At 61.0% G+C, this 54,734-nt stretch carries 62 protein-coding genes and 1 pseudogene (2 of these 63 only partly in view); 25 read left to right on the top strand and 38 right to left on the bottom strand.

Features of this window, described 5'->3' with window-relative positions; translation table 11 throughout:
- Both HNQ95_RS09800 and HNQ95_RS09795 read left to right on the top strand, forming a co-directional pair.
- Positions 1–961 carry the 3' portion of a zinc-dependent alcohol dehydrogenase family protein gene (locus HNQ95_RS09800; protein ID WP_067961424.1) on the top strand. Its footprint begins 71 nt before the window's first position, so the window shows 961 of its 1,032 coding nt (coding positions 72–1,032); its start codon lies off the left edge, out of view; its stop codon occupies positions 959–961.
- Between the two features lie 269 nt (positions 962–1,230).
- Positions 1,231–1,443 (top strand): hypothetical protein, encoded by a 213-nt coding sequence (locus HNQ95_RS09795; RefSeq protein ID WP_154384011.1) that lies wholly within the window; start codon positions 1,231–1,233, stop codon positions 1,441–1,443.
- Between the two features lie 115 nt (positions 1,444–1,558).
- Here the strand turns inward: HNQ95_RS09795 and HNQ95_RS09790 are convergent, their stop codons facing one another.
- From HNQ95_RS09790 to HNQ95_RS09770, 5 genes are all read right to left on the bottom strand, one after another.
- A complete protein-coding gene (locus tag HNQ95_RS09790) occupies positions 1,559–2,146 on the bottom strand; it encodes an NAD(P)H-dependent oxidoreductase (RefSeq protein ID WP_067961420.1) in 588 nt (195 codons plus the stop codon).
- Between the two features lie 14 nt (positions 2,147–2,160).
- Complete coding sequence (gene mgtA, locus HNQ95_RS09785; protein ID WP_182573972.1) at positions 2,161–4,764, bottom strand: magnesium-translocating P-type ATPase; 2,604 nt, start codon at positions 4,762–4,764, stop codon at positions 2,161–2,163.
- A gap of 80 nt (positions 4,765–4,844) precedes the next feature.
- Entirely contained in the window at positions 4,845–5,231 is a 387-nt protein-coding gene (locus HNQ95_RS09780; RefSeq protein WP_067961416.1) for a hypothetical protein, read from the bottom strand.
- Between the two features lie 61 nt (positions 5,232–5,292).
- Positions 5,293–6,564, bottom strand: coding sequence for an MgtC/SapB family protein (locus HNQ95_RS09775; protein ID WP_067961415.1), 1,272 nt, complete (start codon positions 6,562–6,564; stop codon positions 5,293–5,295).
- A 26-nt stretch (positions 6,565–6,590) separates the two neighbouring features.
- Positions 6,591–8,459, bottom strand: coding sequence for a heavy metal translocating P-type ATPase (locus tag HNQ95_RS09770; protein WP_154384009.1), 1,869 nt, complete (start codon positions 8,457–8,459; stop codon positions 6,591–6,593).
- A 301-nt stretch (positions 8,460–8,760) separates the two neighbouring features.
- Here HNQ95_RS09770 and arcD point away from each other — a divergent pair, with 301 nt between their 5' ends.
- From arcD to HNQ95_RS09745, 5 genes are all read left to right on the top strand, one after another.
- Positions 8,761–10,230, top strand: a complete 1,470-nt coding sequence (gene arcD, locus HNQ95_RS09765; protein ID WP_182573971.1) for an arginine-ornithine antiporter — start codon at positions 8,761–8,763, stop codon at positions 10,228–10,230.
- 21 nt (positions 10,231–10,251) lie between these two features.
- The gene (locus HNQ95_RS09760; RefSeq protein ID WP_182573970.1) at positions 10,252–11,469 is read left to right on the top strand and encodes an arginine deiminase; all 1,218 of its coding nucleotides are present in this window, start codon (positions 10,252–10,254) and stop codon (positions 11,467–11,469) included.
- A gap of 12 nt (positions 11,470–11,481) precedes the next feature.
- Complete coding sequence (argF, locus tag HNQ95_RS09755) at positions 11,482–12,483, top strand: ornithine carbamoyltransferase (RefSeq protein WP_182573969.1); 1,002 nt, start codon at positions 11,482–11,484, stop codon at positions 12,481–12,483.
- A 1-nt stretch (position 12,484) separates the two neighbouring features.
- A complete protein-coding gene (gene arcC, locus HNQ95_RS09750) occupies positions 12,485–13,429 on the top strand; it encodes a carbamate kinase (RefSeq protein ID WP_182573968.1) in 945 nt (314 codons plus the stop codon).
- 71 nt (positions 13,430–13,500) lie between these two features.
- A complete protein-coding gene (locus tag HNQ95_RS09745) occupies positions 13,501–14,310 on the top strand; it encodes a universal stress protein (RefSeq protein WP_154384004.1) in 810 nt (269 codons plus the stop codon).
- Positions 14,311–14,437: 127 nt separating this feature from the next.
- On the opposite strand, the gene groL is transcribed toward HNQ95_RS09745, so the two are convergent.
- Both groL and HNQ95_RS09735 read right to left on the bottom strand, forming a co-directional pair.
- A complete protein-coding gene (gene groL / locus HNQ95_RS09740; RefSeq protein ID WP_182573967.1) occupies positions 14,438–16,060 on the bottom strand; it encodes a chaperonin GroEL in 1,623 nt (540 codons plus the stop codon).
- 49 nt (positions 16,061–16,109) lie between these two features.
- Entirely contained in the window at positions 16,110–16,454 is a 345-nt protein-coding gene (locus HNQ95_RS09735) for a hypothetical protein (RefSeq protein ID WP_154384002.1), read from the bottom strand.
- A gap of 146 nt (positions 16,455–16,600) precedes the next feature.
- On the opposite strand from HNQ95_RS09735, the gene HNQ95_RS09730 reads away from it, so the two are divergent.
- On the top strand, positions 16,601–19,309 hold the full coding sequence (locus HNQ95_RS09730; RefSeq protein ID WP_246719231.1) for a bifunctional acetate--CoA ligase family protein/GNAT family N-acetyltransferase: 2,709 nt from the start codon (positions 16,601–16,603) through the stop codon (positions 19,307–19,309).
- Positions 19,310–19,313: 4 nt separating this feature from the next.
- On the opposite strand, the gene HNQ95_RS09725 is transcribed toward HNQ95_RS09730, so the two are convergent.
- Together HNQ95_RS09725 and HNQ95_RS09720 are read right to left on the bottom strand one after the other, a co-directional pair.
- Positions 19,314–20,849 (bottom strand): bifunctional aminoglycoside phosphotransferase/ATP-binding protein, encoded by a 1,536-nt coding sequence (locus tag HNQ95_RS09725; protein ID WP_067961396.1) that lies wholly within the window; start codon positions 20,847–20,849, stop codon positions 19,314–19,316.
- A 51-nt stretch (positions 20,850–20,900) separates the two neighbouring features.
- The gene (locus HNQ95_RS09720) at positions 20,901–21,302 is read right to left on the bottom strand and encodes a c-type cytochrome (RefSeq protein ID WP_067961394.1); all 402 of its coding nucleotides are present in this window, start codon (positions 21,300–21,302) and stop codon (positions 20,901–20,903) included.
- Between the two features lie 163 nt (positions 21,303–21,465).
- On the opposite strand from HNQ95_RS09720, the gene HNQ95_RS09715 reads away from it, so the two are divergent.
- Positions 21,466–22,302: a universal stress protein gene (locus HNQ95_RS09715; RefSeq protein ID WP_067961392.1), complete on the top strand. Its 837-nt coding sequence runs from the start codon at positions 21,466–21,468 to the stop codon at positions 22,300–22,302.
- A 64-nt stretch (positions 22,303–22,366) separates the two neighbouring features.
- Here the strand turns inward: HNQ95_RS09715 and HNQ95_RS09710 are convergent, their stop codons facing one another.
- The 9 genes from HNQ95_RS09710 to HNQ95_RS09670 form a co-directional block, all read right to left on the bottom strand.
- Positions 22,367–22,828: a pyridoxamine 5'-phosphate oxidase family protein gene (locus tag HNQ95_RS09710; protein ID WP_067961390.1), complete on the bottom strand. Its 462-nt coding sequence runs from the start codon at positions 22,826–22,828 to the stop codon at positions 22,367–22,369.
- A gap of 23 nt (positions 22,829–22,851) precedes the next feature.
- Positions 22,852–23,784 carry an amino acid kinase family protein gene (locus HNQ95_RS09705; RefSeq protein WP_182573966.1) on the bottom strand — a complete coding sequence of 311 codons (933 nt, stop codon included), beginning with the start codon at positions 23,782–23,784 and terminating at the stop codon, positions 22,852–22,854.
- A gap of 65 nt (positions 23,785–23,849) precedes the next feature.
- Positions 23,850–24,599 (bottom strand): SDR family NAD(P)-dependent oxidoreductase, encoded by a 750-nt coding sequence (locus HNQ95_RS09700; protein WP_067961386.1) that lies wholly within the window; start codon positions 24,597–24,599, stop codon positions 23,850–23,852.
- 11 nt (positions 24,600–24,610) lie between these two features.
- On the bottom strand, positions 24,611–25,297 hold the full coding sequence (locus tag HNQ95_RS09695; protein WP_246340643.1) for a universal stress protein: 687 nt from the start codon (positions 25,295–25,297) through the stop codon (positions 24,611–24,613).
- A 294-nt stretch (positions 25,298–25,591) separates the two neighbouring features.
- Complete coding sequence (locus HNQ95_RS09690; protein ID WP_067961382.1) at positions 25,592–26,263, bottom strand: phosphoribosyltransferase; 672 nt, start codon at positions 26,261–26,263, stop codon at positions 25,592–25,594.
- On the bottom strand, positions 26,260–26,685 hold the full coding sequence (locus HNQ95_RS09685; protein ID WP_067961380.1) for a DUF2267 domain-containing protein: 426 nt from the start codon (positions 26,683–26,685) through the stop codon (positions 26,260–26,262). Before HNQ95_RS09685 ends, HNQ95_RS09690 begins: the two co-directional genes overlap by 4 nt.
- Positions 26,686–26,905: 220 nt before the next feature.
- Positions 26,906–27,436, bottom strand: a complete 531-nt coding sequence (locus HNQ95_RS09680; protein WP_067961378.1) for an Hsp20/alpha crystallin family protein — start codon at positions 27,434–27,436, stop codon at positions 26,906–26,908.
- A gap of 161 nt (positions 27,437–27,597) precedes the next feature.
- The gene (locus HNQ95_RS09675) at positions 27,598–28,104 is read right to left on the bottom strand and encodes a GyrI-like domain-containing protein (protein ID WP_182573965.1); all 507 of its coding nucleotides are present in this window, start codon (positions 28,102–28,104) and stop codon (positions 27,598–27,600) included.
- A gap of 20 nt (positions 28,105–28,124) precedes the next feature.
- Positions 28,125–28,946 (bottom strand): universal stress protein, encoded by an 822-nt coding sequence (locus HNQ95_RS09670; protein ID WP_067966429.1) that lies wholly within the window; start codon positions 28,944–28,946, stop codon positions 28,125–28,127.
- Positions 28,947–29,313: 367 nt separating this feature from the next.
- On the opposite strand from HNQ95_RS09670, the gene HNQ95_RS09665 reads away from it, so the two are divergent.
- On the top strand, positions 29,314–29,484 hold the full coding sequence (locus HNQ95_RS09665) for a hypothetical protein (protein WP_182573964.1): 171 nt from the start codon (positions 29,314–29,316) through the stop codon (positions 29,482–29,484).
- A gap of 152 nt (positions 29,485–29,636) precedes the next feature.
- Here the strand turns inward: HNQ95_RS09665 and HNQ95_RS09660 are convergent, their stop codons facing one another.
- The gene (locus HNQ95_RS09660; protein ID WP_067966427.1) at positions 29,637–29,984 is read right to left on the bottom strand and encodes a RidA family protein; all 348 of its coding nucleotides are present in this window, start codon (positions 29,982–29,984) and stop codon (positions 29,637–29,639) included.
- 187 nt (positions 29,985–30,171) lie between these two features.
- Positions 30,172–30,633 (bottom strand): acyl-CoA thioesterase, encoded by a 462-nt coding sequence (locus HNQ95_RS09655; protein WP_067966424.1) that lies wholly within the window; start codon positions 30,631–30,633, stop codon positions 30,172–30,174.
- A 704-nt stretch (positions 30,634–31,337) separates the two neighbouring features.
- On the opposite strand from HNQ95_RS09655, the pseudogene HNQ95_RS09650 reads away from it, so the two are divergent.
- Positions 31,338–31,784, top strand: a pseudogene (locus HNQ95_RS09650) (aldehyde dehydrogenase family protein); the annotation flags it as partial.
- Between the two features lie 214 nt (positions 31,785–31,998).
- Positions 31,999–32,958 carry an aspartyl/asparaginyl beta-hydroxylase domain-containing protein gene (locus HNQ95_RS09645; RefSeq protein ID WP_208993644.1) on the top strand — a complete coding sequence of 320 codons (960 nt, stop codon included), beginning with the start codon at positions 31,999–32,001 and terminating at the stop codon, positions 32,956–32,958.
- Positions 32,959–33,065: 107 nt separating this feature from the next.
- Here the strand turns inward: HNQ95_RS09645 and HNQ95_RS09640 are convergent, their stop codons facing one another.
- Positions 33,066–33,506 carry a VIT1/CCC1 transporter family protein gene (locus HNQ95_RS09640; RefSeq protein WP_157097073.1) on the bottom strand — a complete coding sequence of 147 codons (441 nt, stop codon included), beginning with the start codon at positions 33,504–33,506 and terminating at the stop codon, positions 33,066–33,068.
- Between the two features lie 303 nt (positions 33,507–33,809).
- Here HNQ95_RS09640 and HNQ95_RS09635 point away from each other — a divergent pair, with 303 nt between their 5' ends.
- From HNQ95_RS09635 to HNQ95_RS09620, 4 genes are all read left to right on the top strand, one after another.
- Positions 33,810–34,241 (top strand): hypothetical protein, encoded by a 432-nt coding sequence (locus HNQ95_RS09635; RefSeq protein ID WP_067961369.1) that lies wholly within the window; start codon positions 33,810–33,812, stop codon positions 34,239–34,241.
- 75 nt (positions 34,242–34,316) lie between these two features.
- A complete protein-coding gene (locus HNQ95_RS09630) occupies positions 34,317–34,715 on the top strand; it encodes a VOC family protein (RefSeq protein WP_067961367.1) in 399 nt (132 codons plus the stop codon).
- 124 nt (positions 34,716–34,839) lie between these two features.
- Complete coding sequence (locus HNQ95_RS09625; protein ID WP_157097072.1) at positions 34,840–35,004, top strand: alpha/beta fold hydrolase; 165 nt, start codon at positions 34,840–34,842, stop codon at positions 35,002–35,004.
- Between the two features lie 6 nt (positions 35,005–35,010).
- Entirely contained in the window at positions 35,011–35,685 is a 675-nt protein-coding gene (locus HNQ95_RS09620) for an alpha/beta hydrolase (protein WP_182573963.1), read from the top strand.
- Between the two features lie 66 nt (positions 35,686–35,751).
- On the opposite strand, the gene HNQ95_RS09615 is transcribed toward HNQ95_RS09620, so the two are convergent.
- The 4 genes from HNQ95_RS09615 to minC all read right to left on the bottom strand — a co-directional run bounded on the left by HNQ95_RS09615 (position 35,752) and on the right by minC (position 38,553).
- On the bottom strand, positions 35,752–36,507 hold the full coding sequence (locus HNQ95_RS09615; RefSeq protein ID WP_154383992.1) for a DUF1868 domain-containing protein: 756 nt from the start codon (positions 36,505–36,507) through the stop codon (positions 35,752–35,754).
- Between the two features lie 242 nt (positions 36,508–36,749).
- Positions 36,750–37,019 carry a cell division topological specificity factor MinE gene (gene minE, locus HNQ95_RS09610; RefSeq protein WP_067961364.1) on the bottom strand — a complete coding sequence of 90 codons (270 nt, stop codon included), beginning with the start codon at positions 37,017–37,019 and terminating at the stop codon, positions 36,750–36,752.
- Positions 37,016–37,831 (bottom strand): septum site-determining protein MinD, encoded by an 816-nt coding sequence (gene minD / locus HNQ95_RS09605; protein ID WP_067961362.1) that lies wholly within the window; start codon positions 37,829–37,831, stop codon positions 37,016–37,018. Before minD ends, minE begins: the two co-directional genes overlap by 4 nt.
- A gap of 17 nt (positions 37,832–37,848) precedes the next feature.
- Positions 37,849–38,553: a septum site-determining protein MinC gene (gene minC, locus HNQ95_RS09600; protein ID WP_067961361.1), complete on the bottom strand. Its 705-nt coding sequence runs from the start codon at positions 38,551–38,553 to the stop codon at positions 37,849–37,851.
- 241 nt (positions 38,554–38,794) lie between these two features.
- Between minC and HNQ95_RS09595 the strand changes: the two genes are divergently transcribed.
- Together HNQ95_RS09595 and HNQ95_RS09590 are read left to right on the top strand one after the other, a co-directional pair.
- On the top strand, positions 38,795–39,487 hold the full coding sequence (locus tag HNQ95_RS09595; RefSeq protein ID WP_182573962.1) for a lysoplasmalogenase: 693 nt from the start codon (positions 38,795–38,797) through the stop codon (positions 39,485–39,487).
- Complete coding sequence (locus tag HNQ95_RS09590) at positions 39,474–40,898, top strand: coniferyl aldehyde dehydrogenase (protein WP_182573961.1); 1,425 nt, start codon at positions 39,474–39,476, stop codon at positions 40,896–40,898. Before HNQ95_RS09595 ends, HNQ95_RS09590 begins: the two co-directional genes overlap by 14 nt.
- An 18-nt stretch (positions 40,899–40,916) precedes the next feature.
- Here HNQ95_RS09590 and HNQ95_RS09585 read toward each other — a convergent pair whose 3' ends face one another.
- Together HNQ95_RS09585 and HNQ95_RS09580 are read right to left on the bottom strand one after the other, a co-directional pair.
- The gene (locus HNQ95_RS09585; protein ID WP_312870921.1) at positions 40,917–41,384 is read right to left on the bottom strand and encodes a DUF1801 domain-containing protein; all 468 of its coding nucleotides are present in this window, start codon (positions 41,382–41,384) and stop codon (positions 40,917–40,919) included.
- A 101-nt stretch (positions 41,385–41,485) separates the two neighbouring features.
- Entirely contained in the window at positions 41,486–42,379 is an 894-nt protein-coding gene (locus HNQ95_RS09580; RefSeq protein WP_067961354.1) for a DMT family transporter, read from the bottom strand.
- Positions 42,380–42,550: 171 nt separating this feature from the next.
- Here HNQ95_RS09580 and HNQ95_RS09575 point away from each other — a divergent pair, with 171 nt between their 5' ends.
- Positions 42,551–43,621 (top strand): YeiH family protein, encoded by a 1,071-nt coding sequence (locus tag HNQ95_RS09575; RefSeq protein ID WP_067961352.1) that lies wholly within the window; start codon positions 42,551–42,553, stop codon positions 43,619–43,621.
- A 16-nt stretch (positions 43,622–43,637) separates the two neighbouring features.
- Entirely contained in the window at positions 43,638–44,531 is an 894-nt protein-coding gene (locus HNQ95_RS09570) for a LysR family transcriptional regulator (RefSeq protein ID WP_067961350.1), read from the top strand.
- Between the two features lie 12 nt (positions 44,532–44,543).
- On the opposite strand, the gene HNQ95_RS33395 is transcribed toward HNQ95_RS09570, so the two are convergent.
- Positions 44,544–44,702, bottom strand: coding sequence for a hypothetical protein (locus HNQ95_RS33395; RefSeq protein ID WP_210289155.1), 159 nt, complete (start codon positions 44,700–44,702; stop codon positions 44,544–44,546).
- Between the two features lie 66 nt (positions 44,703–44,768).
- Here HNQ95_RS33395 and HNQ95_RS33955 point away from each other — a divergent pair, with 66 nt between their 5' ends.
- The gene (locus HNQ95_RS33955; RefSeq protein ID WP_256438248.1) at positions 44,769–44,903 is read left to right on the top strand and encodes a hypothetical protein; all 135 of its coding nucleotides are present in this window, start codon (positions 44,769–44,771) and stop codon (positions 44,901–44,903) included.
- A 21-nt stretch (positions 44,904–44,924) separates the two neighbouring features.
- Here HNQ95_RS33955 and HNQ95_RS09565 read toward each other — a convergent pair whose 3' ends face one another.
- Positions 44,925–45,410, bottom strand: a complete 486-nt coding sequence (locus HNQ95_RS09565) for a GNAT family N-acetyltransferase (protein ID WP_182573960.1) — start codon at positions 45,408–45,410, stop codon at positions 44,925–44,927.
- Between the two features lie 336 nt (positions 45,411–45,746).
- On the opposite strand from HNQ95_RS09565, the gene HNQ95_RS09560 reads away from it, so the two are divergent.
- Positions 45,747–46,184 (top strand): NlpC/P60 family protein, encoded by a 438-nt coding sequence (locus HNQ95_RS09560; protein ID WP_286290553.1) that lies wholly within the window; start codon positions 45,747–45,749, stop codon positions 46,182–46,184.
- Positions 46,185–46,479: 295 nt separating this feature from the next.
- A complete protein-coding gene (locus HNQ95_RS09555) occupies positions 46,480–47,145 on the top strand; it encodes a DeoR/GlpR family DNA-binding transcription regulator (RefSeq protein WP_286290555.1) in 666 nt (221 codons plus the stop codon).
- 16 nt (positions 47,146–47,161) lie between these two features.
- On the opposite strand, the gene HNQ95_RS09550 is transcribed toward HNQ95_RS09555, so the two are convergent.
- From HNQ95_RS09550 to HNQ95_RS09520, 7 genes are all read right to left on the bottom strand, one after another.
- Positions 47,162–47,560, bottom strand: a complete 399-nt coding sequence (locus tag HNQ95_RS09550) for a GFA family protein (protein ID WP_246340641.1) — start codon at positions 47,558–47,560, stop codon at positions 47,162–47,164.
- Positions 47,561–47,684: 124 nt separating this feature from the next.
- A complete protein-coding gene (locus HNQ95_RS09545) occupies positions 47,685–47,912 on the bottom strand; it encodes a hypothetical protein (RefSeq protein ID WP_067961344.1) in 228 nt (75 codons plus the stop codon).
- Between the two features lie 247 nt (positions 47,913–48,159).
- On the bottom strand, positions 48,160–48,624 hold the full coding sequence (locus tag HNQ95_RS09540; protein WP_067966415.1) for an aminoacyl-tRNA deacylase: 465 nt from the start codon (positions 48,622–48,624) through the stop codon (positions 48,160–48,162).
- A 242-nt stretch (positions 48,625–48,866) separates the two neighbouring features.
- Positions 48,867–49,799, bottom strand: a complete 933-nt coding sequence (locus HNQ95_RS09535) for an alpha/beta fold hydrolase (protein WP_154383985.1) — start codon at positions 49,797–49,799, stop codon at positions 48,867–48,869.
- Positions 49,800–50,098: 299 nt separating this feature from the next.
- Positions 50,099–50,566: an SRPBCC family protein gene (locus tag HNQ95_RS09530; protein WP_182573959.1), complete on the bottom strand. Its 468-nt coding sequence runs from the start codon at positions 50,564–50,566 to the stop codon at positions 50,099–50,101.
- 83 nt (positions 50,567–50,649) lie between these two features.
- Positions 50,650–50,898: a ParB N-terminal domain-containing protein gene (locus HNQ95_RS09525; RefSeq protein ID WP_067961339.1), complete on the bottom strand. Its 249-nt coding sequence runs from the start codon at positions 50,896–50,898 to the stop codon at positions 50,650–50,652.
- 101 nt (positions 50,899–50,999) lie between these two features.
- Positions 51,000–51,506, bottom strand: a complete 507-nt coding sequence (locus tag HNQ95_RS09520; RefSeq protein ID WP_067961337.1) for a hypothetical protein — start codon at positions 51,504–51,506, stop codon at positions 51,000–51,002.
- A gap of 336 nt (positions 51,507–51,842) precedes the next feature.
- Between HNQ95_RS09520 and HNQ95_RS09515 the strand changes: the two genes are divergently transcribed.
- Both HNQ95_RS09515 and HNQ95_RS09510 read left to right on the top strand, forming a co-directional pair.
- Positions 51,843–52,013: a hypothetical protein gene (locus HNQ95_RS09515; protein ID WP_154383983.1), complete on the top strand. Its 171-nt coding sequence runs from the start codon at positions 51,843–51,845 to the stop codon at positions 52,011–52,013.
- 66 nt (positions 52,014–52,079) lie between these two features.
- The gene (locus tag HNQ95_RS09510; RefSeq protein WP_154383982.1) at positions 52,080–53,120 is read left to right on the top strand and encodes a DUF1176 domain-containing protein; all 1,041 of its coding nucleotides are present in this window, start codon (positions 52,080–52,082) and stop codon (positions 53,118–53,120) included.
- Positions 53,121–53,122: 2 nt separating this feature from the next.
- On the opposite strand, the gene HNQ95_RS09505 is transcribed toward HNQ95_RS09510, so the two are convergent.
- Both HNQ95_RS09505 and HNQ95_RS09500 read right to left on the bottom strand, forming a co-directional pair.
- Positions 53,123–53,989, bottom strand: coding sequence for an alpha/beta hydrolase family protein (locus HNQ95_RS09505; protein ID WP_376769250.1), 867 nt, complete (start codon positions 53,987–53,989; stop codon positions 53,123–53,125).
- A gap of 257 nt (positions 53,990–54,246) precedes the next feature.
- A protein-coding gene (locus tag HNQ95_RS09500; protein ID WP_182573958.1) for an NTP transferase domain-containing protein crosses the window boundary here: on the bottom strand, positions 54,247–54,734 show its 3' end. It continues 1,123 nt past the right edge of the window; only the last 488 of its 1,611 coding nucleotides appear in the window; the start codon falls outside the window, past its right edge; its stop codon occupies positions 54,247–54,249.

The following is a 54,734-nucleotide window of genomic DNA, read 5'->3' as shown; positions in this document are numbered from 1 at the left end:
GCCCAGGCAGATTCGACTGCGTGTCGAAGCCTGCGCCGTATGCCGAACCGATCTCCATGTTATCGACGGAGACCTGCCAAATCCGAAGCTGCCGTTGATCCCGGGGCACGAGATCGTCGGCATTGCCGACCTAGTCGGATCGGATGTCGACAGTTCTATGCTCGGCCGTCGATTCGGCGTGCCTTGGCTGGCTCGAACGTGCGGCACCTGTCTCTATTGCAGCACGGGTCGCGAGAACCTGTGCGATGCAGCTGAGTTCACAGGCTACACACTGGACGGTGGTTTCGCGACCCATGTCTTGGTTGGCATCGACTATGCCTTCGAGCTCGACCCCCTTGCCGATCCGGTGGCGCTGGCCCCTCTGTTATGTGCTGGGCTTATCGGGTGGCGATGCCTGAAAAAGGCGGGAGACGCTAAGCGTCTCGGGATCTTTGGTTTCGGCGCGGCCGCTCATATCATCGCCCAGGTTGCGGTCTGGCAAAAACGGGAAGTCTTTGCTTTCACCAAACCGGGAGACGTGACCGCCCAGGGCTTGGCCCGCCAGCTTGGCTGCGCGTGGGCGGGCAGTTCGGGAGATCAGCCTTCGGCAGAACTTGACGCGGCGATCATCTTTGCACCGGTTGGTACACTTGTGCCCAGGGCGCTCACTCTGGTTCGCAAAGGCGGGCGCGTTATCTGTGGCGGCATACACATGAGTGACATCCCCGCCATGGAGTACAAAGTCTTGTGGGGGGAGCGCGAACTCGTTTCGGTGGCGAACCTGACGCGTGGGGATGGCCAGGAGTTCTTTTCAATCGCTGAGCAGGCGAAAATTCATGCCCGCACCACCGCCTATCCGCTCCAAGAAGCCAACACCGCACTAGACGACCTTAGGTCGGGAAAGCTCAGTGGGGCTGCAGTCCTAACGCCTTGGCCAATTTCTGCCCGGCATTGGATACCTCGCCGACGGGCCAATCTGTGAGACAGCTATCGACGCTTGGGGAATGCGCTACCGTTACGATGGCCTCGCCCCGCGCGACGTCGGCGAATGCCTGGATGTCTTATGCTTGCATACGGGTGAATGGATCGATCCCGGCGGCCTCATCTACATCGCAGAGGTTCCGTGAACCAAAGTGCAGGACGTGCCGTGATCAGCCACCACCCGAGCATGCGCTAGATATTTTGCACCGCCTTAGCATTTGGGACCGCAACTTGATGCGCGACATGTCTTCCCGGATAGGAAACCCACTGATGAGCATCTTCGACAAGATCAACAAGAGGCTTTCGGACAATCTATATCGGCATGGGCATTACTTGACGGCCCCCCACGCAAAAGACCATGACAAGATCGTTGAAATGGTCGACGACCTCATGGAGTTTGTCAAAGAGGACGCGAAGAAGGACGTGAGGGGGAAGGTCATAAATCTGATACGTCGCCACAAACGTCACGACGTGGAAATATGAGGCACCCACGAGTGACGATCAGCTATTCCGAACTGGCACGACGTAGATTGGCCATCTCGACGGACTACTCACAGGCTAAGAAACATCCGAGGACTGGGCTGGCCCCTAGCGGAGTTCATCGAGCGCCTATGCCAAGGCTTTCGATCTTCCGGATCCATTTCTTCCGCCGCTCCAGACTTCCCCCCACAGGCCCGAGCAAGGTTTCATATACGGGCTTGATCCCCACGAAATTCAGGATCCCTCGGCGCATGCCAGCGATCCCGTGGTTGAGGAACCATAGCCGATAGAAGATCGACGGCATTCCCATGGTCACCACGATCCGAGCGGATCGGCCTCGCAGGAGAGGTTCGGTCAGCATTCCCTTATTTTCCGGGTACTGGAAGGCCACTCCTGGCCGCATCGTCTGCTCGAGGAATCCTTTGAGCAGTGCAGGCATGGTGCCAAGCCACAAAGGGAATACGAACACTAAGTGTTCAGCCCAGACGATCGCGTCGGTAGCCGCTCGCAATGGTTCAGGGACGATACCGTGCTCGAACTCTTCGGCGGTCCTCAACAGCGGGAAGTCTGTGATCGCCAGATCGATCTCACGGATCTGATGGCCCGCGCTCTCCGCCGCGGCAGCATACGCTTTCGCAAGCACGCGACAAAACCGATCGGGGGAAGGATCCGGGTGACCAATTACAATGAGGATACGTCGAGCCATCGAGACAACTCCGTTCACTGCGACCTGCTCGCCAATCCGCCAACAAGGGCACGCTTCGTCGGAGTGTGCAGGCCAGTGTTAGAAATGCCAGAAGTCGCGAAGAACCGGACCTTCAACCACTCCGTCGCCATCACATATGCAAGGGTGATGTAGAGCAGTCCGCCCATGGTTGTTAAAGGCAGAGGCACGAACCCAAACCAGGCGGCCACGGGCGAATAGGACAGACTAACCGCAACGGCACCGACGAGGATCGTAAGCGAGACAAGCATCCGACTGGGACGGCTTGCCCAAGCAGGCTTGTGGGTCCGAATGACCAGAACGATGGCAAGTTCGGTGAGTAACGATTCAGTGAACCAACCGGTCTGAAACACCGAAGCGTCGGCGTGAACCACAAACAATAGGAAGGCGAACGTTGCCGCGTCGAACAGGGAACTGACCAAACCGAAACGGATCATGAAGCAGCGAATGAAGGAGATGTCCCATCTCCTCGGCCGCCTGGTTTCATCTATGTCGACATTGTCGGTTGCGATCGCCAAAGACGGGAGATCGGAAAGAAAGTTGTTTAGCAGAATCTGCTTCGCCAAGAGGGGGAGGAAAGGCAGGAAAAGCGACGCGATGGCCATGCTGATCATGTTGCCGAAGTTCGCGCTTGTCGTGATGGCGATGTACTTCATTGTGTTGGCAAAGGTCTTTCGACCGTCGTCGATCCCCAACATGAGAACCCCAAGGTCCCGTTCGAGCAGAATGATATCGGCCGCCTCGCGCGCCACGTCGACGGCTTGATCCACCGAGATGCCGACATCGGCCTGGTGGAGTGCCGGCGCGTCGTTGATGCCATCCCCGAGGTAGCCGACAATCCGGCCTCGTCTCTTGAATGCTTCGACGATCCGTTCCTTCTGGTTGGGGTCGATCTCGGCAAAAATGTCGATGTCTTCGACACGCGCGAACAAGGCTTCCTTCGTCATGTGAACCAGTTCGCCGCCGGTCAATATCGCGTCGGGGGCTAGGCCTATTGCCTTGGCAAGATGCCTGGCAACGTGTCGGTCATCGCCACTGATCATTCGAACGGACACGCCGCGATTGGCGAGTTCCTTCAGTGCGTCAGCCGAACTCTCCTTTGGAGGGTCGAAGAATAGTAGAAAGCCCGCGAGCGTGAGATCCATTTCATCACCGCGGGTGAAACCTTCAGTCTTCAGAAACTGACGGACAGCCAGGGCAATAACGCGAAAGCCCTGTTCGCTCCACGACCGAACCTGGTCATCGATATCGGCCCGACGCTGATCGGAGAGTTTTTCAGCCGTGTGTCCGTCTGTCTCAGTCCCGCACACATCCAGCATCGTCCGGACCGCACCCTTGCAGATCATCAGCGAGCCGCCTTCGGCTCTGCGGACGATAACGGACAGGCGCTTGCGGGCGAAGTCGTAGGGAATCTCGTCGAGCTTGAACTCTTGCCCGCCCAGGGGCTGCTGCTCCTGAGTGCCGGCATCGACGATCGCTTCGTCGAGTGGATTCTTGATCCCAGTCTGGAGCGACGCGTTCAGTTTCGCCCAAGCAAGCAGTTGATCGGATGGCCGCCCACGCGAATCTACCCATCGGTCAAGCCGAATGGCTCCTTCGGTTAATGTCCCCGTCTTGTCGGTACACAGGACATCCATGCTGCCCAGGTTCTCAATTGCCTCGAGCCGTCGGACGATCACGCCATTCTTGGCCATGACCGCGGCCCCACGAGCGAGCGTCACGCTGATGATCGCAGGCAACAGTTCCGGGGTAAGGCCGACCGCCAGTGCAAGAGAAAAGAGCAGCGATTCTGCCAACGGTCTGTGGAGCAACAGGTTGACCACAAATACGACGATCACAATCGCCAGCATCACCTCGGTCATGAGGTATCCGAATCGCCGGATCCCCTTGGCAAAGCCGCTTTCCTCCACCCGCCTCTCGACTGCATCGGCGATGGCTGCGAACTCTGTGGCGCTTCCTGTTGCGACGGCGAGTACGGTAGCCGTGCCACTGCGGACGGATGTCCCTGTGAAGACAGAATTCGTCCGTTGCCCCAGCGGCGTTTCTGCCCCGACTACTCCCATGCTTTTCAGGACGGGAAAGGATTCGCCAGTCAGGACCGCCTCACTGACGTTGAAGTCTCGGGCATCGACGATGAGGCCGTCGGCAGCAATCATGTCCCCAGCGGATAACTTGAGAAGATCGCCGGGGACGACCTCATCTACGGCAACGTCGGTCTCGATACCATCGCGCAAAGTCCTGACTCTTCGAAGCAATTGACGCTTCAGGGCCAATACGGCCTTGGACGCGCCGTATTCTTGCGTGAAGCCCAGGCCACAACTCGCCAACAGTATAAGGCAGATAATAATCGCTTCTTGCGCCTCTCCCATCAGAGACGACACTGCCGCGGCAAACATGAGTATGAGCACCAAAGGGCTGCGGACTTGCCGAAGCACCAGGCGGAGAGCCTCTCCCCCCGAGCGACCTTGAATGGCGTTGATTCCGTGAAGCGCACGACTTTGGTTCGCTTGCGCGGTGGTCAAACCGCTTGGGTTCGTGCCCAGCGCGGTCATGACCTCCACCAGCGGCATCGACCAATAGGGATCACGCTGCGGCTTCATCGGCTCGCCTCGCCCCTTCGAGGGTATTCCAGATGTCAGAGGGGACCACTAACAGAACAGCCGGACGGCCAACTGAGGTGTCACGGCCGCTCGACCCTGGCGACCTGGTAGGTATGCATGGCTTGTTTTCGTCCGATCGAGACGTATTCGCCGACAGTGAAACGTTCGTCGTTCAGGCGAAAGCCGATCTCATCGTCGCGGTCGCCTTCAGAATAGTCGAAATACCACTGCCCGCCCGGCTTGCGCCTCAGCAATCCTATGCGGTCTTCGCTCCCGTCGCCGAACTTTCGGACGCGGCAAAACGCCTGGTGCGTCTTCCAGTCGGCAGCATCAAGCCGACCTTCAGCATCGAGTGGGACAAGCAAATCGTATCCGACCTCTCGATCCCCGATGGGATGTCCCTTTTCGCGGGCCAGAAGCAGCCGCACGTTCCGAAAGCCAGGTGTCAAATCTGCCAACGAGGTCATAGCGCAATCCTCTATTTGCCCTGACATAGCGCTCGATCCCGCGGGACGGCATTGATCCGCGTCAAATTGACGACGACCAGGACATGGCACCCGTAAGGAAAAAGACAGCCGCGCCTAACGCCATGGCTATGAGCGTCGCCAGAAGCAGGCCTCCGGCAAAACGACCAGGTCCGGCAATCGCAGCCATTCCTATGCGCCCCAACGCATTCGCCGCAAGTGCCACCAGCACAGCCCAAGCAGCAGTCTGAGTGGAAGTCGGCCCCGCCACCAGGCGAAGAGCGCTCAGTACGGCAACGTCGACGTCGAAGAGGCCGGAAAGCGTCGAGACCGCAAGCACCCCTCTGCTTCCAATCAAGCCTGCCGTCCATGCACTTGCTACCGACGCAATTGAAAAGAGGACTGCAAACGCAAGCAATGGGTAGAGTTCGAACGGATTGCGCACCAAATTGCTATCGACCTTCTGATCACCGTAGGCTGACAAGAAGAAGCCACCCACGCAGCCGAACCCGACAGCGGCAGCGAGGGCTGATGTTGCAATGAGCCCGGCCACACTCGGCTCCAGGACAAGGACCACGACGACCACTCGAATGATGGAGACGGCTGCTGCAAGACACGCTGCTCCAACCAATGTTAGCACGCCTCCTGAAGTCCTGGCGGAGCGAGCCAAGGCTATGGTGACTGCTGTCGAAGAAACGACAGCGCCTGTCACGGAACTGACGACCAGACCACGCCTGGCTCCGAGAATGCGTACGGCGACATAGCCCGCGTACGAGATCCCGGCGATTAGAATGGTGAAGACCCAAACCTCGCGAGGATTGAAACCTCCCCATGGGTCAACCGCCTTGTCGGGCAACAGTGGCAGCACGACTGTAGTCATGACGGCTAGCACAAGTGCCGAGCGCAACTCGATCCAAGTCAGTCGCCGAAGCAGCCCGTGCAGAACCTCCCGGCTTGCTAGGGTCGCAGCCAAAACGCCGCCACCAGCTGCCGCGGCACGGTAGTCGCCCACAACAGCCAAGGCCCCCAGTGAGAAAACCCCCAGGCCCGCCACGACCCCGGTGACGCTGAAGTCCTCGTCATGTGCCGCCTCCCGCGCTTTGTACCAAGACAGAACGGCGGCAAATCCAAGGAAGCCCGCAACCAGCACTGCCGGCGCTTGTACGGCTTGGCTGAGGGCAGCGATAACACCACCAAGAAGCCCAGAAATCCCGAATGTCCGAATGCCTGCAGTGCGGCTTCGATCAGGCTCGTTCCGTTCTTGCCACCCACGCTCGAGGCCAACCAGGAGCCCGATCGCCAGCGCGAGTCCGAGACGTGCTATGGCACCATCCATTGGTCACCTGCTGTCAACGCGGCTTGTCATTGGTATCCCATTTTGCGTTTCCCATGGTCGCCGAGTGCCCGCAAAGCATTGAGGATGACCGCAACGTCTATCGCCTCCTGAAGAAGCGCCCCAGAGACAGGCGAAAGAAAGCCAAAGGCCGCGGCGATCATCGCCAATGCAGATAGCCCGATGCCAGCCACGATGCTTTGTCTTGCGATCATGGTAGTCCGGCTCGCGATTTCAACCGCCGTCGCCACAGCCCCTAAGCTGTCTGTCAGGACGACCACATCTGCAGCCTCGGATGAGGCTGTTGCTCCGCGAGCACCCATCGCAACACCCACTGTGGCCATCGCTAGTGCTGGAGCATCGTTGATGCCGTCGCCGACCATCATGGTAGCTGCCTTGCTGCTCTCGGCATTTACAACAGCCACCTTGTCAGCGGGTGACGCGTCCGCAACGACGAGGTCCAGCGGGAGAGTGGCCGCTATCCGATTGGCGGCATCTGCATCATCGCCTGTCAGCATTATGCTGCGCCTCACGCCGGCATTCCGAAGCCGGGTCACGGCCGAAACAGCATCCGCCCGAAGGCCGTCGCCAAGAACCAAGACCGCCGCAAGGCGGCCCTCGACAGCCATGTACACAACAAGAACCGGATGCCCCTGATATCGGGACACCACCCGTTCCGCCCAAGCCGGGGGCGCTGAAGCCGCCAAGATTAGGGACCGGGAACCAGCGGAGACCCTGATTCCTGAAATGGTTCCGATCAACCCCGATCCTCTATGCTCACAAACGCTATCAGGGCGCGTCAAGGTGAGCCCCCTGTTTCTAGCGAGGGCAACGATCGCTGAGGCGAGAACGTGGTGAGATGCCTGTTCCAGGGAACCCAACAAACTTAGAAGTTCATCTTCGTCTCTTCCCGGGGCAATTTGCATCTCGATCAGTTGAGCGCCGCCATGGGTGAGTGTGCCTGTCTTGTCGAAGATGGCAGTCCTCACTTTTGCGAGGGCTTCCAGCGCCGTGCTGCCCTTCATCAGAACACCTTGACGTGCCGCGCGGGAGACTCCGGCTATGAAAGCGATCGGCGCCGCGAGAATGAGCGGACACGGTGTTGCCACGACCAGGACGGCGAGTGCTCGCACTGGGTCACCTGAAACATGCCACGCGGCAGCTGCCACGATCAGCGTGAGGGGCAACAACACCAACGCAAATCGGTCGGCCATGCGGATGAATGGTGCTTTGGCAGTCTGAGCCGCCTCGACCATTCTGACGATGCCGGCATAGGTGCTTTCCGCTGCGACGGCAGTGGCGCGCATGTGAAACATTTCTCCTGCGTTCACTGTGCCGCTGCGGACTGCATCTCCTTGCTTGCATGCCTTTAAGAACGGCTCCCCGGTGATGGCGGACTCATCGATCCTGGTGTCATCATCGAGCAGCACGCCATCGACGGGCAGCACCTCGCCGGCCCGAACCATCAAATCGTCTCCAACCGAGACGCTCTCGATTGAAATGCTCTCGAGGACCTCGCCGCGGCGGCGGTGCGCAATCCTCGGTGACCGGTCAGTCAAGGCCTTCAGGTCACTTTGGGCACGACCACGAGCATAGTCCTCAAGGACATTGCCCCCCATGTACATGATCGCGACAACTATTGCGGCCAAATCCTCACCGAGCCAAAGCGCCGCACTCATTGACACAAGAGCAATGGCATCGACACCAAAACGACCAGCCCACAGATCTCGGCCAATGGAGAGTGCGAGGGCGGCGATCACCGGGGCGCTTGCGAAGGCCCAAATGCTGTCAGCCAGATTTTCCATGCCGAGCTGAAAATGTGTCGCAAACCCAGCGGCGAGCCCTAAAACGGCGATCGCCAGTAAGATCTTTCTGAGCAAGGGTTCGTTGACGGGCATGTTCCCTCGATCGCTTTGCACGACAACAGGTACGAGTCTGCCGTCGCCATTCCGACTTCAGACGGCAGCCGCGTCCCGCATACGTTCGAGTCACATTGCGACAAGATCGTCCGAGAGGACGCTACCTTCGGTTTGACTATCGGAGCGTTGCGCAAGCGCCTTGATCCACGTCAATTTGGATCCGCGCTCGCTCCGACCTCAAACCAAAACACTGCTCTCCAGCGATTGACGCGCGTCAAAGCCGAACGGCCAATTGCAGCGCACTCTGCCAGCAATTGGTCTGCACTTTGGGAGACGCACCATGGCTGCCACAGACATCTCTTCCGCACCTAACTCCGCCGCCGCGACAGCAAACGGGACCAAGCTGCGCCTGGGCCCATTGACGGCCCTTGTCATCGGTTCGATGGTCGGATCCGGGGTGTTCAGCCTGCCGCAAAACATGGCCGCTGGCGCAGGTCCTCTTGCCATTGTGATTGGCTGGGCCATTACCGCCATCGGCATGCTGGCATTGGTGTTCGTCTATCAGTCTCTTGCGACCCGCAAGCCAGAACTTGATGCCGGGCCATATGCCTATGCAAAAGCTGGGTTCGGACCGTTCGTCGGCTTTAACAGCGCCTGGGGTTATTGGATCAGCGCCTGGGTCGGCAATGTTTCATACGCTGTGATCGTATTCAGCGCACTTTCCTACTTCTTTCCTGCCTTCGGCGATGGAAACACATGGCAGGCCGTAGTAGGCGCATCAGCCCTGCTGTGGGCAATCCATTTCCTCATCATGGCTGGCGTTCGGCAAGCTGCACTCGTCAACCTGATCGTGACGGCAGCCAAGATCGCTCCCATCGTCCTGTTCATCGGCATCGTCGTCGTGGCATTCAAGGTGGACGTATTCAATGCCGACTTCACTGGACTTGGGAATACCAGCCTCGGTTCAATCATGAACCAGGTGAAGAGCACGATGCTGGTGACGTTGTGGGTATTCATCGGCATCGAAGGCGCCAGTGTATTTTCGGCTCGCGCCGAGAAGCGCAGGGACATTGCCAAGGCCACCGTCTTTGGCTTCCTAGCCTGCCTTGCCCTCTACGCACTGGTCTCCCTGTTGTCGCTCGGCATCATCAGTCAGCCGCAACTGGCTGCACTGAAGAACCCCTCGATGGCAGGCGTTCTAGAGGCCGTGGTCGGTCCGTGGGGTGCCATACTTATCAATCTGGCATTGGTTGTTTCAGTGGTCGGCGCATTCCTGAGCTGGACGTTGCTCGCAGCTGAGGTGCCGCATATCGCGGGTAAAGACGGCACCATGCCGGCCTTCTTCGGTCATGAAAACGACCGTGGCGTTCCGTCCGTATCGCTCTTCGTGACCAACATTCTGGTGCAAGCGTTCCTCATCATTACGCTGTTTGCGCAGAGCACCTACCAAGCTCTGTTCTTCATCGCTTCGACGGCCATCCTTGTCCCCTATATCTTCTCTGGTGCTTACGCCGCAAAGCTTGCGATACAAGGCGACAGCTATGGTGCCAGCGAAAACCGTAATGCGCCTTTGCTTATGGGGCTGTTGGCCACGGCATACGGGCTGTGGCTCGTCTATGCCGCCGGGCTTTCGTACCTGTTCATGTGCGCCGTGCTCTACGCCCCAGGGATCGTCTTCTACATCTGGGCACGTCGGGAAAACAGCCAGCGGATCTTTCGACCTGCGGAAGCTGCGATCGCTGCCGTGTTGGTCGGGGTCGCCATCTATGCGGCGTACCAGATGTGGACGGGTGCGGTGAGCGCGCTCTGACCCATTCCGAAAGGTTTAGCCATGGCCGAACTCGGCGTTCATTCCGAAACCGGTCGGTTGCGCGAAGTCATCGTGCATCGGCCTGACCTCAGCCTCCGCCGCCTCACACCAGGGAACTGCAAGGCGCTTTTGTTCGATGACGTGCTTTGGGTCAGGCGCGCACGTCAGGAGCACGACATTTTCGTGGATTCGCTCCGCGAGCGCGGCGTGACCGTGCACCTCTTCGGTGAGCTGTTGGCCGAGACCATGGCAATCCATGAAGCCCGCGACTGGCTGCTCGACCGCAGGGTGGACGCGTCGGTGGTTGGCCATGACATGGTCAGCGAGCTTCGTGGGTGGCTCGACCCCATGCCCGCAGAGCAGCTTTCATCGCTTCTTGTGGGCGGAATAACTCGCGCCGAACTGCCGTTCGACCCCGCTGGCCTGACGGGCAAGACACTGCTTGCAGAGGACTTTGTGCTGCCTCCGCTGCCCAACCAACTTTTCACTCGCGACAGCTCCTGCTGGATCTATCGGTCCGTGTCGGTGAATCCGATGTATTGGCCAGCGCGCAAGCCGGAGGCAGTCAATGTCGAAGCGGTCTATCGTTTCCATCAGCGTTTTCGAGCCGCCGACGTGCCCTTTGTTGCGCCTGAAAAGCCCGGTCCAAATGTGAGTCTGGAGGGCGGCGATGTCATGCCTATCGGCAATGGCGTGGTCCTTGTCGGAATGGGCGAACGAACCACTCCACAAGCCGTGGGCGGCCTCGCGCGAAACCTCTTTTCGGCCGGAGAAGCTACCCAGGTGATCGCGGCGCTTATGCCCCGCGATCGGTCCTTCATGCATCTCGATACTGTCTTTACCTTGTGCGACCGCGACCTCGCGACAATGTTCCCGGCGGTGGTCGGGCGGCTTCAGACTTTTTCGCTGCGCCCAGGTGAAGGCATCAATTCCGTCGATGTTGTCGAGGAGCGCAGGCCCTTCACGGAAGTGGTCACAGAGGCGCTCAATCTGAAAACCCTGCGCATCGTCGAAACTGGTGGTGATGCACCCGAAGCCGAGCGAGAGCAATGGGATGACGGCAACAACGTCGTTGCGATCCAGCCGGGTGTCGTCATCGGTTACGACCGCAACGTCTACACCAACACGCAGCTGCGGCGCGCAGGCATCGAGGTCATAACGATCGAAGGCAGCGAGCTGAGCCGCGGCCGCGGTGGAGGCCATTGCATGACGTGCCCGATATCTCGAGATCCGAATTAAGAGGAGATCACCATGCCCGTAAACTTGCATGGGCGTAACGTCCTGACGCTTGATGATTTCTCCGGCCAGGAGATCCGATATCTGCTTCGGCTTGCCGCAGATCTGAAGGCCGCCAAGCAAGCGGGAACCGAAAAGCCGCGGCTGACACGCAAGAACATCGCCCTGATTTTTGAGAAAGATTCGACCCGCACCCGATCGGGCTTCGAGGTCGCGGCCTATGACCAGGGCGCGCACGTTACCTACATCGGGCCGTCAGGAAGCCATATCGGTCACAAGGAATCGATGAAGGACACCGCACGGGTGCTGGGCCGCATGTACGATGCCATCGAGTACAGGGGCTACAGTCAGCACCAGGTCGAGTTGTTGGCGGCCTATGCGGGGGTCCCAGTCTACAACGGACTCACTGACGAAGCGCATCCAACCCAAATCCTCGCCGATTTCATGACGATGCGGGAATTCACCCACAAACATCTCTCGGACATGACGATCGCATTCGTCGGAGAAGGCAGAGACAATGTTGCCCAGTCGCTGGCGATAGGTGCAAGCAAGCTTGGTATGGATATCCGGATCGCGTCTCCCCCAGAGTTGTGGCCCGACAATAATTTCTGCGCCCACGTGAAAGAGTTGGCCGAACGAAGAGGCGGCCAGTTCAGGATCGACGACGACGTGCAGGCCTGCGTCAAGGGAGCTGACTTCATCTACACCGACGTTTGGCTTTCTTTGGGTGAGGACGAAGGCGGCTGGGGCGAGCGGATCAAGTTGCTGACACCTTTTCGGGTCACCCGCGATCTGATGGCTGCGACAGGAAACCCTCACACGAAGTTCATGCATTGTCTGCCAGCGTTCCACGATACCGAGACGGCGGTCGGGGCGCATATCGAACGCGAATACGGCATTGACTGCATGGAGGTCGAGAATGCCGTTTTCGAGTCCGAGGCTTCGATCGTGTTCGATCAGGCGGAGAACCGCATGCATTCGATCAAAGCCATCCTCTTGGCAACGATCGGCAGCTGAAATGCGTATCGTTGTGGCGCTTGGAGGCAACGCCCTATTGAAGCGAGGCGAACCGATGACGGCAGAAAACCAGCGCGCCAACATCAGAAGAGCTGCCCGGTCACTCGCCGACCTCGTGAGCCAGGGCCATGCCCTAGTGATCACTCATGGAAACGGTCCGCAGGTCGGGCTGCTTGCCCTGCAGGCGGCCGCGTCTTCGGGCGAGCCATTTCCACTGGACGTGCTCGACGCAGAAAGTGCAGGAATGATCGGCTATGTTCTTCAACAGGAACTTGGCAACGTCATGAGAGATCGGCATTTCGCCACCCTTCTCACCCAGGTCAAAGTCAATCCGCACGACCCTGCCTTCAGCAAGCCGACGAAACCGATCGGACCAATGTATGATAAGACGATGGCGACAAAGCTGGCTGCCGAACGGGGCTGGCACATCGCGCCTGACGGCGAGAAGTGGCGGCGTGTCGTTGCCTCGCCGAAACCGCTTGAAATCCTGGAAGTCCAGGTGATCAGCTTCCTGACCGAGGGCGGCGTGACCGTTATCTGCGCCGGCGGGGGAGGCATTCCGGTAGTCGAGCTGAGCGACGGAAGCCTAGCCGGGATCGAAGCAGTCATCGATAAGGATTTGGCATCTTCCCTGCTGGCGCGACAGCTTGATGCGGACTTCTTGCTCATGCTGACGGACGTAGATGCTGCCTACGAAAATTGGGGTACGCCACGCGCTCGCCCCCTCGATCAGGTCAGTGTTTCCGAGCTCTCGCTGGATGACTTCGCTCCTGGCTCGATGCGTCCGAAAATGGCCGCGGCCATCGAGTTCGCGCATGCAACAGGTCGGCCTGGCGCAATCGGACGTCTCGAAGACGCTTCGGCCATCGTGGCCGGAACTAGGGGCACCCTGGTTCACGCGCATGACGTGGCGCACAATCCATCTTCGACAGGGATTGTCAATTGATCCGCGTCAAGGCGTTCACCCCTGCTTGCGCCATTGTAGATCGAGTTGGATCCTGATTTCGAGGCGCAGAAATGAGCTACAAATCCGTCCTTGTGAACATCGATATCGACGGACCGGTCATTCCGATTGTGACGGTGGCAATCGAGATCGCGAGATCCCACGACGCAAGATTGATCGGTCTCTGTGGGGCCGACGCACCGCTGCCTATGGCTGGGGTCATGACAGCGGAAGCATGGCAACAGATGCGGGACAACATCGAGAAGCGCTTCACGAAAGTGCGGGCAGAGTTTGAGCGGTTGACCACGGGATCGGTGCGGACCGAATGGCGGCAGAGCCTGACCAACCCCACCCATGCAGTGGTCCAGGCAGCCCAGTCAGCGGACCTCATCGTCATGGCGGCTTCAGAGGGCGCGGCTACCGGAGATTCCTATAAGCACGCCAGTCCCGCGAGTGTCGTTCTTCGTGCGGGCCGTCCGGTTTTGGTCGTGCGCGACAAGGTGGAGCAGTTTGGTGCCGAGCGCATCGTTGTGGCATGGAAGGACACACGCGAAGCCCGACGCGCCGTAGCCGACGCACTGCCTCTGCTTGTCGCGGCCAAAGAAGTGACGGTGGTGACCGTGACGGCTGAGGCAGATCAAGTCATTCGAGATGGCCTAAACAATGTAGTCGCTTTCCTGGCGGAACATGGCATCAAAGCCACGCCAAGATTGATCGAAAGCCCCGATGAATATCTCATGTTGTTCAATTTCATCGACCGTAGCGGTGCTGACCTCGTGGTGTCGGGCGCGTACGGGCACAGCCGATTGAGAGAGTGGGCGTTTGGTGGGGTCACGCGCGCATTGCTCGATGAAGCCCGGCTCAATCGGTTCTTGTCAAGTTGAGAGCATTTCGCCCAACCGCGCGGATCGAAAGCCCAAGAAGAGCGGCTTTCGGTCCTTCTTCGTTGAAGAGTTTCGTCGGCAGTTATTGAGCGTCCGCTGACAGCTGAACATTAGTCAGCGCATCCGACTACATCGACATGTTCGTGTCGGTCGGTCGAACTCCCTTTTCTTCGGGAATCTCCGTCATCGTGGCTTCGGTCAGCAGCAACGTGCTAGCTACCGAAACTGCATTTTCCAACGCAATGCGCACGACCTTGGTCGGATCGATGATACCCGCCTCGACGAGGTCGACATACTGCTTGCGACCAGCGTCAAAGCCGAAATTGCCTTTCCCTTCCAGCATTCTCGCAACGACGACACCTCCATCGACTGCGGAATTCTCCGCTATCTGGCGCACCGGAGTTTCGAGCGCCCGTTTCAAGATCTGCACTCCCGTACGCTCGTCGCCGTCAACGAGCTTCTCTTCCTCCTCGACAGCCGTCGTACAGCGCAGGAGTGCAAGCCCGCCACCGGGAACGATGCCCTCTGCGATAGCTGCCTTGGTGGCGCTGATTGCGTCGTCCAAGGCCTCTTTTCGTGATTTCATCTCGGACTCGGTGGGAGCCCCCACCTTGATTACCGCAACGCCCCCAGTGAGCTTTGCGAGCCGCTCCTGCAGCTTTTCGCGATCATAATCGCTGGTGGTGTTCTCTATCTCCCGGCGAATCTGCTCGATCCTGGCATCAATTGCCTTGCGCTTTCCGCCGCCGCCTACGATTGTCGTGTTTTCCTTGTCGCACACGACGCGGCGGGCACGGCCGAGTTGCTCGACCGAGACATTTTCAAGCTTGATACCCAACTGCTCCGAGATGAGCTGTCCTCCCGTCAGAACTGCGATGTCCTCAAGCATTGCCTTACGCCTGTCGCCGAAACCTGGCGCCTTGACGGCACAGCTCTTCAGTGTCCCGCGGATGTGGTTGACGATGAGCGTCGCAAGAGCATCTCCCTCAACCTCCTCGGCCACGATCAGAAGGGGCGCGCCGGACTTGGCCACGGCCTCGAGAAGCTTAACCAGATCGTTCAGCGTACCAATCTTGCGGTCCACGACCATTACAAGCGCGTCCTCAAGGACCGCCTCCATCTTCTCCGTATCAGTCGCGAAATATGGTGAAAGGTAACCACGGTCGAACTGCATGCCCTCGACCACGTCGAGGACTGTCTCCGTCGTCTTTGCCTCTTCAACGGTGATGACACCGTCATCGCCGACCTTCTCCATGGCCGCTCCAATCAGTTCGCCAATCCCGGCATCATTGTGCGCCGAGATCGCAGCGACCTGTTCCCTTTCCCATCGGGTCTGAACCGGTTTGGAAGCTGCCTTCAATGCTTCGATCGCTCTTTTCGCAGCGCGATCGAGACCTCGCTTGATATCGATGGCGCTGGCACCTGCCACGACGTTTCGAACGCCATCAGCGAGCATCGCTTGAGCAAGAATGGTCGAAGTGCTGGTTCCGTCACCCACCATCTCGCCCGTTTTTTCGGCTGCCTGCCTGAGCATCCGGGCTCCGAGATTTTCCTCCGGATCCCTGAGGTCGAACTCTTTGGCGATCGTAACGCCATCATTGCAGACTATTGGCGGACCCCATCTTGCCTCGATCAGAACCGACTTCGAACGCGGTCCGAGTGTAACTCGAACCGCGTCGGCGAGCTGGGCAGCGCCTCGCAATATTTTCTCGCGAGCCTCCGAACGGAACAACACTTGTTTGTGAGCCATTGCGTGATCCTTTTGAAGGTCTGGAGATTGCCGGATCCGTCAGGATGCTTCACTTGGTCGTCGGCGATTTCTGAGCATTGCCACCCATCATCCCAGTGCCGCATCCGGATGGCATGTGTTCCCATTCGGTGTCTTGTGGCAGGGTGATCCCCAGTTCCGCTGCGCGTTTCTGCATGGCCTCGTGGTGCTCGGCCCGGATAGCGTCGCATTCCTCGTCGGACTTTGCGCTACGCATCCGGTCCATCATCGTGGCCATCTCATCCGCGGACATCATTTGATGACCTTGGAACATCAACGGGCCACGCATCTGGGCCAGAGTCCCTGGGACTTCGCTGGCCAGGGCAACAATCGCGACTGCCGCCCCCAGCATGCGCTTGGTGAACTGCATGTTCATTTGGTTCCTCCTTTTTCACAAATGAAGCACGGGTTGACCCGACGAGCCTTGATGCATGTCAATCTGAACGGCGACATCGGGAATTGATCTAGGGCAATGCGTCCTGCAACGCGGAGCCGTACTGGTCCATGGAGGAGGAAGTCGCTTTGACCATCCGCAACCTGGAATTCGTTCTGCATCCCAGATCGATCGCCATATTCGGCGCATCGACCCGGCCCGGCTCGGTAGGCGCGGTGGTCATAGAGAACATTGTCCAGGGAGGGTTCGAAGGACCGATCTGGCCAGTCAATCCAAAGCATCGTGAGATCGCGGGCAGACCTTGCTATCGAACCGCCAAAGAACTTCCCGAGGCACCCGATCTCAGCGTGATCGTTACCCCTGCCGAAACGGTTCCAGGCATTGTCCGGGATCTCGGCAACATAGGCAGCAAGGCGGCTGTCGTAATCACTGCCGGCCTGACGGTGGAAAACGGCCTCAAGCAGGCAATGCTCGAGGCCGCAAAGCCCAATCTGTTTCGAATAGTTGGGCCTAACACGCTTGGCTTGCTCACGCCCAAGCTGAAACTCAACGCCAGCTTTTCGCATTGCAATGCGTCCGCGGGCGGCATCGCGCTGCTTTCCCAGTCCGGGGCGATCGTGACAGCGCTGGTAGACTGGTCACTCGACAACAATGTCGGCTTTTCCCACATCGTGTCCCTGGGCGACATGGCCGATGTTGATGTTGGCGACTACCTCGACCTGCTCGCCAGTGACCCGTCCACGCATGCGATCCTGATGTACCTGGAAACTATCCCCCATCCGCGGAAATTCATGTCGGCTGCACGGGCGGCAGCTCGGCTCAAACCGGTGGTCGCGATAAAATCAGGCCGACATGATCAGGCTGCAAAGGCGGCCATGACACACACTGGCGCACTTGCCGGCGGTGACCGCGCGGTCACCGCTGCTTTCACCCGGGCGGGAATTCTTCGCGTCGGCGGTCTCATTGAGCTGTTCGATGCGGCAGAGATACTAGCTCTTCTGGGGCCGCTTCAACAAACCCGCCTGGGCATCGTAACCAATGGCGGTGGTGCCGGAGTCCTCGCGGTCGACGACTTGCTTGATCGTCGCTGTGAACTCGCTGCGTTCGCTCCTGCGACGGTTGAACGCCTTAACGCCTGTCTGCCGTCGACCTGGTCGAAAGGAAACCCGGTAGACATCATCGGTGACGCATCGCCACGTAGATACGCCGAAGCCATTGAAGCCGTCGCAGCCGACCCCGGAACAGATGCCCTGATGGTTCTAAATTGCCCGACTGGCCTCGCCTCTTCGACCGATGCGGCATTGGCCGTTTCTTCAATCGCCCGAAGCGGAAAGATAGACGGAAAGCCGTTGATCACCTGCTGGCTTGGAGAAAGCACGGCACGACAGGGGCGACACCTTTTGCAAAACGCCGGGGTCCCGAGTTTCGAGACTCCGGCTGAGGCAGCTCAGGCAGCATCATATCTCAGCGAGTGGTCGCGAGCCCAGGCCGCATTGATGCGAGTGCCGCCGGAGTCCGGGAGCGCTTACATGGCTGACCGCTCCCACGCGATAGCAATCTTCCGGGCGGCTGCGGCTGATGGACGGCAAATGTTGACGGAGGCCGAAGCGAAGGAGGTGATCGCGGCATATGGCATTGCAACGCCAAAGACCGTAGTCGCAAAGTCACCCGCAGATGTCGAGAAGGCTGCGGCAGCTATGCTCCTGAGTGCCGACAAGGTCGTCGTCAAGCTTGTGTCCAGGGACATCTCTCACAAATCAGACGTTGGCGGGGTGGCTCTCGACCTGGGTTCTGCTGAAGCTGCGCGGGACGCCGCCGAGGCCATCTGCCTTCGCATACAGCACTCTTCGCCTGATACGTCGGTGGACGGTTTCACTGTCCAGCCCATGATTAGCAAACGGAGCGCATACGAACTGCTCGTAGGCATCCATCAAGACCCGATCTTCGGGCCTGTGATTATGTTCGGAAGCGGCGGCGTTGCCGTTGAATTGCTTGACGACACGGCAGTGTCTTTGCCTCCGCTCGACGACGTATTGGCGGGAGATCTCATCGACAATACGCGGGCAGGCCGATTGTTGGCAGGATATCGTGATCGCGAACCAGCCAATCGAGCCGCCATATTGGGTACCTTGGACAGTGTCTCGCGACTGGTCGTCGACTTTCGCTGCATCAAGTCAATGGACATTAATCCTCTGTTGTCGGATCGCGAGGGAGCGGTCGCCCTGGATGCCCGCATCCAGTTCGATCCATCGTTGGTCGAGGATCCCGCACCCAATGCCGATCTCGTCATTCGTCCATATCCATCAAAGTGGGAGCGAGACATCGAGGTCAAAGGGCAGCGATACATCATCCGGCCGATCAAGCCGACAGATGTCGCTCTCTATCCGGCATTCCTGGCTAAGGTCACGCAGGAAGACATGCGGCTACGATTTCTCAGTCCTCGCAAGCATTTTCCAGACCAGATGCTAAAGCGGATGACCCAGCTCGACTACGACCGCGAGATAGCCTTCGTAGTCATTGCGCGTGGTGGTGACGAGCTTGCCGGCATCGGTCGCCTCTCATGCGACCCGGATCATGTCGTCGCAGAATATGCGCTGCTCGTCCGAACGGATCTGCAGGCCCAGGGCATCGGCTGGGAACTGCTCAACCAGCTTATCGACTATGCCCGTGAGGACGGAATCTCCAAGATCGAAGGCATGATGCTTGCCGAGAACCGCAAGATGCTGTCGATGTGCCGCGCCCTGGGATTTATGATCCAGCATGAAGTCGATGACCCCGGCCTCTGCCGGGCATCGCTGCGGCTGAAACCTCGCGCGAATGCCGAAGCCAACGACTGACAGTTCAGCAGGAAACCACGCGATCCGTGGCGACCAGAATGTCTGAGACAACGCCGGCAGGTGTCTGGGCGGCATTCAGTCTTTGCCAGCCGACATCGGCAACCGACCTGCGAAGCTGACGCGACAGCACGTCCACCGTCGCATCTGACACGCCCCCACTTCGCTCGCTCACCCGCGACCAAAGCAGGTTGGCATCGGCCTCCAACCAAAATCCCGCAAACGGCACCCCCCGTTCTGTGGCGCAGAGTTCCATTCTGTTCCTGTCTTTCGGACGCTCGAAAACGGCATCTGCCACCACCGACGCCCCCTGAGACAGGATAAGTCCTGCACGCCAGGCCATCTCCGCATAAACGCGCTCGGAAACTTCGGGAGCATAGGCCCTTTCAGGCAGCCGGGTTTCGGGTGCCACACCATGAAGGATTTTCCGAATGCGATCACTTTCGACGACGCGTGCGCCTGGCGGAGCTCCAATATGCGCTGCAAGCGCTTCTGCGACCGTTGTCTTGCCGGAGCCGCTGAGGCCACCAATCGCCACGAGACGGGGCGGGCAAGCGGCCAGAAGCTGACGCGCGAGCTTGAAGTACGATCGTGCATCCGCTGCAAGTCGCGTCTTTTGGGGCCCGCCTTCTTCAGCCTGCGTGGCAGTGACGTGTGCGCGTACAGCTGCACGGATTGCCATTAGCAGCGGCAGGAGTACGAAACCGTCCTCATCGTCTGCTTCATCGAGATAGCGGTTCGCAACCAGGTTAGAAAACTCGGGCAGCCCCCGATGCCAAAGGTCCATCAACAAAAACGCAAGGTCGTAGAGGACATCGACGGTAGAGATGTCGTCGTTGAACTCGATGCAGTCGAACAGACGTGGCTTGCCCTGGAAGAGGCAGATGTTGCGCAAGTGAAGGTCGCCATGGCATCGACGCACCTTTCCATGTCGTTCCCGACTGTCTAGCAGGCCCCCCTGCCGTTGCAGGGCTGTCCGGAAGAGGCCATCGAACTCCTCGACCTCGGATCTGGAGAACACATGGCTCGTGCCAAACCCTGCAAGATTGATGTCGAGCACGCGCTGAAGATTGGCAGCACCTCCGCAGCCATGGGCCACAGGCGCATCACGATGGAATCTAATGATCGTATGGGCAACGTCGGTCATCAGTTGCGGTGTCAATTCATCTGCCACTGCCATCTTGTCGAGCAAGGCAGATTGATCGAAACGTCGCATCTCGACCACAGCGTCAATGAGATCTCCCCTTCCATCAAACTCCAGACGGCCGTCAGGCCTTCGCGTCAACCGTCTCACCCCGAGATAAAGCTCCGGTGCCGTCTTTGAGTTGCGTTCCACCTCCAGCTGACAAACAGCAAGCCTACGATCCGCCGATGAGAAGTCCACGTACGGAAGCTGCACCGCCCGCTTCATCTTGAACGCGCGATCTCCTGCAAGGAAAACGCGGGAAATGTGCGTCTCAATCATTTCCACGGGCCGCGGATCACCATGGCTGGTGGCATCCATCAAGAAATCGACTGCTGCGACCTGGTTATCGGTGATCATTATCCATGCCCTCGATCCGTCCCGTGGCCTCAGGAAGCAACGCTTTCGTTTTCACCTCTGCAGGCTCTCGATGAACGTTGCCAGCTCGTGAATTCTCTCCTGCGTCACGACGGGTCCGTCATCCGGACCATAAAGGCGTTTGTCGCTTAGAAGGAATTGCTGCCCCCAGACTGGCATGTCGCGCTCGCCATGGCCTGGAACAACATAGCGGCCGTCAATTGTTGCCATCACACGCCGATACGGAAACTCTTCACCGTTCTTTTCGGCAAGCTGCGTCAGATCAGTCGGTGCGCTTCGTAATTCCGCAGCCAAAGGACCATCGCCCCGCCCGCCACTTCCATGGCAGGCCGCGCATGAATTTAGAAACTCAGTTTCCCCGTAGCTCATCTCTTGAGCATGAAGAGAAATTGAGCTGCCTGAAATCAATACAGCGACTGTGATCAAGCGTTTCATATGGCGACCTCAGCCCATCGGGTTGGAGCCTAATGTCCCGGTCATGCGTAACCTTGATACGGATCAAATCACATGCGCTTTCACGAATTGACGTAGAGCAAGGAATGTTCCGATCCTGGGCGGTATCAGAAGACCTGGTTTCAATTGACTGAGGATTCAAGCCATGGCCTTCAAGACAATTCTAACGGTTACCGGCACCCACCGCGGCGACAATGACATCAAGTTGGCCGCCTCCTTGTGCGCGGAGGTGGACGCTCATCTTTCCGTGCTTGCCGTGACGCTCGCGGCACCTCCGCCCATTGGCGACTACGCAGCGCCGATGTCCGATGCCTGGATGGAAGAGCGGCGCGCCGATCTCGAGAGGCTTGATACGAGGACGGCCGAGGTCACGCGATTGCTAGCCAGCGCCGCGATTTCGGCGGATGTTTCCAACGCCTATCCTGAAATGGCCTGGGCCGACGAGATCATCGGACGGCGCGCGCGATATGCTGATCTGACCTTCGTCGGTCCGGATCTGCTGTCAGGAGGAACGCTCAGGGACAAGACGATTGAGGGTGCGCTCTTCTCGTCGGGCAAGCCAATGCTGTTGTCGTCCGAGGGCAGCAAGCCGACGCTGCGGCCCAGGAAGGTGATGGTTGCATGGGATTCGCGCATCGAAGCCTCGCGCGCAGTTCGGGAGGCTATCGACATCCTGAGGGCCGCAGACGACGTGCATCTGGTCCTCGTCGATCCGCTTGAGGGTGAAGGCCGTCAGGGCGACGAGCCCGGAGCCGATGTTGCGACCTATCTGGCCCGCCACGGCGCAAAGGTCACGGTCGACAGGTTGCCGAGTTCAGGGCAAAAAGTCGCCGATGTGCTGAAGCGGCATGCCTCGGACATGTCCGCTGAACTGATCGTGATGGGCGCATATGGCCACTCCCGCCTGCGGGAGAAGATCTTCGGCGGCGTAACCAAATCGATCCTGGAAGACGTTTCAATCCCGGTATTGATGGCACGCTGAACTTAAGCTGCGGGGTCGGTGGGAGAGATCGAACCGGCCCCGCGCGTCATATTGCCAACATCCTTCAAGATTGCTCCCCCTCGACAGCCTCCCGGCCCGATACTTGTTCGACGCAAATCCGGAAGAAAAGGTGGGATGAATGCTGGGCAATGGGACGCTGATCGGGTTTCAGACCGCCTGGCTCCCACCAGTTCACATGTTTGCTGAGCAGGTTCCAGGCGTGCTCCTGATCGATCTTGTTCTGCGGCGTGTCGCCTTTCAACTCCTCGAATCGGCCATCGACCAGCACGCTGCGCCACTCTCGGCCACTTCCCCTTTCGTCGACCAGCACGCAAACGCAGGGATTGGCTCGCATGAAGTCGATCTTCTTTCCAGGCATAGAGAACGCGTAAAGCCTGCTGTCTGAGTAACAGAAGTAGAACGGCACAACATATGGCCGTCCGTCCTTGGAACAACCAAGGTGGCCGAAATGACTGCGAGCCAAAATCTTGCTGCAGTCAAGCGTAGACAAAGAACGAACCCACATGACCTCACCTCCGTAAGGTTGAATCAGCGCGGCCAGAAGTCGATCGCGCCTGCCATGGTTGGCACAACACGTGTCCCGGCCTCCCCTGACAGGACATGTTCCACATTCGAAATCGATCCGATGGCAGCCCATTTGTGCGATGCCTCGACGAAGTCGCATGCGGCCTTCACCTTAGGCCCCATCGAAGACGGATCGAAGGCCAGCGTTCCCAACGACGCGGGAGTGGCATGTCTGATTTGTCGCTGTTCCGGTTTGCCATAGTCCGTGGCAACCGACAGCACGTCCGTCAGAAACAGCAATCCGTCGGCATCCAATTCTCGTGCCAGGAGCGAAGCGAATTCGTCTTTGTCCGGCAGGGCCTCCATCCCGTGCAACTCACCACCAGAGCCCGCAGCGACGGGTACGGGGCCGCACATGACAACTGCCGTACCAGACCCGAGCATAGATTTCGCTGCGCCAATCTCGATGGTCTCGAGAAGGCGGGGAACTGGGACAACACGTCGATACTCGCCGTCAAAATCCGCAAATTGCCAGCCACGCAGCTGGCGCAATTGATGGGCGTAGGTCCGTTCGTAGAAGGGTCCGATGGGCTTCGCCGGCTTTCCAAAAGCCTCGTCATCGGCATTGACCAGCACCTGCGCCATGTGCGCGACAACGTGTCGGTCGCTCCCGAGTTTGTTCCACAACTCTCGAGCCAGCAGATACCCTGTCTCACCCCCAGCTTGAGCGCACAGCAGATCAAGACGCGTAGGTTCGGCGACCCTGTAGGAAAACGACTGCAGTGCGAGCATCGCCAACTGTGGGCCGCTGCCGTGAGCGATCACCACGTCGTGTTCCCTAAACACGGGCGCGAGCCACATGGCGGCCATGGCGGCGTTTTCGCGCTGGTTCTCGGCCGTGATCGCCTGCCCTTTGCGCAAGAGGGCATTCCCACCCAAGGAAACCACAAGTCTCATGTTGTGCCTCCGCAGTTTGTGTTCGCCGCTGGCAATCGGGGACGTTCGCGATGCCGTGAGGGCGACTATCGCGACGTGTAACCTCCGTCGACCAGATGATAGCTGCCCGTTATGAAGCTTGCTCTTTCGGACAAGAGGAAGCAGGTCAGCGCCGCGACCTCACGCGCAGATCCGAGGCGGTTCAACGGGTGCAGGGCCGCCAGCTGTCCGATCGTCTCATCGTCCAGGTTCTTCTTGAGGAGTGGGGTGTCGATAAACGCTGGGCCGACGGCGTTAACGCGAACATTCTTCGCTGCATATTCAATAGCTACCGCTTTCGTCAATCCAACCAGAGCGTGCTTTGCAGCAACATATGCGCAAGCCTTGCTCCAACCCACCGACCCCAGGATGGAAGACATATTGACGATCGCTCCTCCGCCGGACTTCAGCATGGCCGGAAGCTGGAACTTGATGCAGTAGAAAACACCATCGAGATTCACTTCCATCACGCTTAGCCAATTATCGATCGGATAGTCGGCCGTTTCGGTATCCACGCCGCCTACGCCCGCATTGTTGACCGCAAGGTGAAGGCCTCCGAACGTCTCCACGGCGAACCGGACCATCTGTTCAACTGATCGTGGATCAGCAACGTCGACCTGACAGGCGTGGGCTTCGCCATTTTCAGCCACGATGGCTTGTGCCACGCGTGCCGCTGAGTGGATGTCGATGTCTGCCACAACAACCTTGGCACCGCCCGCGGCAAGCTCTCGAGCCACAGCCTCGCCTATGCCCGATCCAGCTCCGGTGACAAGCGCGACTTTACTCGAGAACTCCATGGTCGCGTTCCTCAATGCGACATCAGTATCGGCAGACGCAGGTCTGTCAGCACGCCTTCCGTCGCCCCTCCAAGCACGAAGTCACGAACCCTGGAATGGCCGTATCCCCCCATCACCAGGAGGTCCGCACCCAGCTCTATCGCCCGTTCCTGCAAGGTGATTGCGATCGGGCAGTCTTCGGATTTGATGTCTGCGGCATCCGCGTTGAGCCCACGCTTTCTCAATGAAGCGACCAGCTTTTCGCCGATGTCGGCTGCCTTCAGCGGCTTTTCGTCGACTATCGTGAGAACATGGATCCTGGAGGCGTGCGTCAGGAGTGGTAATGCATCAGCCACGGCGCGAGCTGCCACGCGGCTGCCGTCCCATGCGATCGCGATGTGCTCGATCTTGGCTGCGCTGGCCGAGTCGGGCAGCAGGATTGTTGGCCGGCCGGAGTCGAAAATGACCCCTTCCGCAATCATTCTGGAGGTCTGGTTGTTCGGCTCCCACCCCACGAGCGCAAAGTCATGATACCTAGCATGGGTTGCCGCATTTTCACCCTGAAGCGCGAGAAGGACGGCCTCGGAAGCAGTGGTGACGGCAACGCCCTGTAGCGATCCTTCTTCGACCACTTTCGCGAGAAGGTGATCGCCGGCTTTGCGACTGACTGCCTCGGCCTCCCGGATTCGCGCCGGGACATCGATCAGAATTCGTGACAATGGACTCGAAACGTGTGGGATCTCCGCATGAATCGCTAGAACATGCAGGTCGGCATGCAGCTATTGCGCGACAGCGACGGCATTGACGGCGACGGCATCCGAGTTTGGATCAGGATATGTCGCGAGTGGCAGAAAAATCTGGGTTTTCATGCTGCGTCTCCTTGAGCAACGTTTCAGGAAGCCACATCGACCTGAACATGGTCAGAATGAGCGTTCCGGGAGATCTTCGCCTTGACGTAGAGCAAACATTTGCAGATGCACCGCAACTGCCCGAGAGAAGACATCGGAATTGTCTTATCGAGGATGCCGAAGCCTTCGCTCTTCGTTGGCTGCCCGAAGCGCATTCATCGCGTCCTCATCCGTCAGCTGAGGGAAACTGCGATAGTGGTAGCTCAGGGCGCGAAAGCGGCCTGGCGCACTCAAGCAGAAGACTTGGTCGGCCTCCTGTCGGAGAACGTCAAGCGCGTCGGACGGTGCGACAGGGAGTGCCACGACGGTACGTGTCGGCCCCCGCCGTTTGACCGCGCGCAAGGCGACTTTCAGGGTCGCCCCTGTGGCGGCACCGTCGTCGACCAAGACCGCAGTTCTGCCAGCCAGTGAATGGGAGCGGGTGACCCCTCGAAAAAGCCTGCTGCGCCGCTCCAGTTCCGGACGCTCTGCGTTCACCAGCGCAGCAAGTTCCTCGTCTCCCAGGGAATACGCTTCGACGATTTCGCGGTTCACGACCACATCCGGAGGCGTGCCATCGACGATTGCAGCGACAGCCAATTCCGCGTTCCCCGGCGCGCCAACTTTGCGGACAATGAGCACGTCGAGAGGAGCATCGAGCGCACTAGCGACGGCTGCGGCCACTGGGATGCCCCCACGGGGAAGCGCCAGAACAACGGGCTTGGCCAGCTTGGCGCCAAGCAATTCAAGCCCCAGCCTTTCGCCCGCCTCTTGCCTATCTCGGAACATTGCCGTCATTCCGGCCAAAGGTGTCGAAGCGACTTGCGCATCGAATTCTTCACCTGGACGATTTCACCATGGGAAAGATGCCGATCGAGGAGCCTGAATACGGCTGCAATACCTTCCTCGATGTCGACCTCGGGCTGTTCGTTCAAGGACTTCGAGATTCGGAGCACAAAGTCACGTTTGTCACGCTCCACGGCGGGCGACTTCGCTGGATCCCAGCCTTCGAAATAGATTCCTCGGATCATCTCAGGTAGCTGCGAAGAAAGATCCGCGGCCTCCTCTGGCGACAGCCAGTCGCGCAACGCCTGAAGCACTGCCCTCATCAAACGATGAGAGAGGTTTTCCGGCCAGCCGAGATCGGCAGCCAGTTCATTCACCCATTGCTGAGCTTGCTGGGCGGAGTGTGAGAAGTTGGGCTTTGATGCGTGTCCCATGAGTCGACCCCATGTCCTTTGCCGGAGTGTCTCGACTTTTGGTGGTTTGGGAGATCAGCCTCACCACCCCACGTCGTTGCGAAGTATCTGGCGATCTCGTTGTCAGAAAGCCCCAGGTGCCTCAGGGCGCGGACGCTAGCTTTCGTCCGCTACCATCGGAGACCTTCTGGCATGAGTGTCGGCGCCATGAACGCGCCAACACTCAGCATTGTGGTTGGCCCTATGCGGCCTTCACCGTGATCGTCTTTTCAGGCTTCTGGGCTTCCGCAGTCTTCGGCAGCCTGACAGTCAAGATGCCCTTCGAAAAGGTGGCTTCGATCTTGTCGGCATCGACCCCCTCGGGAATCTGAACGGACCGCTGGAACGAACCGTAACGGCGTTCTGACAGGAAATAGTCTTTCTTCTTCTCTTCCTTTTTCTCGGATTTTTCACCCTTGATCGTCAGCACGTGGTTGGTGACCTTGATATCGATGTCCTTCTCGTCGGTCCCAGGGAGTTCGGCCGTGATTTCGTACTCCCCGTCCTTTTCGACCAGATCCATCGCAGGAGCCAATGGCCAATTGCCTGCAAAGGGAGTGCGTAGCTCTGGCAACCTTGGAATAGCCCCACGCCAACCAAATGGATGGAAATCATCGAAGAGACGATCGACCTCTCGGCGCAAGGACTCAAACGAAGTCCATCCTCCGCCGCGAGCCTGCGGTACATTTTCCTTCTCGGCCGTTACGGGAAGTTTGGTCGATGTATCAGCCATGGAATTGATCCTTCTTGAACGTTGACCTATCGCCTCGTTTGGGCAGCTATTCCGCCGCGTGCACAGATGGCCGCGCAGGTTGGAGAGGCGCTCTCCCAGCTCTTCCTTGAGACGATGTTCCTGAATGTTACGCCGAGCACCCTCGACCACATTGACGTATGTCAAACTGGCGGTGACCATGACGGCACATTGGGCGTGAAGACGAAGTCAGGCACGTCGCGAAGGGGCCAGAGCAGTTCGGTCACAGTCTCGCTTGTCGACCTGCCTGGATAGGATTCCCACATGTCGCCAGTCGCAGTGAGCCCGCGCGCGTGAATTTCCGCGAGCACAGCCCTGTAGGTGTCGGTCAATGGCTCTCTGGAGCCAACTTGTTGAGCCTTGACTGCTTCTCCGGCCGCCGTTGCGCCAAGCCCTAAGCCGGACCCACGCAAGATTCTGAATTGATCCTCGCGTATCGGGAAGCCTGCGTCGAAAAGAACCTCATTCTCGTCGATCTTGCGATAGCGAACCAGACGTGGACCTGCCGGAACGACCATGCTCGACGATAGCGCCCGGTAGAGCTTCTCAAAGCTTACAGCCAGCATGTCGCCGAGTTGTGCAGAGGTGCCACTTCGCGAGACATACGCATAAGGGCTCGGCAACATGGAAACCAGTTCAAGGTCTGGCATTGCTGCACCCTGGATCACCGTCAGTTTGACATCAGCCGATTTATCGCTGGACTTCTAAGCAGGGCACGAGTGACACCGCCAAACGCCCATTCTCGGATTCGGCTATGACCGTAGGCACCGGAGACAAGCAGATCAGCGCCATATTCATCGGCAATCTGGATTAAGGCTTCGGCCTCATCTGCTCCGCCGACATCAATGGCCTCTGCGGTTGCCCTAACGCCATGTCGAGCGAGAAAGCTGACGACATCATCGATGCCTTGTCTCGCTGTGCCGTCGACGCTTCCGAGAGCCACGACGCGCACCCGCGACGCAGCTGTAAGGAATGGCATCGCATCTGCGACTGCACGCCGAGCCTCGCGCGTATCCTTCCAGGCGATCAAGACAGCCTCAGCGCTGACGGGCTTGAAATCGGCAGGCGCCAGCAGCACTGGGCGCCCTGCGGAAAGCAGCAAAGTTCCATGGTCCACAGTTCGGTTGGAGTCGACTGCCGATAGAGGCCCAGACCCCGCGACGATCAAGTCTGCCGCTCGCGAGTGCAGTGCTAGCAGTTGGTTGGGATTGCCGATTTCACCACGCCAGGAGACACGTTTGTCGTCACCTGCCAGCTGGAAGAATTCCTGCCTTACCTTTGCGAGGCGGTCCTCAATTTCGTCGACTTGGCGCTGCATCGCTTCTGCAATTGCAAGGTCGCTGTCACCTGTCGGCATGACATATCTCGGCTCGGCCGCGCAGAAGCCTATCAAATCTGCGTCAAACATCAGAGCCGCGGCTTTTGCATAGGCTACCCTAGACCGGACAGGACGGTCGATATCGAGTTGCAGGAGGATCGTGTTGTAGCTCATTGACTTGCTCCACTCCGAGCAAACCATGACATGTTGGCGTTGGTCCGCTTTGACGTGCGTCAAGGAGGAGCCTTACCCGACAACCAAATCGGCCTTCGATAGATTTCCTTCGCTCATCAGTTGCACCCGCCCATCTCACTGACAGGCGGGTGTTGCGGTCGGCCGCTTACCAAATCCCAAATGATTGGGCATTTGATCCTTCGCCAGCCGCACCAGCTGCAAGATCTGGGTTATCCCGCCCGGCTACCGTCGGTCGATGGTCTCTTTCAAGTCTGGGACCTCATAGGGAGCTTCGGGTTTGGCATTGTGCGTCAGGGTGCTCCCGGGTCAGCCCATCTCAGGCGATCTGGTCGCGGAAGATTACTACATGTCCAAGACCGATAAGGACATCAACGCGCTCTTGCGGTCAAAGCGCCTGCGCATTGATGAAGGACGTTACTCGAAAACACTGTCGATCCTACGGGTTCGACATGACAGTTCAGATCTGAGTGATCTCTCCGAGGAAGAACTGCGCACCGTCGCCTGGAAAAAGGAATAGTGCGTCAGGTTTCTCCGTGAAGCTTCCAACATTGAGGAGCGATGGCAGCCGCGTCGAACCCTGGAAGATTTCGGAGTCTTCGTAGAAATCCATCGCGACGCGATGGTGGTTTCTTGACGAGAGGCGGCGCCCGGCAGCATTCCTCACCTGCCCTATCGCGCAGCTACCGCCGTGATTTCAACGCCGAGATCGGGATAGGCGAGCCTGGATTCGACCGTCGCCCTCGCCGGCGCCTCGCCGGAGATGACCCATCGGTCCCAGGCTTCGTTCATCTGGGCGAAGTTCGACATGTCGGCCAGATAGATCTGCACCATGGCGAGGTTCCTCTTTGTCACCCCGGCCTGCGCCAGCGTCTCGTCGAGCAACTGGAGCACCTCTTCCGTCTGTTCGCGCACCGATTGGCCTCGCGTCTTCTCGGCGGTGTGGCCGGCGACGAAAATCAGGTTGCCTACGACGACAGCGTCACTCCACCTGATATCGGGGTTTATTCTTTCAAGCATCGGATCATCCTTTTTCGCGGGCTCCACGGCACGTGGGAATCCAACTGACGACAGCCTATGTTTGATAGGCCGCCAGAGAGCAAGGGACGTTCATCGGCAGCGATCTGCCGGCAGCTGAGACGCCATTCGTCACGGCCGAGAGTTTTCGGCGGGTGGCGAGTGGCTGCACCATCCAACATACACGCCGCTACTCTTCGCCCGCATTCGCTGCGGCCCGAAAGCGCCCCTCGAACTCCCGCCTCAGTTCGCGGCGCAGTTCAGCGGCGCGGTGGCGTCTGCGGTCGATGTCGGTCGACGGCACAAAAGGCGGGATCCCGGTCGGGCGGCCGTCTTCGTCCACTGCCACCATGGTGAAGTAGCAGGAATTTGTGTGGCGCCGCTGGCCGGAGCGAATGTTTTCGGCCTCGACGTGGATGCCGATTTCCATCGAGGTGCGGCCGGCGAAATTGACCGAGGCCCGGAAGGTGACAAGTTCGCCGACATTGATCGGCTCGCGGAACACCACCTGGTCTACCGAGAGCGTGACGGCGTATTTGTTGGAATAACGGGACGCGCATGAGAAAGCGACGCGGTCGAGGAGATTGAGCAAGGCACCGCCATGCACCTTGCCGCTGAAATTCGCCATTTCGGGCGTCATCAGCACGACCATCTCGAGCCGGCGCGTATCCCTGTCCACCTAACGAACCTCCCCGATGATCGCAGCCGCATTCGACCACATTTGATGCGCGTCGAACACTGCGCACTTCATCACCGTCCCAAACTGCGAGCCCGAATGGTCGCGAAGGAGCTGTGCCCAAAACAGGTCGGAGACGCGCCCATTCCGATCGAGCTCAACTGGCTGCTCCATCAGACGAACAAGCTACATGAACCCATCCAATGAGCTAATTGTCTCTGTACCTGCGACGGGCGTAGATTCGAGGGTGGGAAGGTGGGGTAGTGCGCCGACGCGGTGCCTTAAATCCTAGGTGTGAGTATTGCGTCGGCTGCCCCACCCCAACGCCCACCGCGCAATGCAGACGGCCCGACTTGGCAACGCCAAGCGGGCCGCTCTTGCAATTGCTGGCCGCCACCGCCACGTTCTGCTTTGAAGGTTGGAACGCACCTATCTCGTCGTCATGCCAACGCGACGCAGGAGCGCAGCGGCGAGGAGCGCAGCGGCGAGGAGCGATCCGGGAAATGGACCAAAAGCAATTGCTTGGCCTTTCGAGCGACGAACGCCCGAAGTGACAGCGAAGAGCCTCGGAGACTATAGGATTCCTGCAGTGACATTGCGGAAAGCATAGATCCGCACTGCTGGCGCAGCTTACTCCATCGTCCTGAACACCTAGCGTAGCGTCCTGATCGAGCCGGCGTCATGACGAGGTCGTCGAACGGCTGGCCGCGCGCGCCGCATCCACCCGCATCGGCGACCCCAGGGAGACCTCGACCGGCATGGGGCCGCTGGTCTCGGAAGTGCAGATGAAGCGTCTGCTCGACTACATCGAGATCGGCAAGCAGGAGGGCGCGCGCCTGGTCACCGGCGGCAGCCGCCACGGCGAGCGCGGTTTCTATGTTGAGCCGACAGTCTTCGCCGACGTCGCGCACGAGATGCGCATCTCGCAGGAAGAGATCTTCGGCCCCGTCGCCACCGTCATCAAATTCAACGACGACGAGGACGCACTGCGCATTGCCAACGGAACTGTCTATAGCCTCGCCGCCGGGGTCTGGACGGCAGATATCGGCCGCGCCCACGACTTCACCAGGCGCCTCAAGGCCGGCACGGTCTGGGTCAACACCTATGGCCCGACCGACATCCGCCTGCAAAAGCCGCCGAAATCATCGGCGGCTTTTGTCGTTGGTGGGGGCACATCGTCCCAATCAGCCAAGGAATGCCAGCCAGTTTGCCCGACCCAACGATCCGATCTGCCGGCAGCAAAGCCGATCGGTGGCGAGCTGTAGCCGGGCACCGTCACGTAATGCTGCTGCAATGCGTCATCCGTAATCAGTCGCGCGGAAGGTTTTCCAAGGAGAACTCATGCTGGTTTCCGCGTTCATTCTGGCGCTCGCCGCCATAAGCATCGTTTATGTCTACCGTTTCAGGGGTGAGGCTCGCTACAACAGCCTGACCGAGTATATCCGCAAGGGTTGGCCGATCTTCACGCCCCTCAATTGCGTGCTCTACATGACCACGCTGCGGCGTGGATCGAAGGCCGTCCTCGACCCGGCCGAGTTCCCTGAAGTCGGCCTGCTGCGCCAGAACTGGCAGACGATCCGCGACGAAGGGCTGGAGCTGGTGCGCCAGGGCTATTTTGACGCGACCAAGCGTCCGGGCACGGCAGGCTCCTACGATGTCGGCTTTCGGACGTTCTTCAAATATGGCTGGAGCCGCTTCTACCTCAACTGGTATGGCTACACGCACCATTCCGCGCGGCGGCTCTGTCCCCGGACGACAGAGATATTGCTGCAGGTGCCGGCGGTGCATGGCGCCATGTTCGCCTTCCTGCCGGGCCGCTCAAAACTGACCAGGCATGCCGATCCCCTCGCCGTATCCCTGCGCTATCATCTTGGCCTGGCGACACCCAATTCGGACGACTGCTTCATCAATGTCGATGGCCGCAATCAGAGCTGGCGCGATGGCGAGGTGCTGATGTTCGACGAGACCTACCTGCACTATGTCCGCAACGACACCGACTCCGACCGTCTCATCCTCATGTGCGACGTCAAACGCCCGTTGAACCCGATCGGGGCGCTGTTCAACTTTTTCTACCAGGGCATAACCCGTGCCTCGGTCGTGCCCAACACACCGGAAGACCATCGCGGTCTGGCCAACAGGGCCTTTGCCCGGCTATCACCGCTGCTGGCACGGATCAAAGCGCTGAAGGCGACCAATCGCCTGATGTATTACACCATCAAGCGGTCGGTAAATGTGCTGCTGGTCCTGCTGCTTGTGGGCTTGGCAACGGGCGTGGCTCAATTGCTTGGCCGCCTGGTTTGAAGGCCGTATCGTAGAACCATCCCTGGTTTCGGAACACGGCCGCTCGGGGATGGCTTTTCAGAATTGCCGATGCAGGGTGTGATGGAGGCTGCGAAAAGACCGCAATCTCAGCACCGCCGCACCCCGCCTCTCCTGGCGCAACGCTTGCGCTCGCCCGGGCTCCGGTTTGCGACAACAGGGCCGGCATCCGCCTCCGTAATGCCGTAGCGCTTGTAGAATTCGGCGTTGTCGCGCTCGATCTGCTCGCGCATCACCTTGTCGTGGCGGATGATCATCGCGTCGCGGGCAGCCCTGCCCGCCGTCGTGGTAACAAGGCTGCCGGCACCCATTGGCAGCATCGAGGCGGCTACCCCCGCGACGCCCTGCGCCGTTCCCAGCGCAGTCGCCTCCGCCATCATCTGCTTTTCCAGCTTGCGCGTGTCGTCGGAATAGCCAGGGCCTTCGAAGTTCGATTCAGTGGTCGTCGAGCAGGCCGAGATCGCGTAGCAGAGCGCCAGCGCGCCACTGCCGATCCATGCCCGATGACCTGACAATGCGGTTCTGCCCATGCCTCGCCCCTCGACCGGCAACGGCCGGCGCAGCGGCGGCCCCTGCCGCCAGCCCCTTTCATTTACGCCCGGGGGAAGGCCACGTCTTGGACTGGAATGAACAGACCATGCCCAGACGGAACAAGCCATCGATTTCAGCTGTTACTCGGCAAAACAACTTGCTGCCTGCACCAAATCTGCTGCACGAAATACGCGCAGTGTTGCTGGAATATCTTTTCCTCGCGACCGGAACAGCCAAAAATTGTTCACTGGACATCGTTCTTCCCTAGGGCAAACTGCCTCCAGGGGTGCGAAGGAGGAGATATGCGCGCAAGAACAGCGACCATCGGCGACCTCGAGGTGGTCTTCCATGACCTGTCCAAACGGATGTCCGACGAGTATGCCGCCGCCGGCAAGGACGCCAAGAGCGCCTACGACAACCTGATGATGAACCTGAAGGAAGGACGCGCCCACGCGCTTGTCGAAGGTGACCGCCCGGTGGCGATCATCGCCTGGCACGAGCATTCGGACGCGGCCGAAACACTCTTCGCCGCCCAGGACGAGTTCTTCGCCGCGCCCACGGTCCGGTTCTGCAAGCGTCACATCCGCCGTATCCAGCAACTTGCCGGCAACGTGCCGATCCACTCGCGCGGCTGGCTCGATCGCCCCGAGGTCGCGCGCTGGTTCCGCATCATCGGCTATGTCGAACGCGGCCGGCAGCATGGCGCCCTGCTGTTCGAACTCCCGCCCGCCTAGACCAGCCGCCTTGGCAAGGACGCGTCGTCGTAGCAGACTGCTGCGGCGACTGTGCCCCCATCCCGGGAGTAACCGATGCCATCTGACACGGTACACTCTGAAATGGTCAATGTCCGCTACCTCGTCGACGACGTCGAGGTCTCGATCGACTGGTACACGCGCCATCTCGGCTTCGAGGTGCTTACCAACTATGCGCCGGCCTTTGCCGACGTCTCCCGTGGGTCGCTGCGCCTGTTGCTCAGCGGCCCGACCAGTTCGGCGGCACGGCCGATGTCCGATGGCGCCCAGCCGCGCGCCGGCGGCTGGAACCGCATCCACCTGATCGTCGACGATCTCGCGGCGCAGGTGGCGCGACTGCGGGCCGAGGGCGCGCAGTTCCGCAACGACATGATCAAGGGCCCCGGCGGCGCGCAGATCCTGCTCGTCGACCCCTCGGGCAATCTCGTCGAGCTGTTCCAACCGGCCGGGCGCTAGGCGTAAGAGGTCGCGGCTTCCTCCGACAGGCGCCTGTACAACCCATGCTTGCGCGCTTGAGCAAAGGCGCTCACAGTTCCTTGGCCTCGATGGGAGGTTCTTTTCATCAACTGCGGGGGTAGTCATGATGCAGGCTTGGGGAGCTGATACGACCGAAGAGACATTCCAGAGCGCCGGAGGGCTGAACATCTTCCTCAGGTCGCGGCGACCGGAAGGCAAGGCGCGCGCCGTCGTCGTCATCTGCCACGGCGTCAATTCCCATGGCGGGCAGTATGGCTGGGCGGCGTAGCATCTCGTGAAGCACGGCTTTGCCGTCTTCGCGCTCGACCTGCGCGGACGCGGCAAATCGGACGGCGAACGCTTCTTTGTCGAGACGGTCGGCGACTATGTCAGCGATGTCGCCGGCGCGATCCGGATTGCCAAGTCGCGATATCCCGGCCTGCCGCTGTTCCTGCTCGGCCACAGCGCCGGCGGCGTGGTCTCGGCCACTTACACGCTCGAAAACCAGTCGGAGCTTGCCGGCTTCATCTGCGAGAGTTTTGCCTTCCAGGTGCCGGCGCCCGGATTCGCGCTCGCTGCGATCAAAGGGCTCAGCCACGTCGCCCCGCGCCTGCCGGTGCTTACGCTCAAGAACGAGGATTTTTCCCGCGACCCGGATGCGGTGGCAGCTCTCAACAGCGACCCGCTGATCGCCCACGAGGTTCAGCCGGCGCTGACCGTCGCAGCGCTCGTCCGCGCCGACGAAAGGCTGCGTGAGGAGTTCCCCATGATCACCCTGCCGGTGCTGATCATGCACGGCACCTCCGCCAAGGCCACCGTCTGCCATGGAAGCGAATACTTTTTCGAAACCGCCGGCTCCCGGGACAAGACGCTGAAGCTCTATGAGGGCCATTATCACGATCTGCTCAACGACATCGGCAAGGAAGACGCCATTGCCGACATGACCAATTGGATCGACAAGCGCCTTTAGGCGCGCCAGCGCTGGGCGGCGTACAGGTCGTCACCGGGATCGCGACGCTCGCCGCGATCCATTCATTCAGCTGCCGAGTGCCTCCCACCTCCGCAATTTCCGCCCAAGGCCGCCAAGCACCAGCAACTCGCAGAAGTGGTTCATGTCCTCGAACGAGCAGAACGCCGGCGGGTCGAGTTCGAGGATCGGCATCTTGCGCCTGATGTCGCCGGCCACTTCGCCCAGCATCTCCTGCCAGCGCGGCAAGGCGTCGTCGTCGAGCCAGTCGATGGCGTAGGCGAAGGTGATGTGGAACGGGTAGTCGTCATGATCGGGATGGCGGTAGCCGAGCAGGTCGGCGAGCACGTCGCGCCATTGGCGCATTGCCCTGCGGTCGCGTTCCCGGGCACCGTCAACCAGAAGGCCGGAGGGCCGCGCATGTGTCACCTCGACCTGGAACGGCTCCAAGACCGGCAGCGTCTCCAGCCGCGCGGCCATGATCTCGGTCAACTCCTCGATCGACGCGTCGAGCGCCAGGCCATCCGGCCAGAATCCCGGCTTGCGACGGTACTCGATGACGCCCTGGAACAGTGTCATGTGCAGGCTGGTGATGGGAGTGAAGACGAAGTGCCTCGCCTCGGGCATGGCGAGGAATTTCTCGCGGGCCTCGACCAGACCTTCCAGCGTCGGCGAGCCCTTCGAGACATGGCAGACGATGGTGTTGCCGGGCTCAGGCAGGAAGCCACCAGCGCGTAGATAGCGCGTGCCGAGATGCGGCGGCTGGGTCGTGTTGCGTCCACTAGAATAAGCGAGCAGTTCGGGCGAGAGAGCATCTGCGGGCATCGTTGCGGTCCATCGTTCGAGGTCCGCCTGCCCTAACGCCCCTCAGCGACCGCCGCATGACAACAAGGAGATACGAGATTGCGAGTTCACGAAGCCGCAGCCTGAAAAGCTGCCCTCACCATCGGGATCGTCGATGCGGGTGCTGCCGCCACGACACCTCAGGCCATCGCCGGCGTGGCAGGCACGACATCCTGCACACCGGCGGCCTCTCGGCGGATCGCCCAGCCAGCCTGCGTCTTCGCTCAGATCGCCGCCGCGGCCTTGATGCCGGCGTTGGGGATATGGATGTCGATTTCCAGCGTCGAGGTGGTGGCGCCGCGATCCATGGTGATCTTGACGTCATCCTGGTTGACCTGGACGTGCTTGGCGATGACCGCGATGATCTCCTCGCGCAGCACGGCGACGAGATCGGGCTGGTTGCGGTTGTTGCGTTCATAGGCGAGCAGCACCTGCAGACGCTCGCGCGCCACCGGTGCACTACCGCCACGCTTGAAGAAGTCGAGCAGTTTCATGCCACTCTCCTTCCCAGAAGACGGTTAAGGAGACCTTTCTTCTCGACCGGCGTGACCATCGGCACGTCCTCGCCCTCAAGGCGCTTGGCAGCGTCGGCATAGGCGCGCGCAGCGGCATTGGTCGGCTCGTTCAGCGTCACTGGCGAGCCGACATTGGAGGCGCGCAACACGCCCTGGCTTTCCGGAATGATGCCGAGCAGCGGCACCGACAGGATTTCCAGCACGTCGTCGATCGACAGCATCTCACCGCGGGCCGCGCGGCCGGCATCGTAGCGGGTTACCAGCACGTGCTTGGTGACGCGCTCACCCTTCTCGGCCTTCAGCGTCTTGGAATCGAGCAGGCCGATGATGCGGTCGGAATCGCGGACGGAGCTGACTTCCGGGTTGGTGACGATGACGGCCTCGTCGGCGAAGCGCATGGCAAGCTGGGCGCCGCGCTCGATGCCGGCCGGGCTGTCGCACAGCACGTAGTCGAACTTGTCCCGGAGGGCGTTGATGACACCGGCGACACCCTCCTCGGTCAGCGCGTCCTTGTCGCGCGTCTGCGAAGCCGGCAGCAGGAACAGCGATTCGACGCGCTTGTCGCGGATCAGCGCCTGCGCCAGCTTGGCCTGGCCCTGCGTGACATTGACGAGGTCGAAGACGACGCGGCGCTCAGCGCCCATCACCAGGTCGAGATTGCGCAGGCCGACGTCGAAGTCGATCAGCACCACCTTCTTGCCGGACTGGGCGAGCACGGCACCTAGGGCAGCCGTCGAGGTCGTCTTGCCGACCCCGCCCTTGCCAGATGTGACGACCACTACCTTGCCCATTTTGTTGTCTCCGTTTGTCAATTGAGGGGCGCGACCTGGATGGCGTTGTCTTCCAGATGGACCTGGATCGCCTTGCCATGCATCGACGGCTCCATGTCCTCGGCGGTGCGGTACCAGCCGTCGACGGCCAAAAGCTCGGCCTCGTTGCGGCGGCAGAAGATGCGGGCGCTGCGGTCGCCCCAGGCGCCGGCAAAGGCGCGGCCGCGCAGCGTGCCATAGACGTGGATCGAGCCGCCGGCGAGGATCTCGGAACCGAAGCTTGCCGAGCCCATGACGATCACGTCGCCATGCGGATGGACGATCGACTGGCCGGAACGCACCGGCTGCTCGACGATCAGCGTGTTGGACGGTGACAGCGGCGCCTTGGCGGCCTCCTCGGCCTTCGCCAGCGCTTCGGCGTCGACCTGTTCTTCCTCGACCATCGTCTTCCTGGCGCCGGCCAGTTTCGGTGGCAGCTCGTCGCCGAGCGAATCGATATAGTCGGCCTCGATCGCATAGGTCCTGATTCCGCGCTCGGCGATCAGGGCCACCAGGGCGCCGATTTCGTCGGCCAGCGGCTTCAGCGCATTGAGGTCCAGCACCACCGGCCGACCCTTGAAAAAGCCGGGAGAATTCTCGATCCAGCGGTCGAGATCCTGCAGCCACTGGTCCAGCGGCGCCTCGGGCACAAGCGCGAAGGCAACAAACGAACGGGCGCGAAAGCGGATGGATTTGTTCTGCATCGGGGCGCAAATCACTGGCAGGCTTCTGGGAGGTCGGGGTGTAGGCGATGGTGAACGAAACGTAAACTGCAATTCGCCTTACAGCGCGTTATGCTCCGCGCGTATCGCATTTGCGCAACGGCCCCGTGACCCGACCCCAAACATTGGCACCTGCCCTTCCCGCACTTTACGTAAGGGTAACTGGACAAACTGCCGAAAACATTGGCTTATCCTGACATCGGCAGCACGAGGGGCGCGCGGCATGGGCACGGCGACACGCAGCAACGCAACGATCTACCGGCTCTTCGCCATCTGCGCGGTGCTGGCCATTCTGGGCAGCCTGATCGCGCCCGATGCCAGCTCGCACTGGCGCTGGCTGCATTACCTCACCAAGCCGACGGCGACGCTGCTATTGCTGATCGCCGTGCTGCGCGGCATGGATTCGCGTAGCTATGGCCTGCCGATCGCCATTGGCCTCGGCTTTGCCGCGCTGGGTGACTTTTTCCTGATGCTGCCGGGAGACTATTTCCTTGCCGGCCTCGTCTGCTTCCTGCTCACCCACTGCGCCTATATCTGGGCGCTGACCCGCGATTCGAAGTTTGGCGGAAACATCGGCATCTTCGCGCTGTTTGCCGCGCTGGCCGCTGCCGTCTTCGCCGGGCTGTGGTCGCACCTGCCCTCGCCCATGCGCATTCCGGTTGCGATCTACGCGCTGGTGCTTGCCGCCATGGCCGCCCAGGCGCTGTCGCGCGACCGCCAGCTTGCCGGCACGCCCGCGCAGAAAGCGGCACGCCTTGCAGCCCTCGGCGGCCTGTTCTTCATGGTCAGCGACACAGTGCTTGCTTATGGCCGCTTCCGCTGGAACATTCCCTACAATGCCATCTGGGTGCTCGGCACCTATTATGCAGCGCAGTATCTCTTCGCCCGTTCGACGGAAAACGATGCTGAAGCCTAACGACAGCCAGCCCGACCTCAGGGCAACCTTCGACACGCTGCGCGCCGCCTGGCTCGAGACGCGGCCGTCCTATGCCCAGCGCGTCGACGACCTCAAGCGCCTGCAGCGCGCTTTCGGCCAGCGCCTCGACGAGATGATCGAGGCAATCAGCGCCGATTTCGGCCACCGCTCCCGCCATGAAAGCCTGCTCGGCGAAGGCAGCGTCGTCTTGTCTGAAATCAAGCACACGCAACGCATGCTGAAATCGTGGATGAAGCCCGAGCGTCGTTCGGCCGGTTGGAAGCTCCTGCCCGCCAGCGCCGAGATCCGCCACGTGCCGCTTGGCGTCGTCGGCATCATCGCGCCGTGGAACTATCCGGTGAACCTGGCGTTGGCACCGCTTGTCGCGGCCATCGCCGCCGGCAACCACGTCTTCCTCAAGCCCTCCGAACACACGCCGCGCACCGCCGCCTTCCTGCAGTCGCTGCTGGCAGAAGTCTTTCCGCCTGCGCGGGTGGCGGTGGCGCAAGGCGGCACTGAGCTGTCGGCGGCCTTTTCCGAACTGCCTTTCGATCACTTGTTCTTCACCGGCTCGACGGCTGTCGGCCGCAAGGTGATGGCCGCGGCCGCCCGCAACCTGACGCCGGTGACACTCGAACTCGGCGGCAAGTCGCCAGCCATCGTCGCGCCGTCGGCCAATCTCGAACGCACGGCCCGGCGCATCGCCACCGGCAAATTCTTCAACGCCGGCCAGACCTGCATCGCGCCCGACTATGTTCTGGTGCCGCAGCAAAAGCGCGACGAGCTCGTCCGCCTGGTCAAGCAGGAAGTCAGTGCCCGCTACAACGCCAGGCAAGGTTTCGACGACTACACCTCGATCGTCAATGACGGCCAGTTCGCCCGCCTGAGCGGCCTGCTCGACGACGCAGCCGTACGAGGCCACGAGCGGGTCCCACTGCTCGACATCGCCACATTGCCCGCCGGCCGCGAGCGCCTGCTGGCGCCGACCGCCGTGCTCGATCTCGCCCCTGACAGCGCCGTCATGCGCGACGAGATCTTTGGGCCGATCCTGCCCATCGTCGGCTATGCTTCGCTGGACCAGGCCATCGCCTATGTGGTGGAGCGAGACCGCCCGCTGGCGCTCTATTGCTTCGGCGACGACAAGGCCGAGATCGAAACCATGCTGTCGCGCATCGTCGCCGGCGGCGTTTGTGTCAACGACACGCTCTACCAGTTCGCCTGCGCCAACCTGCCCTTCGGCGGCGTCGGCGCCTCCGGCATGGGCCACTATCACGGCCGCGAGGGTTTCCTCACCTTCTCCAAGGCGATGCCAGTGTTGCGCAAATACGAGCCCTCGGCCAGTGACCTGATCCGCCCGCCCTACAAGGGCCTGACCGACTGGTTGGTGCGGCTGGTGACGAAACTGCACTGATTGAGATGTGCCGCTGGGTCAGCGCTGCCGCCGGTGATAGGTCAGCGCCATCGCCAGGCAGATCGCCAATGGGGCCGGCAACGGTTTATCGACGTCGAGCAGGAGCGCCCTGTTGCCCTGATAGGTGAAGGTTTCGCCAAAATGGGCGCGAACACTCTCCACCAGCGTCGTTTGACAGTTGAAATACACCGCGCAGGTCTGGCCGCCGGGCTTCGGCCAGCCGAGCCGTATGGTGGAGCCGCTGCCGCTGGCTTCTGTCAGATAAGCCGGCTCGCCCCATTTCAGCGTTTCGGTCAATGGCCCGACGCCCGGCGTTTCGGCCGCCGTCGACAGGATCAGCCCGCGTATCTCGAGCAATCGCGCCCGCACCGGCGCGGGGAATGCTGCAAACGCCGCCGCCACGGCCTCTGGTATCGCGGCGTTGAGCGCAGCCACGTTGTGCATATCAGCCAGTCTGCACTCGTTCATGTCGGCTTGCTGCATCATCAGCTGATCCCTGCTCCGCCCGGCACGATCGCATCATCCGGATTGACAAATCCTGCTGAATTTCAGGGGCCGGTGCGGGCCTCATTTGCCGCCGGCCGCCCTCACTTCATGAACAGCAGCGCCATGCCAGCCACCACCAGCGCCGCCCCTGCCCAGGCGCCGCCGGCCGGGCGTTCGCCCGTCTTGGCCCACAGCATCGGCAGGATGATCACGGGCGACGTGGCAGACAGGGTCGAGACGATGCCGACCTTGCCGCCGGACAGCGCAAACAGCAGCAGCGTCATGCCGATGGCGAGCGCGATGATGCCGGTCAGCGCTGTCAACGCCGCCACCTTCCAGGTCAGCGGCCCCTTCGGCTTCACCGCCGGGATCGGCAGTTGCAGCAGCACCGTCAGGCAGAAGGCGGCAATGCCGACACGCAGCATCGAGGCGAGGAACGGGTCGATACCTGTCGCCATGACAGGCCGCGCGATGATCGAGCCGATCGCCTGGCCGGTGGCGGCTCCCAGCCCGAGCGCCACGCCGATCCACAGCGGCCCCTTCACCGTCTCCCAGGCGTGCAGCTGGTCGCGGCGCTTGCCGAACAGGATCGCCAGCAACACGCCGGCGACCGTCAACCCGATGCCGGCCGCGGCCTTGGCGGACAGATCCTCGCCCAGCACCATCCAGCCAAGCACGGCAGCAATCGGCGCATTGAGCGCAAACAATATGCCGGAGCGGCGCGGGCCGAGCCGGTTCAGCGCGGCAAACAAAAGCGTGTCGCCGGCGAAGATACCGATCAGGCCCGACAGGATCAGCGGCCCGGCAACGCCGGCGTCGAGTTCGCGCCAGCTGCCGGTCGCCACCACGTAGACAGCCAAAAGCCCGGTGACGAAGAGCTGGCGCAGCCGGTTGAACGCCGGCGCACCGAGATGGCCGGCAGGCCCGGCCGAGATCAGCCCGGTGATGGCCCAGCATGTCGCGGCACCCAGTGCTGCAATCTCGTAAACAGGCATCGGCGACTCGGCATGAATGAGGAACGGAAGGGCCCAAGAGATACCAGAGACCGGACAGAGGTGAAACGCGCCAGACCATTCGCCTCACCCGAACGATTCAAGCGATATTACGCGTTGGATTGATTGAAAGCGGGCGCATAGCTTGCACCTGAAATCGACAAGTCCAAGCCCATGAATGCCCTAACCAGAACCGAAACCACACTTTCCCCCACCCGCAGCCAGGCGGGGCGCCAGCCGGCGCGTGGCCGTCACGACAACGCCAGACTGCTGCCCGGGCTGCTGCTTGCGGCGGGCATCGCTGCCCTTGCCTTTGCGCTGCGGCATTTGCCCGGCCTCGGCAGTTTCAGCCCGATGATCATTGCGATCGTGTTGGGCATCGCCTTTCACAATCTTGCCGGCACCCCGGACCAGGCCAAACCAGGTGTGGCGTTTTCGATGCGCAAGGTGCTGCGTTTCGCCATCATCCTGCTTGGCCTGCAGCTGACAGCAAGCCAGGTCGCCGAAGTCGGCATCACTGGTGTGGCCATCATCGCTGCCACGCTTGTTGCCACCTTCACCTTCACCGTGTGGCTCGGTCGGCTGATCGGCGTCGAGCAAAAGCTTGCCGAGCTGATCGCCGCCGGCACCTCGATCTGCGGCGCGTCCGCCGTCATCGCCACCAACACGGTGACCAAGGCATCGGACGAGGATGTCGCCTATGCGGTTGCCTGCGTCACCGTCTTCGGCTCGATCGCAATGTTTGGCTATCCGCTGCTGCCCGGGTTGCTCCAGCTTGGCCCCCACGCCTACGGTCTGTGGGCGGGCGCCTCGATCCACGAGATCGCCCAGGTCGTGGCAGCCGCCTTCCAGGACGGCCAGCAGGCCGGCGAGTTCGGCACCGTCGCCAAGCTCACCCGTGTCCTGATGCTGGCGCCTGTCGTGATCACGCTCAGCCTTGCCGCCCGCCAGCGCGCGAGATCGTCCAGAGCGACCCAAGGCGGCACAACTGCCCCGATGCCGTGGTTCGTGCTCGGCTTCATAGCCATGGTTGGCGTCAACAGCCTCGTCGACATTCCGGCGGATGCGAAGACATGGATCGTCGCACTCACCACCTTCCTGCTCACCATGGCGCTTGCCGCCATGGGCCTCGAGACCGACATTCGCAAGCTCAGGGCCAAGGGACTTCGTCCACTCTTTCTTGGCCTGGCCGCGTTCCTTTTCATCGCGACTTTCTCTCTAATGCTGGTCAAGCTTCTGGGCTGAGACCGAAAGGAAAGCCGTGACTCTCGAACAGCTCAGGATCTTCGTTGCGGTCGCCGAACGCGAACATGTCACTCGGGCCGCCCAGGCACTGAACCTGACGCAATCGGCGACCAGCGCCGCGGTGTCGGCGCTGGAGGCGCGTTACCAGACGAAGCTGTTCGACCGCGTCGGCCGCCGCATCGTGCTCACCGACGCCGGCCGCATCTTCCTGTCCGAGGCGCGTGCCGTGCTGGCCCGTGCCGGCTCCGCCGAGGTGGTGCTGGCCGATCTCGCCGGCCTGAAGCGCGGCTCGCTCAAGCTTGCCGGCAGCCAGACTGTCGCCAATTATTGGCTGCCATCGGTCGCTCATCGTTTCCAACAGCGCTTTCCCGGCATCGCGCTCGGCATCACCATCGGCAACACCGAGACGGTCGCAGCTCAGATCCATGACGGTTCGGCCGATCTCGGCTTTGTCGAGGGCGAGGTCAACGATCCCGCCCTCGCCATTGAAGCGGTCGCCGAGGACGAACTGGTGCTGGTCGCCGTCGCCGATCATCCCTGGACCGTAACGCCGCCGTCCTCTCCCGAGGACCTGAAGTCGCAGCGCTGGATCGTGCGTGAACAAGGTTCGGGCACGCGCGCCCATTTCGAAGCGATACGGGCGCTGCGCGGCGTCGAGACCGACAGCCTCGACATCGTGCTCGAGCTGCCCTCGAACGAGGCCGTACGTGCGGCGGTGGAAGCCGGTGCCGGCGTCGCCATCATGTCGCGCCTCGTGGCGCACGCCTCGCTCAAGGCCGGCACGCTTGTCGCCGTCGACTTCGCGCTGCCCAGGCGCAGCTTCTTCGTACTGCGCCACCAGGAGCGTTATGCCACGCGCGCCGCGCGCGAATTTCTGGCGCTGGTCCGGGGTGAAGCCAGCCACGGCTGATCGACGTCGGCTTCACGTGCGAAATGCTGGCGTCATCGTCCCCTGCCAGATGCCGCGCATGCGGATGATCATCGCCATTTCGGGAATTTCCGACCCGGAAAAACCACGCTCACGCGCGCCCTGGCCGAGCGCTTTCACAGCTGTCATCTTCTGGGGCGACGTCGATGGCATCTCACGCCATCCCGATGACTATCTGGGCTGGCATCGCACAGGTTCTACGCCGATGGCGGTCACGAGTTGTTCGCCGACAAGGAGCTCGTCGATTCAGCAGACATCGTCATCGACGGAATGTGGCCAATAGCCAGCCAGATGGAGAGGCTCGAACGCCCGCTGCGTGAACTGGCTGACCTGGAACATGCGGGCCGCCGGTAAGCCGCCGGCCCGTATGCCCGGTCAGTTCGCGAAGCTCAGCACGGCCTCGACCTCGTCGTCATAGGTCTCGCCCGTCGTGACGAAACCGAGTCGCTTGTAGAAGCCTTCCGGGCTCGCCTCACCCAGGCCGTAGCTGGTGAAGAGTTCGGCAAATCCCCTCGCCTTCATCTCGCGGACGACGAGCGCGATCGCCTTTTCGCCATACCCCATGCGCTGGAACGGTCCCGCGATCATGAAGCGCCAGAGGAAGGCGCCAGGGCAGTCGATGACGTCATAGTCGGAGCCGATATGCAGCATGACGAAGCCCACCGGTACCTCGTCGGCATAGACGGCGCGGAACCAGGCGTTTTCGGAAAAATGCGCCTCGGCGATAGAGGTGCCGTTGTCGGCGACCTTGTTGCGCTGGGCCTCGCTCAACGTCTCGCTGAGATCGCAAATGTCGGAGACGGTCTGGGCGGAGATACGGCGCAACGAGACTTCGACGGCCGAATTGATCTTTTCGGTCATGGCACTTTCCATGCTTGGATGTCTGACCCGGCAAAGCCGGCGCGGTTGATGTCGTCCGCCAACGGGTCGGGCTGTTGCCCGAAGCGCACATAGTTTCGGAATTCCGTGGCGTCAAGCAACTCTCATTTCAAATTATGTATTGCTTCGAGCGATACAAACAAAAGTATGAGCCGCCCCCCGACGCAAGAACCACTTGATCGGTAAAATCAAAACATGTTCTGGAAAAGATTCGGACATTACTAATTTAACATCCTGGAATGGAGGACCGAATGGCGCGCATCGCAGCAATCACGATCGAGGTCAACAAAACTATCATTTCAACAGGATATCTGCTCCGTGAAAACACGCACAGAAAACTACATCGATAACGCCATCACCTGGGCCATGTCCCAGCTTGGCAATGAGGATTACTGCTTCCGCTGCCTCGCCTTCGTCGAGGACGCCTATGAAGAGAGCAACGAGATCGAAATCTTCGGCGGCGACTGCGCCAAGGAATCAGCGGACGAATATGGCGTCAACCCACCGACCGGCGAACCGCCGCGCGGCGCCTTCGTCTTCTTCGACATGACCGGCGAGCTATTCGACGTCACGACCAACTGGGGCCATGTCGGGCTTGGCCTTGGCGAAGGCCGCATCGTCCATGCCTGGGATGAAGTGCGCATCGACGACATCAACGCCGTCGAGGCACTGGAGCCCGCCGAAGGCTGGACTCAGCCACGCTACATTGGCTGGGCACCCGTCGAGCGCATCCTGCAAGGCCACAAGATCAGGTAAGTCAGGCATCCGCGGCCACGGCCCCATGGCCGCGGATGCCTTTTTCGACGCCGAGGGCTTTCTTGTCCTCGTCCAGCCGGCACACAGGTGCCGGCAGGACAGAGTTGCAGTTCCTGGAAGCTGACTGCCGGATTGAGGTCCATCCTGGTCCGCGCGCACTGGAAGCGGTAAAGCCGATTCCAGTTCGGCAAGACAGAGCCGCAACAGCGCTTAAAAGCTGACCGCCAGCTTGACGTCGACGCCATGGTCCGAGGCACCGTTGCTCACTTGGCCGAGGAGGTCACCACTATACGGGGTGACCACGCAGACCGCACGTCGCGACATCATGGCGCTGGAGCAGGGCGGCAAGGTGCGGCGCCTGCATGGCGGGGCGACGATTTCAGCACCCGTCGATCCGACGGTGCTGCGCCAGCGCCGCGTCGAAAACGCCGCCGCCAAGGAGCGCATCGGCAGCCTGACCGCCGAGCTTGTGCCCGATGGTGCTGCTGTCTTCATCGACACCGGCACCACCTGCGAGGCGATGGCGCGCGCGCTGGTCAAGCGCCGCGACCTGCGCGTCGTCACCTACTCGCTGCGCGTCGCAACGACGCTGAGCGAAAGCACCAATTTCGCCATCGCCGTGCCAGGCGGTTTCGTCCGCCAGGTCGACGGTGGCGTCTTCCGCGAGGAAACGTCGGAATATATCAGGCGCTTCAAGTTCGACGTCGCCATCATTTCGGTCAGCGGCGTCGACCATGACGGCGACATCGGCGACGACGATCATGCCGAAGTCGCGGCCGTTGCCGCGGCCATAGGCCAGTCCGCGCGCACCATCATGGCCGTCGACAGCTCGAAATTCGGCCGCCGCGCCCTGGTCCGCCTCGGCTCGCTCCATGACATCCACACGCTCGTCACCGATACGCTGCCGGAAGAGCGCCTGCTCGCCCGACTGCGCGACAGCGGCGTCGAAATCTGCGTCTAGATCACGCGCAACAAGACTATGCCGGCGCTGCCTCGGCAAACTGCGGCAGGCCGTCATCAAGCTTGAGCCAGGGCTGCTTCGACGACACCCAGATATGCATGGTCGGGCGAAACAGGCCGGGATCGTCGAGCGAACCCGACGTTACGGCCAGCACGCCGGCGGATTCGCGCCCCGACAGCACGGTCGTGCCGCATTCGGCGCAGAAGCCGCGCTTCACCCCTGGCGACGAAAATGCAGTCTTCACCGGCCCGCTCATCGTCACCTGCTCGGTGCGGAACATCAATCGCGCATTGAACGCCGCCCCAACCGCCTTCTGACAGCTGCGGCAATGGCAGACGCGTTCGTTCAGCGGTGCGGCGTCCACGGCGTAGCGCACGGCTCCGCACATGCAGCCGCCTTCATATCGTTGCGCCATGTCAAATCCCCTCACCTGAGATACCGCTGTTGCGGCATCAGGCATAAGGTGCAGTGCTGTCGATTGTCGATGAAAAAGGTGGGGGTGACTGCCTCAGGCGGCAGTCACATCGCAGGTTGCGGCTTTACGCGCAAAGCGACGTGCACGACGCATTGGCCGTGCGGAAAGCCAAGCGGCTCTGCCGGCGGGCGCTGGCCCGCGAGGATACGCTTTCCCAGACCTGGGCGCCCGAAGTGGCATGCCGCGCCAGAAGGCGGATGTCGTCGGGGCAATAGCCGTCGCGTTCCATGACTTTCAGGATGATCGGATCCTGCAGCAGGTCTTCGAGTGTCAGTTCATGCTGGTCGTCCATAGTCGCCTCCATTCGTGACCATTTCGACATTGCTCACCATAGCCCCGAACCATGACCGCCGAATGGCGGATCGGTGACACGAAGCAGGTATTTTCCCGAACGGCGAAAAAACCTCTCGCTGTCGACCGAACCGCCCCTGAGGGCGTCCGGCCTGCCGCCCCGGTCAACACCTTAAGCGGCAATAGGCATCGTCATTCAATGACTTGCGTAAAGGCGCGCCCCGCCCCTTCACGCCGGGCTCAACTTTTCACCAGCTGATGCGGGCCTGCGGCATGCCATACATCAGCCGCGAAAACTCGTCCCCGGTGACATGCACGAGGGTGCGGTGGTCGCCGCCCTCGAAATAGACATCGCTGCCGCGGCGCAGTTGCTCGTCGACCACACAGGCCACCCTGTAGGGCACGCCGAGGATCGGCACCGCACCTTCGTCGCAGTCGGGAAACAGCGAACTCGCCTCTTCTTCGGTCGCCAGCCTCACCTTGTCGCCGATGATCTCGCGCATTCGGGCAAGATCGACATGGCGGGTCGCCGGCAGCACGGCCAGCACATAGCCGTCCTCCCATTTCAGCACCACGCCTTTGGCCAGCGCACTGCCGGGCACATGGCTCGCTTGCGCCGTCATCATCGAGCAGCCGGTGCGCGCATGCCTGGCGGCATCGTAGCGGATGTGATTGTCTTCGAGATATTCCTGCATCGTCAATGAGATAGCCATGACCACTTCCTTTCGTGGCATCATCGCGTCACTGCGGCCTGCATGTAGAAAGCGGCATCGACTGCCGTGCGGCAAGTTGGGCCGCATCATCGCCAGCTCATTTTCGATCAGTTTGCTGGCCGCATCTCCGACACCCTGCAAGGGGCATTTTCAGCGTGCCCGAACGATACCATTCGAAGCCGTGGTCCGGCAAGGAAATTGGCCGGGCGCCGCCGATTTCCGGCAGGCGCCCGGCCATTGCGCTACTGCGATTCCTTGACCTGCTCGTCCCAGGTCTTGACCTTGGTCTCGCCATTGAGGAAGGGCAGCACGGTCGTCGCCAGTTCCGGTGCGAAGAACACGTCGTAGTGGGTGCGGTTGGGGATGATCGCCAGCCGGTTCTGCGACATGTTCTCGCGCATCCAGCCGGCATCCTTCAGCCCGCCGCCGAGCAACTGGTAGAACTTCACGATGTGCTCGGGCCGGTACATGTCGCTGTCGCCATAAACCAGCATGACCGGCATCTTCAGCGTCTTGACGTCCTCGGCCCAGTCATAGGGCTGGCGCATGAACTCGCCCATCTGGTCGAGCAGTTTCGGGAAATCCTCGACCTTGGGCGCCACCGCCGCATAGGTCTGGTACATCGGCGTCTGCTTCATCATCTCTGCCATGCCGGCGCCGACCTGCGCCTGCATCGGCAGCATTTCGGGATAGAAGCCGTCCTGGGCATAGGCCGCCGACACCAGCGCCAGCCGGCGCACCGTCTCGGGATGCTGCACGGCCAGACGGAAGGCGACGCCGGAGCCGAAGGAATAACCGAGCGCGTCGACCTTGTCGTAGCCAAGCTTCTTGACCAGCCCGGCCATATCGTCGCCCATGTCGATCATGCTCATCTTGCGATCGGTCAGCGTGGTGCGGCCATGTCCGTAGAGGTCGACCGCAATCACCTGGCGATTCTTCGACAGCGCCGGCAGCACCGGCCCGAACATGTCGATCGACCCCAGCCCGCCATGCAACAGGAGCAGCGGCTCGCCCTCGCCGTGGATCTCGTAATAATAGTTTACACCGTTGATCTCGGCATGACCTGCCTTGACGCCGGCATCCGTGGCTTTCGCCGTCTCGGCCATCGCCACTCCTCCCGTCACAACTGCAAATGCCGCCGCCGCCAGCATGGTGATGAAACTGCGCTTGTTCATGTCCTCGTCCTCTCTTGTCCGAGCCTCGTCGCTCTTGCCTCTAGGACGAACGAGGCGAACGCATGCCTACATCGTGGGCGAAATTTTCCACGGGTGGAACAATTTTTGCAGTGACTTGCCGCGCCGCGATCCTTCCCACCCCCCTCTGCCCTGCCGGCCAGAGGGGGTGCGAAAGATCAGTACGCCGAAGGTTGGCTTCGTAGGGCAACGTCAGACCATGCTCACGAGGCCGCCGCCGCCCTAGGAATCGAAAAGGCCAGGTCTGCCGACCTGGCCTTTTCGCAATCAGGCAATAATCCTCAGAGCGTCTTGGCGAGCGCCTCGAGCTGATCCGCGCACTGACCCCAGCCTTCGTGGAAACCCATCTTTTCGTGGGCTTCGCGGTCCTCGACGTTCCAGTGACGGGCAACGGCGGTGTAGCGGGTCTTGCCGCCGCCAATGTCCTCGAAGGTCACGGTCGCCGCCATGAACGGCTTTTCCGATGGCTGCCAGGCCTCGGTAAAGGCGTCGGTGAAGACCAGCTTCTCGTTCGGCACGACTTCGAGATAGACACCCGAGCTCGGGTAGTCGACGCCCTCGGGGCTGCGCATGGTGATCGCGCTGGCGCCGCCGGCACGCACGTCGAGCTTGGCGCTGGCCGTCGTCCAGGGCAGCGGCGCGAACCACTTCGGCAAAAGTTCAGCATCGGTCCAGCAGCGATAGAGTTTTTCGCGCGGTGCAGCGATGATGCGGGTCAGGACCAGTTCGCGATCGTTGGCAGAAGTCATTTCAGTCTCCTCGTTGAAATCAGCTTTCGGACCTAGGACGAGCCAGCCGCGCTCGATCCGACAGGCCGCCGGAAAAAATCTGGCTAGTGTTTCCGCGCCTGGACGAGATAGGAATCGATGCTGGTCTCGCCGAGCCAGCGCACGGCCTCAAGCCGATGCAACCCCTCGACCAGCACGTAGCGCTTGCCGTCGTGCCGCACCTGGATCGGCGTCTTCATGCCGTTCTCGACGATGTCTTCGGCGAGATGCCGCACCGTTTCGGGATGCAAAGTCTTCTTGCGCGCCGCGGGCACGTAGATGTCGTCGAGCGGTATCTTCTGGACTCTGAGCATGGGGCCTCCCGGCAGTGCGATGCAGCGTCTCACAGATAGGACGTCTCACTGCATCGGCCAAGCGGGGCACTGGCCGGTCCGGCATCAGGCTGAAGGCGGCGTCAGCTTTTTTTCTTGGCGGCGCGGCGCTTGGCGTCGTCGATCATCATGTTGGCGAGTTGCATGCGCACCATGGCGCGCTGGCGCAGATGCGGCGCCACGCGGTCGGGGTGGTTGGCGAGCGCAAAGATACGGCGCAGCCTGGCGAGATCGGCCGGCTTGGCTTCGGCCAGGCCGAGCTCGGCGGCGATCGCGTCCGGGTCGATCGACGGCGGTTCGGGCGCTGGGGGCTCCAGAGGACCCGCCGCGGCTTCGACGGCGTCGGCCACAGCCCTGGCCCTGACCATGTCGAGCAGGGAAACGAATTCGTCCTCGAGCGCCTCGCCCGCCTCACGATAGCCGGCGGCCGCGGTCTCGCCCGAAACGCGGATGCGGCCGGAATGCAGTTCCTCGGCAACGGCGAGATAGTCGAACGGGATGGTCGGCGCGGGCGCAATCTCGCCAGGCTCGGGCGCGACGAACAGGTCGTCGAGCAACGAAGCGAAGTCGCGATTGGTCTCGGTGCCCATGCAAGGCCCTCCGCACGAAACGGCATGATACGCAATATTTGCCGGAACCGTAATCAGGCTCGGTTAAGAATCGTTTCGTGACGCCAGTGGCTTCTTAGAAATGTCGGCACAAAAAAACCGGGCCGCATGGGGGGGTAATATGCGGCCCGAAGTCGCCTTGCGGCGAGGAAAGCCAGCAGTGCCGGCTATTCAGTTACGCAACCGACACCTGACTTGTTACACCGGTCGTGAAAGATTTTTCCATGCACTGCATGGCAGCCATGCCGATGCTGCACTGCACAATCACGCCGGAATCACCTATATGTCGCCATGGGAGGACAAACCGGAGCCTGAGAGATGGGTTTCTATACCGAATTGTTCGCCCGCCCTCGCCCCAAGGAACAGGTCCGCTATCGTGCGGCGCTTGCTTTGCTGAACGCGATGAACTCGGCCGACCGCGCCGACATCGGCATCAAGCCGGCAGATTTTCCCCGTATCGCCCGCGAAATGTCGACGCGCCAGGCATGATGGTTCCGCGCGTCACTGCGCTGCCGCAATCGATGATGCATCATTGCGGCAGGCAGGAGATTCGCGATGAGGACTTTTTCGACACGGGCAGCATTGACCGCCGCCTTGACCAGCCTCTGGTCGTTCCAGGCGCTGGCCGCCGATCTGCCCTATCTCGATGACCGATCCGATGCGGCCGCCGTGGTGCGCTCGCTCTACAATGCGGTCAGCCGCAAGGAATATGCCCGTGCCTGGGACTATTTCGGCGATGCCAAGCCCGCCAAGGACTTTGCCGAATTCGCCAAGGGATATGAGAAAACCGAGCGCGTCGAGATCGAGACAGGCGCGGTCAGTTCGGACGGCGCTGCCGGCTCGATCTTCTACAACATCCCGGTCGCCATTCGCGCCATAGACAAGGACGGCACCGAGAAGGTTTTTGCCGGCTGCTACACCGCCCGGCAGGTCAACGGCTCGATCCAGGAGCCGCCCTTCACCCCGATCCAGCTCGAGAAAGGTGCACTCAAGCCAGCCGAAGGCAATCTGAGCGAAGCGCTGCCCAAGCAGTGTGGCGATGCCCCGCCCACAGAGATCGACGCCGTGCTCGACCTTGCCACCAAGACATTCGCTGCAAGCCACAAGGCCCAGTGCGACGTTGCCCGTGAAGGTGACGAGGCGATCCAGAGCTACAAGATTTCCTACCACAACAAATCGGACGCCGCCGACGCGCCGGCCAGCGAAGCCCGGCTGTTCCGCTTCTTCTGCCAGATGGGCGCCTATAACGAGACCCATGTCTATTATCTCTGGAACGAGGCCGACGGGCTGAACGAGCAGCATTTCGCCGCCCCCGAGCTCGACATCCACTACGAGGGCGACAATCCCGACGGCAAACTCGAGAGCGTCAACGTCATCGGCTACCGCACGGAAAACGCGCTGGTCAATTCGTCCTTCGACGACAAGACGATGACGATCACTTCGCACGCCAAATGGCGCGGCGTCGGCGATGCCTCATCCGACGGCACCTGGCTGTTCCGCGACGGCGCGTTTGCGCTGGTCCGGTACGACGTCGATGCGTCCTATGACGGCGATATCAACCCCGAGACGGTGCTCGACTACAATTCGGGACCTTGAGGCTATTTCGCAGACAGCATCCAGTTGAGCGTCTCGCGCCAGTCGGTCATGCGGATCGGCGTGCCGTGGGTTCCGGTCTCGAAGCGGACGAAGCGCGTCGGATAGGCCTTGTTCTTGGCCAGGATCGAGCGGAAGAACGCCTCCTGCTTGTCGGCGGGAAAAACAGGATCCTTGCTGCCCTGGCCGAAGAACACCGGCACCTTGGCCGCGAAGGCCGGTGATTTGAGGAAGGCATCGTCCCAGAGCGAGCCGAGCAACATCAGCCCGCCCAGCTTCTTGGCTGCCTTGGCGTCGCGCGCCAGTCCCCAGCACAGCTGGCCGCCCATCGAGCCGCAGGCGACGACGATCCTGGCGCCAGGTGACTGCGCCGCGTAGTGGTCGATAAGCGCCGCCACCTCTGCAACGCCCTTGTCGCCGAAGTCCGAGAAATCGGGTGACAGATAGAGCCCGCCATTGTCTGCCATCAGGTTCTTGATACGGTTGAAGTTGCCGCCGAAGGTGAAGTCCTCGACACCCTGCTTGCGGCTGCCGCCCTGGCCGTGAAGATAAAGCACGATCACCGTGGCGCCCTCGGTCTTGCCGACGGCGAAATGCCTGACATCGCCGACATCTGTCTTCAGCACCAGATCCTGCTGGGTCTTGCGGACACCCGTCGAGACGTATTTGCCCTGCACCCGGCGTTCCGGCACCTGGTCGCGCTCGTTGATGTCGCGCATCTCCCGATAGTCGACGACGCGGTAAGCCTCGCCCTCCGAAGACAGGATCGCCGGATAGGCGAAGAGCTCGTCCTTGTAGGGGGCAAGGGATTGGGCAGAGGCGGGAAATGCTACGAATGCGGCAATCACGAACGGCAAGACCAAGCGGCGCAAGCTAGCCTGCAGCCAAGCGCTCGACGTTGCCCCCCTCTGGCCTGCCGGCCATCTCCCCCGCAAGGGGGGAGATTGGCTGGCATCGACGCCTCGACCGACCTGCGACGAAGCAGGACGTGAACTGGCTGCGCAGCTGCTGATCTCCCCCCTTGTGGGGGAGATGTCCGGCAGGACAGAGGGGGGCGCGAAGGAATGAGACTTCAAATCGAATGACATGACGTAGGGTTGGCCAACCGGCAGGCGCTTTGTCAACAGCCTCAATCCTGCGGCACCCCGCCCGCTCCTGCCAGCGCCTCGGGCGTGTCGACGTCGACGGCAGCGCCGGCGCCGATCTCGATGTCGACGACATCGACGCTTTCGCTCTCGATCAGATGCCGGGCGCCGGTGTCGCCTTCGAGATGGGCAACGGCTGCAAACAGGGCGCGCGGCAGGATCACCGGATTGCCACGTTTGCCGTCATGGGTGGCGCGGACAACCGCACGGCCGCCTGCCCGCTCGAAGGCCTCGATCAGCCGGTCGAGGTCGGCCGGCAGCACCTCGGGCATGTCGCCGAGAACGATCAGCGCACCGGCTGCATCCTCGGGAAGCGCCGAAATTCCCGCCTTGAGCGAACTGGCGAGGCCTGAGGCAAAGTCGGCATTGTGGGTCGCGGGAATGTCGAGCCCGGCGAGCGCATCACCGATGCGGCTCGCCTGATGGCCTGACACAACGACAGTGCTTTCGGCCTTCGACGCAAGCACCCGTT

Origin of the sequence: Aminobacter ciceronei, from assembly GCF_014138625.1 — a bacterium.
Classification (GTDB): domain Bacteria; phylum Pseudomonadota; class Alphaproteobacteria; order Rhizobiales; family Rhizobiaceae; genus Aminobacter; species Aminobacter ciceronei.
Note: the sequence above shows the minus strand (reverse complement) of the source record. Positions and strands in the feature narration are given on the sequence as shown.

Bases quoted from the DNA above. Each gene is read 5' to 3' on its own strand.
- HNQ95_RS09795 (WP_154384011.1), top strand. From the start codon at position 1,231: ATGAGCATCTTCGACAAGATCAACAAGAGGCTTTCGGACAATCTATAT.
- HNQ95_RS09790 (WP_067961420.1), bottom strand. From the start codon at position 2,146: ATGGCTCGACGTATCCTCATTGTAATTGGTCACCCGGATCCTTCCCCC.
- mgtA (WP_182573972.1), bottom strand. From the start codon at position 4,764: ATGAAGCCGCAGCGTGATCCCTATTGGTCGATGCCGCTGGTGGAGGTC.
- HNQ95_RS09780 (WP_067961416.1), bottom strand. From the start codon at position 5,231: ATGACCTCGTTGGCAGATTTGACACCTGGCTTTCGGAACGTGCGGCTG.
- HNQ95_RS09775 (WP_067961415.1), bottom strand. From the start codon at position 6,564: ATGGATGGTGCCATAGCACGTCTCGGACTCGCGCTGGCGATCGGGCTC.
- HNQ95_RS09770 (WP_154384009.1), bottom strand. From the start codon at position 8,459: ATGCCCGTCAACGAACCCTTGCTCAGAAAGATCTTACTGGCGATCGCC.
- arcD (WP_182573971.1), top strand. From the start codon at position 8,761: ATGGCTGCCACAGACATCTCTTCCGCACCTAACTCCGCCGCCGCGACA.
- HNQ95_RS09760 (WP_182573970.1), top strand. From the start codon at position 10,252: ATGGCCGAACTCGGCGTTCATTCCGAAACCGGTCGGTTGCGCGAAGTC.
- argF (WP_182573969.1), top strand. From the start codon at position 11,482: ATGCCCGTAAACTTGCATGGGCGTAACGTCCTGACGCTTGATGATTTC.
- arcC (WP_182573968.1), top strand. From the start codon at position 12,485: ATGCGTATCGTTGTGGCGCTTGGAGGCAACGCCCTATTGAAGCGAGGC.
- HNQ95_RS09745 (WP_154384004.1), top strand. From the start codon at position 13,501: ATGAGCTACAAATCCGTCCTTGTGAACATCGATATCGACGGACCGGTC.
- groL (WP_182573967.1), bottom strand. From the start codon at position 16,060: ATGGCTCACAAACAAGTGTTGTTCCGTTCGGAGGCTCGCGAGAAAATA.
- HNQ95_RS09735 (WP_154384002.1), bottom strand. From the start codon at position 16,454: ATGAACATGCAGTTCACCAAGCGCATGCTGGGGGCGGCAGTCGCGATT.
- HNQ95_RS09725 (WP_067961396.1), bottom strand. From the start codon at position 20,849: ATGATCACCGATAACCAGGTCGCAGCAGTCGATTTCTTGATGGATGCC.
- HNQ95_RS09720 (WP_067961394.1), bottom strand. From the start codon at position 21,302: ATGAAACGCTTGATCACAGTCGCTGTATTGATTTCAGGCAGCTCAATT.
- HNQ95_RS09715 (WP_067961392.1), top strand. From the start codon at position 21,466: ATGGCCTTCAAGACAATTCTAACGGTTACCGGCACCCACCGCGGCGAC.
- HNQ95_RS09710 (WP_067961390.1), bottom strand. From the start codon at position 22,828: ATGTGGGTTCGTTCTTTGTCTACGCTTGACTGCAGCAAGATTTTGGCT.
- HNQ95_RS09705 (WP_182573966.1), bottom strand. From the start codon at position 23,784: ATGAGACTTGTGGTTTCCTTGGGTGGGAATGCCCTCTTGCGCAAAGGG.
- HNQ95_RS09700 (WP_067961386.1), bottom strand. From the start codon at position 24,599: ATGGAGTTCTCGAGTAAAGTCGCGCTTGTCACCGGAGCTGGATCGGGC.
- HNQ95_RS09690 (WP_067961382.1), bottom strand. From the start codon at position 26,263: ATGACGGCAATGTTCCGAGATAGGCAAGAGGCGGGCGAAAGGCTGGGG.
- HNQ95_RS09685 (WP_067961380.1), bottom strand. From the start codon at position 26,685: ATGGGACACGCATCAAAGCCCAACTTCTCACACTCCGCCCAGCAAGCT.
- HNQ95_RS09680 (WP_067961378.1), bottom strand. From the start codon at position 27,436: ATGGCTGATACATCGACCAAACTTCCCGTAACGGCCGAGAAGGAAAAT.
- HNQ95_RS09675 (WP_182573965.1), bottom strand. From the start codon at position 28,104: ATGCCAGACCTTGAACTGGTTTCCATGTTGCCGAGCCCTTATGCGTAT.
- HNQ95_RS09670 (WP_067966429.1), bottom strand. From the start codon at position 28,946: ATGAGCTACAACACGATCCTCCTGCAACTCGATATCGACCGTCCTGTC.
- HNQ95_RS09665 (WP_182573964.1), top strand. From the start codon at position 29,314: ATGTCCAAGACCGATAAGGACATCAACGCGCTCTTGCGGTCAAAGCGC.
- HNQ95_RS09660 (WP_067966427.1), bottom strand. From the start codon at position 29,984: ATGCTTGAAAGAATAAACCCCGATATCAGGTGGAGTGACGCTGTCGTC.
- HNQ95_RS09655 (WP_067966424.1), bottom strand. From the start codon at position 30,633: ATGGTCGTGCTGATGACGCCCGAAATGGCGAATTTCAGCGGCAAGGTG.
- HNQ95_RS09645 (WP_208993644.1), top strand. From the start codon at position 31,999: ATGCTGGTTTCCGCGTTCATTCTGGCGCTCGCCGCCATAAGCATCGTT.
- HNQ95_RS09640 (WP_157097073.1), bottom strand. From the start codon at position 33,506: ATGGGCAGAACCGCATTGTCAGGTCATCGGGCATGGATCGGCAGTGGC.
- HNQ95_RS09635 (WP_067961369.1), top strand. From the start codon at position 33,810: ATGCGCGCAAGAACAGCGACCATCGGCGACCTCGAGGTGGTCTTCCAT.
- HNQ95_RS09630 (WP_067961367.1), top strand. From the start codon at position 34,317: ATGCCATCTGACACGGTACACTCTGAAATGGTCAATGTCCGCTACCTC.
- HNQ95_RS09625 (WP_157097072.1), top strand. From the start codon at position 34,840: ATGATGCAGGCTTGGGGAGCTGATACGACCGAAGAGACATTCCAGAGC.
- HNQ95_RS09615 (WP_154383992.1), bottom strand. From the start codon at position 36,507: ATGCCCGCAGATGCTCTCTCGCCCGAACTGCTCGCTTATTCTAGTGGA.
- minE (WP_067961364.1), bottom strand. From the start codon at position 37,019: ATGAAACTGCTCGACTTCTTCAAGCGTGGCGGTAGTGCACCGGTGGCG.
- minD (WP_067961362.1), bottom strand. From the start codon at position 37,831: ATGGGCAAGGTAGTGGTCGTCACATCTGGCAAGGGCGGGGTCGGCAAG.
- minC (WP_067961361.1), bottom strand. From the start codon at position 38,553: ATGCAGAACAAATCCATCCGCTTTCGCGCCCGTTCGTTTGTTGCCTTC.
- HNQ95_RS09595 (WP_182573962.1), top strand. From the start codon at position 38,795: ATGGGCACGGCGACACGCAGCAACGCAACGATCTACCGGCTCTTCGCC.
- HNQ95_RS09590 (WP_182573961.1), top strand. From the start codon at position 39,474: ATGCTGAAGCCTAACGACAGCCAGCCCGACCTCAGGGCAACCTTCGAC.
- HNQ95_RS09585 (WP_312870921.1), bottom strand. From the start codon at position 41,384: ATGATGCAGCAAGCCGACATGAACGAGTGCAGACTGGCTGATATGCAC.
- HNQ95_RS09580 (WP_067961354.1), bottom strand. From the start codon at position 42,379: ATGCCTGTTTACGAGATTGCAGCACTGGGTGCCGCGACATGCTGGGCC.
- HNQ95_RS09575 (WP_067961352.1), top strand. From the start codon at position 42,551: ATGAATGCCCTAACCAGAACCGAAACCACACTTTCCCCCACCCGCAGC.
- HNQ95_RS33395 (WP_210289155.1), bottom strand. From the start codon at position 44,702: ATGCCATCGACGTCGCCCCAGAAGATGACAGCTGTGAAAGCGCTCGGC.
- HNQ95_RS09565 (WP_182573960.1), bottom strand. From the start codon at position 45,410: ATGACCGAAAAGATCAATTCGGCCGTCGAAGTCTCGTTGCGCCGTATC.
- HNQ95_RS09550 (WP_246340641.1), bottom strand. From the start codon at position 47,560: ATGGCGCAACGATATGAAGGCGGCTGCATGTGCGGAGCCGTGCGCTAC.
- HNQ95_RS09545 (WP_067961344.1), bottom strand. From the start codon at position 47,912: ATGGACGACCAGCATGAACTGACACTCGAAGACCTGCTGCAGGATCCG.
- HNQ95_RS09540 (WP_067966415.1), bottom strand. From the start codon at position 48,624: ATGGCTATCTCATTGACGATGCAGGAATATCTCGAAGACAATCACATC.
- HNQ95_RS09535 (WP_154383985.1), bottom strand. From the start codon at position 49,799: ATGAACAAGCGCAGTTTCATCACCATGCTGGCGGCGGCGGCATTTGCA.
- HNQ95_RS09530 (WP_182573959.1), bottom strand. From the start codon at position 50,566: ATGACTTCTGCCAACGATCGCGAACTGGTCCTGACCCGCATCATCGCT.
- HNQ95_RS09525 (WP_067961339.1), bottom strand. From the start codon at position 50,898: ATGCTCAGAGTCCAGAAGATACCGCTCGACGACATCTACGTGCCCGCG.
- HNQ95_RS09520 (WP_067961337.1), bottom strand. From the start codon at position 51,506: ATGGGCACCGAGACCAATCGCGACTTCGCTTCGTTGCTCGACGACCTG.
- HNQ95_RS09515 (WP_154383983.1), top strand. From the start codon at position 51,843: ATGGGTTTCTATACCGAATTGTTCGCCCGCCCTCGCCCCAAGGAACAG.
- HNQ95_RS09510 (WP_154383982.1), top strand. From the start codon at position 52,080: ATGAGGACTTTTTCGACACGGGCAGCATTGACCGCCGCCTTGACCAGC.